Origin of the sequence: Ferrimonas kyonanensis DSM 18153 (genome assembly GCF_000425405.1) — a bacterium.
Lineage (GTDB): Bacteria > Pseudomonadota > Gammaproteobacteria > Enterobacterales > Shewanellaceae > Ferrimonas > Ferrimonas kyonanensis.
In genome coordinates, this window is record NZ_AUDJ01000036.1 from 1 (window position 1) to 52,851 (window position 52,851).

Annotated in this window: 53 protein-coding genes and 1 tRNA gene; 31 read left to right on the plus strand and 23 right to left on the minus strand. The window is 57.0% G+C overall.

Annotated elements, in window-relative coordinates:
• The 4 genes from H598_RS24145 to H598_RS0111900 form a co-directional block, all read right to left on the minus strand.
• On the minus strand, positions 1-410 hold a 410-nt coding region (locus H598_RS24145; RefSeq protein WP_035415848.1), incomplete at its 3' end, for a hypothetical protein.
• Between the two features lie 647 nt (positions 411-1,057).
• Positions 1,058-1,396 carry a hypothetical protein gene (locus H598_RS24150; RefSeq protein ID WP_051252688.1) on the minus strand — a complete coding sequence of 113 codons (339 nt, stop codon included), beginning with the start codon at positions 1,394-1,396 and terminating at the stop codon, positions 1,058-1,060.
• Positions 1,397-1,497: 101 nt separating this feature from the next.
• On the minus strand, positions 1,498-1,887 hold the full coding sequence (locus tag H598_RS0111895) for a DUF6678 family protein (protein WP_028113216.1): 390 nt from the start codon (positions 1,885-1,887) through the stop codon (positions 1,498-1,500).
• A gap of 106 nt (positions 1,888-1,993) precedes the next feature.
• On the minus strand, positions 1,994-2,785 hold the full coding sequence (locus H598_RS0111900) for a DUF3800 domain-containing protein (RefSeq protein ID WP_028113217.1): 792 nt from the start codon (positions 2,783-2,785) through the stop codon (positions 1,994-1,996).
• Positions 2,786-3,093: 308 nt separating this feature from the next.
• Between H598_RS0111900 and H598_RS24155 the strand changes: the two genes are divergently transcribed.
• Complete coding sequence (locus tag H598_RS24155) at positions 3,094-4,023, plus strand: integron integrase (protein ID WP_342663232.1); 930 nt, start codon at positions 3,094-3,096, stop codon at positions 4,021-4,023.
• 230 nt (positions 4,024-4,253) lie between these two features.
• Here H598_RS24155 and H598_RS0111910 read toward each other — a convergent pair whose 3' ends face one another.
• From H598_RS0111910 to bioA, 3 genes are all read right to left on the minus strand, one after another.
• Positions 4,254-4,619: an MmcQ/YjbR family DNA-binding protein gene (locus H598_RS0111910; RefSeq protein WP_028113218.1), complete on the minus strand. Its 366-nt coding sequence runs from the start codon at positions 4,617-4,619 to the stop codon at positions 4,254-4,256.
• 19 nt (positions 4,620-4,638) lie between these two features.
• Positions 4,639-5,079, minus strand: coding sequence for a hypothetical protein (locus tag H598_RS24160; RefSeq protein ID WP_051252690.1), 441 nt, complete (start codon positions 5,077-5,079; stop codon positions 4,639-4,641).
• A 99-nt stretch (positions 5,080-5,178) separates the two neighbouring features.
• A complete protein-coding gene (gene bioA, locus H598_RS0111920) occupies positions 5,179-6,447 on the minus strand; it encodes an adenosylmethionine--8-amino-7-oxononanoate transaminase (protein WP_156897016.1) in 1,269 nt (422 codons plus the stop codon).
• 169 nt (positions 6,448-6,616) lie between these two features.
• On the opposite strand from bioA, the gene bioB reads away from it, so the two are divergent.
• Genes bioB through bioD form a run of 4 tightly spaced genes read left to right on the plus strand, consistent with a single transcriptional unit; the run spans position 6,617 to position 10,222 of the window.
• Complete coding sequence (gene bioB, locus H598_RS0111925; RefSeq protein WP_211227293.1) at positions 6,617-7,609, plus strand: biotin synthase BioB; 993 nt, start codon at positions 6,617-6,619, stop codon at positions 7,607-7,609.
• Positions 7,596-8,765, plus strand: a complete 1,170-nt coding sequence (bioF, locus tag H598_RS0111930) for an 8-amino-7-oxononanoate synthase (protein WP_028113221.1) — start codon at positions 7,596-7,598, stop codon at positions 8,763-8,765. Before bioB ends, bioF begins: the two co-directional genes overlap by 14 nt.
• Positions 8,755-9,555 carry a malonyl-ACP O-methyltransferase BioC gene (gene bioC, locus H598_RS0111935; protein WP_028113222.1) on the plus strand — a complete coding sequence of 267 codons (801 nt, stop codon included), beginning with the start codon at positions 8,755-8,757 and terminating at the stop codon, positions 9,553-9,555. The genes bioF and bioC overlap by 11 nt, the downstream gene beginning before the upstream one ends.
• Entirely contained in the window at positions 9,545-10,222 is a 678-nt protein-coding gene (bioD, locus tag H598_RS0111940; protein ID WP_028113223.1) for a dethiobiotin synthase, read from the plus strand. Before bioC ends, bioD begins: the two co-directional genes overlap by 11 nt.
• Before the next feature lie 46 nt (positions 10,223-10,268).
• Here the strand turns inward: bioD and H598_RS0111945 are convergent, their stop codons facing one another.
• Together H598_RS0111945 and H598_RS0111950 are read right to left on the minus strand one after the other, a co-directional pair.
• Entirely contained in the window at positions 10,269-10,652 is a 384-nt protein-coding gene (locus tag H598_RS0111945; RefSeq protein WP_028113224.1) for a hypothetical protein, read from the minus strand.
• Positions 10,653-10,667: 15 nt separating this feature from the next.
• A complete protein-coding gene (locus H598_RS0111950) occupies positions 10,668-10,979 on the minus strand; it encodes a monooxygenase (protein ID WP_028113225.1) in 312 nt (103 codons plus the stop codon).
• Between the two features lie 161 nt (positions 10,980-11,140).
• Between H598_RS0111950 and H598_RS0111955 the strand changes: the two genes are divergently transcribed.
• Both H598_RS0111955 and H598_RS0111960 read left to right on the plus strand, forming a co-directional pair.
• Positions 11,141-12,052: a LysR family transcriptional regulator gene (locus tag H598_RS0111955; RefSeq protein ID WP_028113226.1), complete on the plus strand. Its 912-nt coding sequence runs from the start codon at positions 11,141-11,143 to the stop codon at positions 12,050-12,052.
• A 169-nt stretch (positions 12,053-12,221) separates the two neighbouring features.
• Complete coding sequence (locus tag H598_RS0111960) at positions 12,222-13,229, plus strand: HAD family hydrolase (RefSeq protein ID WP_035415849.1); 1,008 nt, start codon at positions 12,222-12,224, stop codon at positions 13,227-13,229.
• Positions 13,230-13,261: 32 nt separating this feature from the next.
• On the opposite strand, the gene H598_RS0111965 is transcribed toward H598_RS0111960, so the two are convergent.
• Entirely contained in the window at positions 13,262-14,143 is an 882-nt protein-coding gene (locus tag H598_RS0111965) for an alpha/beta hydrolase family protein (protein WP_028113228.1), read from the minus strand.
• Positions 14,144-14,392: 249 nt separating this feature from the next.
• Complete coding sequence (locus tag H598_RS0111970) at positions 14,393-15,106, minus strand: creatininase family protein (RefSeq protein ID WP_028113229.1); 714 nt, start codon at positions 15,104-15,106, stop codon at positions 14,393-14,395.
• A gap of 263 nt (positions 15,107-15,369) precedes the next feature.
• Between H598_RS0111970 and H598_RS0111975 the strand changes: the two genes are divergently transcribed.
• From H598_RS0111975 to H598_RS0112000, 6 genes are all read left to right on the plus strand, one after another.
• Complete coding sequence (locus H598_RS0111975; protein WP_028113230.1) at positions 15,370-15,615, plus strand: hypothetical protein; 246 nt, start codon at positions 15,370-15,372, stop codon at positions 15,613-15,615.
• Between the two features lie 780 nt (positions 15,616-16,395).
• Positions 16,396-17,832 carry a formate transporter FocA gene (gene focA, locus H598_RS24165; RefSeq protein ID WP_169629254.1) on the plus strand — a complete coding sequence of 479 codons (1,437 nt, stop codon included), beginning with the start codon at positions 16,396-16,398 and terminating at the stop codon, positions 17,830-17,832.
• 197 nt (positions 17,833-18,029) lie between these two features.
• On the plus strand, positions 18,030-19,199 hold the full coding sequence (locus tag H598_RS24170) for a glycosyltransferase family 4 protein (protein ID WP_051252691.1): 1,170 nt from the start codon (positions 18,030-18,032) through the stop codon (positions 19,197-19,199).
• Between the two features lie 115 nt (positions 19,200-19,314).
• On the plus strand, positions 19,315-20,244 hold the full coding sequence (locus H598_RS0111990; RefSeq protein ID WP_028113231.1) for an NAD-dependent epimerase/dehydratase family protein: 930 nt from the start codon (positions 19,315-19,317) through the stop codon (positions 20,242-20,244).
• 10 nt (positions 20,245-20,254) lie between these two features.
• A complete protein-coding gene (locus H598_RS0111995; protein WP_028113232.1) occupies positions 20,255-21,376 on the plus strand; it encodes a DegT/DnrJ/EryC1/StrS family aminotransferase in 1,122 nt (373 codons plus the stop codon).
• Between the two features lie 73 nt (positions 21,377-21,449).
• On the plus strand, positions 21,450-22,550 hold the full coding sequence (locus tag H598_RS0112000) for an NAD(P)/FAD-dependent oxidoreductase (RefSeq protein ID WP_028113233.1): 1,101 nt from the start codon (positions 21,450-21,452) through the stop codon (positions 22,548-22,550).
• On the opposite strand, the gene H598_RS0112005 is transcribed toward H598_RS0112000, so the two are convergent.
• The 4 genes from H598_RS0112005 to H598_RS0112020 form a co-directional block, all read right to left on the minus strand.
• Positions 22,547-23,134: a hypothetical protein gene (locus H598_RS0112005; RefSeq protein WP_156897017.1), complete on the minus strand. Its 588-nt coding sequence runs from the start codon at positions 23,132-23,134 to the stop codon at positions 22,547-22,549. The two genes, H598_RS0112000 and H598_RS0112005, sit on opposite strands and share 4 nt — an antisense overlap.
• 215 nt (positions 23,135-23,349) lie before the next feature.
• A complete protein-coding gene (locus tag H598_RS0112010) occupies positions 23,350-23,721 on the minus strand; it encodes a hypothetical protein (RefSeq protein WP_028113235.1) in 372 nt (123 codons plus the stop codon).
• A gap of 27 nt (positions 23,722-23,748) precedes the next feature.
• Positions 23,749-24,141, minus strand: a complete 393-nt coding sequence (locus tag H598_RS0112015) for a DUF805 domain-containing protein (protein ID WP_028113236.1) — start codon at positions 24,139-24,141, stop codon at positions 23,749-23,751.
• A gap of 62 nt (positions 24,142-24,203) precedes the next feature.
• On the minus strand, positions 24,204-24,515 hold the full coding sequence (locus tag H598_RS0112020) for a hypothetical protein (protein WP_028113237.1): 312 nt from the start codon (positions 24,513-24,515) through the stop codon (positions 24,204-24,206).
• 357 nt (positions 24,516-24,872) lie between these two features.
• On the opposite strand from H598_RS0112020, the gene H598_RS0112025 reads away from it, so the two are divergent.
• Positions 24,873-25,172: a hypothetical protein gene (locus tag H598_RS0112025; protein ID WP_028113238.1), complete on the plus strand. Its 300-nt coding sequence runs from the start codon at positions 24,873-24,875 to the stop codon at positions 25,170-25,172.
• Between the two features lie 48 nt (positions 25,173-25,220).
• On the opposite strand, the gene hrpA is transcribed toward H598_RS0112025, so the two are convergent.
• Positions 25,221-29,096 (minus strand): ATP-dependent RNA helicase HrpA, encoded by a 3,876-nt coding sequence (gene hrpA / locus H598_RS0112030; RefSeq protein WP_035415851.1) that lies wholly within the window; start codon positions 29,094-29,096, stop codon positions 25,221-25,223.
• 181 nt (positions 29,097-29,277) lie between these two features.
• Between hrpA and H598_RS24175 the strand changes: the two genes are divergently transcribed.
• The 3 genes from H598_RS24175 (at position 29,278) to H598_RS0112045 (ending at position 30,576) form a co-directional block, all read left to right on the plus strand.
• Positions 29,278-29,661, plus strand: a complete 384-nt coding sequence (locus tag H598_RS24175; RefSeq protein WP_035415852.1) for a DUF1294 domain-containing protein — start codon at positions 29,278-29,280, stop codon at positions 29,659-29,661.
• A gap of 72 nt (positions 29,662-29,733) precedes the next feature.
• A complete protein-coding gene (locus H598_RS0112040; RefSeq protein WP_028113240.1) occupies positions 29,734-30,042 on the plus strand; it encodes a hypothetical protein in 309 nt (102 codons plus the stop codon).
• A 99-nt stretch (positions 30,043-30,141) separates the two neighbouring features.
• Positions 30,142-30,576 (plus strand): copper resistance protein NlpE, encoded by a 435-nt coding sequence (locus tag H598_RS0112045; RefSeq protein ID WP_211227291.1) that lies wholly within the window; start codon positions 30,142-30,144, stop codon positions 30,574-30,576.
• Positions 30,577-30,652: 76 nt separating this feature from the next.
• Here the strand turns inward: H598_RS0112045 and H598_RS0112050 are convergent, their stop codons facing one another.
• From H598_RS0112050 to H598_RS0112065, 4 genes are all read right to left on the minus strand, one after another.
• The gene (locus H598_RS0112050; protein WP_156897018.1) at positions 30,653-31,321 is read right to left on the minus strand and encodes a YiaD family glycine zipper/OmpA-like lipoprotein; all 669 of its coding nucleotides are present in this window, start codon (positions 31,319-31,321) and stop codon (positions 30,653-30,655) included.
• Positions 31,322-31,506: 185 nt separating this feature from the next.
• Entirely contained in the window at positions 31,507-33,210 is a 1,704-nt protein-coding gene (gene ggt / locus H598_RS0112055; protein ID WP_028113243.1) for a gamma-glutamyltransferase, read from the minus strand.
• Between the two features lie 174 nt (positions 33,211-33,384).
• Positions 33,385-33,801 (minus strand): CBS domain-containing protein, encoded by a 417-nt coding sequence (locus H598_RS0112060; protein WP_028113244.1) that lies wholly within the window; start codon positions 33,799-33,801, stop codon positions 33,385-33,387.
• Between the two features lie 397 nt (positions 33,802-34,198).
• A complete protein-coding gene (locus tag H598_RS0112065; RefSeq protein WP_035415853.1) occupies positions 34,199-35,044 on the minus strand; it encodes a LysR family transcriptional regulator in 846 nt (281 codons plus the stop codon).
• A gap of 111 nt (positions 35,045-35,155) precedes the next feature.
• On the opposite strand from H598_RS0112065, the gene H598_RS0112070 reads away from it, so the two are divergent.
• The gene (locus H598_RS0112070; protein ID WP_028113246.1) at positions 35,156-35,521 is read left to right on the plus strand and encodes a YybH family protein; all 366 of its coding nucleotides are present in this window, start codon (positions 35,156-35,158) and stop codon (positions 35,519-35,521) included.
• A gap of 33 nt (positions 35,522-35,554) precedes the next feature.
• On the opposite strand, the gene H598_RS0112075 is transcribed toward H598_RS0112070, so the two are convergent.
• On the minus strand, positions 35,555-36,574 hold the full coding sequence (locus H598_RS0112075; RefSeq protein ID WP_028113247.1) for an isoaspartyl peptidase/L-asparaginase family protein: 1,020 nt from the start codon (positions 36,572-36,574) through the stop codon (positions 35,555-35,557).
• Between the two features lie 333 nt (positions 36,575-36,907).
• Here H598_RS0112075 and H598_RS0112080 point away from each other — a divergent pair, with 333 nt between their 5' ends.
• The 5 genes from H598_RS0112080 (at position 36,908) to H598_RS0112095 (ending at position 43,503) form a co-directional block, all read left to right on the plus strand.
• The gene (locus H598_RS0112080; RefSeq protein ID WP_051252692.1) at positions 36,908-38,932 is read left to right on the plus strand and encodes an autotransporter assembly complex protein TamA; all 2,025 of its coding nucleotides are present in this window, start codon (positions 36,908-36,910) and stop codon (positions 38,930-38,932) included.
• On the plus strand, positions 38,929-42,702 hold the full coding sequence (tamB, locus tag H598_RS0112085; RefSeq protein ID WP_028113249.1) for an autotransporter assembly complex protein TamB: 3,774 nt from the start codon (positions 38,929-38,931) through the stop codon (positions 42,700-42,702). Before H598_RS0112080 ends, tamB begins: the two co-directional genes overlap by 4 nt.
• Entirely contained in the window at positions 42,695-42,841 is a 147-nt protein-coding gene (locus tag H598_RS26515) for a hypothetical protein (protein ID WP_156897019.1), read from the plus strand. The genes tamB and H598_RS26515 overlap by 8 nt, the downstream gene beginning before the upstream one ends.
• A gap of 29 nt (positions 42,842-42,870) precedes the next feature.
• A complete protein-coding gene (locus tag H598_RS0112090) occupies positions 42,871-43,050 on the plus strand; it encodes a hypothetical protein (protein ID WP_028113250.1) in 180 nt (59 codons plus the stop codon).
• Between the two features lie 123 nt (positions 43,051-43,173).
• On the plus strand, positions 43,174-43,503 hold the full coding sequence (locus H598_RS0112095) for a hypothetical protein (protein ID WP_028113251.1): 330 nt from the start codon (positions 43,174-43,176) through the stop codon (positions 43,501-43,503).
• Between the two features lie 159 nt (positions 43,504-43,662).
• Here H598_RS0112095 and H598_RS0112100 read toward each other — a convergent pair whose 3' ends face one another.
• Positions 43,663-43,959, minus strand: a complete 297-nt coding sequence (locus tag H598_RS0112100; RefSeq protein ID WP_028113252.1) for a YebG family protein — start codon at positions 43,957-43,959, stop codon at positions 43,663-43,665.
• 296 nt (positions 43,960-44,255) lie between these two features.
• Between H598_RS0112100 and H598_RS0112105 the strand changes: the two genes are divergently transcribed.
• From H598_RS0112105 to H598_RS0112140, 8 genes are all read left to right on the plus strand, one after another.
• Positions 44,256-44,930, plus strand: coding sequence for a response regulator (locus H598_RS0112105; RefSeq protein WP_028113253.1), 675 nt, complete (start codon positions 44,256-44,258; stop codon positions 44,928-44,930).
• Entirely contained in the window at positions 44,930-46,300 is a 1,371-nt protein-coding gene (locus tag H598_RS0112110; protein ID WP_028113254.1) for an ATP-binding protein, read from the plus strand. Before H598_RS0112105 ends, H598_RS0112110 begins: the two co-directional genes overlap by 1 nt.
• Positions 46,301-46,424: 124 nt before the next feature.
• On the plus strand, positions 46,425-46,850 hold the full coding sequence (locus H598_RS0112115) for a DUF2057 family protein (protein WP_028113255.1): 426 nt from the start codon (positions 46,425-46,427) through the stop codon (positions 46,848-46,850).
• A 55-nt stretch (positions 46,851-46,905) separates the two neighbouring features.
• Positions 46,906-48,162, plus strand: a complete 1,257-nt coding sequence (locus tag H598_RS0112120; protein ID WP_028113256.1) for an HD-GYP domain-containing protein — start codon at positions 46,906-46,908, stop codon at positions 48,160-48,162.
• 216 nt (positions 48,163-48,378) lie between these two features.
• A complete protein-coding gene (locus H598_RS25585) occupies positions 48,379-48,714 on the plus strand; it encodes a DUF3135 domain-containing protein (RefSeq protein WP_051252693.1) in 336 nt (111 codons plus the stop codon).
• A gap of 56 nt (positions 48,715-48,770) precedes the next feature.
• Entirely contained in the window at positions 48,771-49,295 is a 525-nt protein-coding gene (locus tag H598_RS0112130) for a DUF4136 domain-containing protein (protein WP_028113257.1), read from the plus strand.
• Positions 49,296-49,530: 235 nt separating this feature from the next.
• On the plus strand, positions 49,531-50,757 hold the full coding sequence (locus H598_RS0112135) for a BamA/TamA family outer membrane protein (RefSeq protein ID WP_211227292.1): 1,227 nt from the start codon (positions 49,531-49,533) through the stop codon (positions 50,755-50,757).
• Between the two features lie 32 nt (positions 50,758-50,789).
• Positions 50,790-51,755 (plus strand): hypothetical protein, encoded by a 966-nt coding sequence (locus H598_RS0112140; protein WP_035415854.1) that lies wholly within the window; start codon positions 50,790-50,792, stop codon positions 51,753-51,755.
• 1,019 nt (positions 51,756-52,774) lie between these two features.
• On the opposite strand, the gene H598_RS0112145 is transcribed toward H598_RS0112140, so the two are convergent.
• Positions 52,775-52,850 (minus strand) — tRNA-Lys (locus tag H598_RS0112145).
• Between the last annotated feature and the right edge of the window lies 1 nt (position 52,851).

The window sequence follows — 52,851 nt, forward strand, 5'->3', positions numbered from 1 at the left end:
TAAAAAATTGATTTAACCGATTCATCATTATCTCGATAAAATCGATTTATTACGTACTCATAATGTGATTTGTCAGGAGCTAACAGAAGCATGCGTAAGTATACTTCCTCCTTTACTTTTGACTTGTCTGACTGAAGTATATCCGGCTTCATAGCGAACATTGGCTTGACGCTGTTAACGTAGCCAGGAAGAACCTCTTTCAGCGCTTTTTTCCCTTGATACTTCCGCACGGTAATCATTGTAGACCAAGACTCCAGTGATTGACCTTCCGTAAGTAGTTCAACTGTATGAATATCACCATACGTATTAGTCCAGACTTCACAATAGTCATTGCCGTTGAATTTTAAACAATTGCTCGCCAAAAGAGGCTGCGAAAAAAACACGACTGCAAAGGTTAATATCCATTTCATATTTAGTTCCTCTAACGCCAGTAACAGCGGGCCGGCTGAAAGCCGCTCCGGCGAGTGCAACGAGTATACTGATTACTCTTGTTACGATTCCCAATCACCAATCTATCAACTCTTCCGATAGTTGCTCAACTATATTGTTAATAAAATTCTTATCTGAGGACATTATGGAAAGGCATAGTTCATTGTTACAAACGGAGTATGAACTCACCTCATGACCAGCCAAATTCATCACGACAACATTATGATCAAATTTATCTATTACCATTTGTTCGTGTCTCAAGAACTCCATGCTGCCATCACTCTCAGATGGGTCAGAACTCATAATGCTACTAATGCCACCTTCATTAACTGACTTGGTGTGGAAACCTACGGTGTTTCTATTGTAATCATTCGTAGGACAACTATAGCTAAAGTCATCAGAGGCCCGAACTACCAACTTACAGTTATCTGGAATCTCGATTGAATTAGCAAACACAACTACTTCAGCCGAAAAAGATAAAGGTACATACAGAGTAAGTAACAGCAATAACCTTGATAGTTGCACTACTGCCTCCTATTGGGCCTTACTAATGGGCGCATAAATGCTTGACTAAAATAAGCTAAGAAGGAGCACAAGCCAAGCGTTTTGCGTCCTTTTGAGTAACTTGTTAGATGCTCTTAGGCCACCAATTAGGTGTTTCTGTAGCTTTTAGCCCAAACTTTGCAGCTAAAAATTCGATATCTTTTGCTTTACCAGATATCTCTCCTTCACACCAATTATCCCACTCAAACTTTAGTTCAAAGCCTTCTTTGGACAATTTAACTTTGCCGTAATCTATCCATGCATCAAAGCCATCATACTCGTATGTTTTAACCCAACCATTATTAATATGAAATTCTATGATACGATTGAAATCATCAGTTGGTATATCTTGAATGATTTTCAAACCAAGTGCTTTGAATTTCAAATCTACAATGTTTCGACCTAACTTGATGATTGGATTCATTGAGCACCTAACGCCCTGTTAAGGGGCTGATTAATGTTTGGCTAAAATGTAGAGCGAAGCGAAACTGAGCCAAGCTTTAGCAGCCCGGCTAAAACAGTTTGTTATAAGAACTTTGGCACTTGGCCTGCAACGTAATAGCCCCATACTCTAAAGTATTCACCTTCTTTTGAATAAGGGATATTACTTTCTGATAAAGCATTTAGAATATATCCAGTTATATCTATTTCAATGTCAGGAGCCAATCTGCCAACGTATTTTCTCTTAATTGGATCAATATCAACCCACTCTATAATTGCAGGATTATAGTCCGTGAACCCCCAATCCTTTAAAGCGAAACCGCTAATAATTTCATCAGTAATATCTTTTGAACGTACAAATGGCTCAAGCTCTTCTTGCGCTGTTATGGCCTTAGCAAACTTCTTCCATTTTGTATCATTCATCAGAGAAACTAAATTTCTCTCATTGACGATCTTTAAAATTACTGGAATCATCTTGGTTCTTATAACGCGCCTGTTTAGCGGCGCAATTGGGCTTGCTAAAATCTTGTGAGGCACGAACAACAGAAAGCCCTGTATTGCGTCCGGCTACAACGTCTTGTTAAGTGCGCGGGGGTAGTGGATATCGTAGTTTGACTGCTTTTGTTTCGATTTCTCTAGGGCCTTTAGTGGGATCATGGAAATACCATATATTAAACTTTCTTTCATCTGGCTTTGTATCGTGCTGCAAAGTGCTCCAGCCAAGGTAACTTGCAATGTTGGTTGCAACTTTCATTTTAGCTTCAGAACTCACTTTTCCTTGAAACGCACTCATTACTGCACCGAGCAGGAAGTCTGCAATTTGAATTTGCTCTGACTCTTTCGAATCCTTTGTAACAACACTTCTAATTGGAACCTTTCCACCAAACTTACTCTTAAGCATGTTATTCGCAATTTTGTGAAATGCTTCATCTGCTTTTTTATATCTTGACGGCAAAGGATCAACTTCAACTCTAAACTCGCACTCCCTATCTGGATGTGCAGAATTAATTGCCTGTATTTTAGTCCTAATTAATTGTGTAAAATGCTTCCTCATTGCCAAGTCATAATCACCGTCATGATACTTCTTATCAACTACCCCTTTTCTGATGACGATACAATGAAAAGCAAGCCATTGATGCTTGAAGAAGGTTTCAACTAGGTCCTCATAAAAGTTGGCATAATGCTTCTTATTGGCCCTTTGCCACTTAATTTCATTTGAGTATCGATGCCTTTCCCTTAACTCTCTTATTATCCGAACGAAATCTCCTCTTCTCTGGTATTTCATCCAAAGAGAACCAAACCCGTAGTAAGCCTGCCCATCAACGCCAGACTCATCACAGGCAACATGCCAAATTAGCTTTCCGTCTTGCATTTCACCTCCGATATTTGACGATACGAATGTGCACCTAACAGCATATTATGCGGCGATTCGCCGCCTTTCATCCAACAAAACCTTGCCGTCTATCCGCCGCGTCCAGATTTCCCAATTTGACGTAAAAATCTGATAACTCAAAATAATAGCATCACAAAAACGATTTCTTGCCTCGATTACTTGGCGCGCAAGGCGGATCCAGCTTGCAAAAAAGCGGCGCTGATCTATAACTGTATATTTATACAGTCATCAGGAAATGATCTATGACTTCGCCTTTCATCGCTCACCTTTGCGAATGAATGCGGGCTATGCGCTATCGAGAAAACACCATCCGCACCTACACGTTATGGATAAAGCGCTATGTGAATTTTTGTAGTCAACAACACCCCATCGACGCGAATGAGCAACAGCCGGAGCGATTTCTGTCGTTTCTGGCCTCTGAACGCAATTTGTCTCCGGCCACCCAGGCCATCGCTCTGAATGCGCTGGTGTTTCTCTATCGGGACATTCTCGATAAGCCGCTGTCACTCACCCTCGCGTTTCAACGAAGCCAACGGCAGCCGAAACTACCAACCGTGCTCACGTGCAGTGAAATGGCCGCGCTGCTTGCTCAGGCCTCGCCCCGGTATCTATTGCCCATGCAATTGATGTACGGCAGCGACCTTCGCAAGAGTGAGGCTTATCGACTCAGGGTCAAAGACATCGATTTTGACTATTCGGGCATCCAGGTGTGGGACAGCAAGGGCGGCAAGCATCGCCGGGTCACCCTGGCTCGAGAGCTCCACCACTCACTCAAGGTTCAGATTGCAGTGGTTCGACGGTATTTACAGCACGATCTCAAACGCCCGGAATTCAGAGGCGTCAACATGGCGTATGCGCTGGCAAGAAAATTCCCTAACGGCCAATTTGAGCTTGGGTGGCAATTTCTGTTTCCTTCCCCCTCCCTCAGCTTCGACCCTGATGGTGGTGCCCTTCGCCGGCATCACATTCATCCATCCAACTTAAGAAAAGCGGTGAAGCACGCCGCTCGTCAGGCCGGTATCGAAAAAGAGGTCACCTGCCATACGCTGCGCCATTCGTTTGCCACCCATTTGTTGCAACAAGGCATCGACATTCGCACCATCCAGGCGCAATTGGGCCACAGCAACCTAAAAACCACCCAAATTTATACCCATGTGCTGCAGATGGGTGCCGATGGTGTCACCAGCCCGTTAAGCCGGCTGACCAATCAAAAGTAAGCAGTCGCAAACTGCTATCCTATTGAATTGCAAAGGAGTTGAATTGTTTCGAGTCAAGGAATCGGCACAGCTCCGCCATGTCGCCCCTTCACAGAAGCCACAGAAAACGAACACGACGAAATGAGTAAAACGGAATTACTGTAGCGCAAAAAAGAGGCAACCGACAAACCATTATGATTATCAGTGAGATGACTCGTCTAGCGGCATCACGCTTCAACCACCCAATGGCGCTAGAGATGCACCTCTACCGAGACTCGATCCCGTTTGGGAAGGGACTGCACCACCAATAGGAAGGAGTTGTCGATCATCCGCTCAACCTCCCCCTGAGGAATAGAGCCATCCAGAATCACGGTGTTCCAGTGCTTTTTGTTCATGTGGTAGCCGGCGATGACCGATTCGAAAATGTCCCTCAGTGCCAACGCCTCATCCGGATCGCATTTCAAGTTCATCCAGAAATGACGCTTGTCCTGCCCTAACGACAGGGTGGCAAACATCTTCCCCTTAACCTTGAACACCTCCACCTCCGGGCCAAAAGGGGTATCCAGCAAGCAGTTGGGCTTGTTCAGCAAGTATTCGCGAACGGCTTGATGTTCCATTAGGTTCCCTCCTTATTCGTCATTCGTCGGTCAGCTTGTTGCGCTCTGTCATGATGGCGGTCACGACCTCATCAGGGCAATCGGTTCCCAGGCGAATGATCTTGCCACAACGCAGCATCAATTCGACAGAGTAGTGACCAGAAACCTGATAGGCCCAACCACTGCGACCCAGATGCACCGGCCAGCGCCCGTCTTGATCTCGGTTGACCACAGATACGGCGTCAATCTGGTTGATTTGGATCTGCCGCCGCCACACTCTGGGACCAAAGTACCAGCGAACAAATCCCTGGTGCACCTCGATGGTCAGTGACGAAAACAGCGCCCCCACCACCAACACCAACGACGACAGCAGCAGCACCGGCAGGCTGTCACATCCCTGCCACCAGAACGTGGCGATCAGCAGGCTGAGCCCGCCGATCATCAATGCGCTGAACTGCGTCCGGCGATACAGTCTGCCCATCACCCTCTCCCTCGCTACACGGCTTCCCCCTATGCTAAAGAAGCCGATTCGATGGAGTTTTGATCCTACGCAGAGTTGCATTCGATAGGTAACAATCAATCACCCGGCCAATGCGGTCGCCATGGCGTCCACCAAACGCTTTAACTGCGAGTCTTCAATGACATAAGGCGGCATTATGTAGACCAAGCGGCCAAAGGGTCGAATCCACACTCCCTGCTCTACGAAGTGCTGCTGAATCTCGGCCACATCAACGGGCTGGTGGGTTTCCACCACACCGATGGCCCCAAGCCAGCGCACCGACTTCACTTTTGGCAGTTGAGCCAGAGGCGGCAACCACTGCGCCAGCCTGGTTTCTATCTTTTCGACCTGAGCTTGCCAGTCGCCCTGTTGCACCAGTTCCAGGCTGGCATTGGCAACAGCGCAGGCCAGCGGATTGCCCATAAAGGTGGGCCCATGCATAAAACACCCGGCTTCGCCGCTGCATACGGTATCGGCTACAGACTGGGTAGTCAGGGTGGCCGACAGCGTCATGTAGCCGCCGGTCAGAGCCTTACCCAAACACAGAATATCCGGGCTGATGTCGGCATGCTCACACGCAAACAACTTGCCGGTTCGACCAAACCCGGTGGCAATCTCATCGCAGATCAACAGCACGCCGCTGTCGTCACACAGCTGTCGCACCCGGCGCAGAAATTCGGGGTGATAGAAGCGCATGCCGCCCGCACCCTGAACGATGGGCTCCAGAATTACCGCCGCCAATTGGTGCTGATGGCGGTCAAACTGGCGCTGAAAATCGTCAAAATCGGCCTCTCGCCACGATTCGAAGAAGCCGCCCTGAGGCGAATTCGCAAACACGTGCTCAGGCAAAAAGCCCTTGTAGAGGCTGTGCATGGAGTTGTCGGGGTCAGTCACCGACATGGCGGCGAAGGTGTCGCCATGATAGCCATGACGCAGAGTAAGAAAGCGTGGCCGACTCTCGCCTTTGGCCGCCCAGTATTGCAGCGCCATCTTCAACGCCACCTCCACCGCCACCGAACCGGAATCCGCCAGAAACACCTGCTGCAATGGCGCCGGCGTCATCGCCACCAACTTTTTGCACAAAGACACCGCCGGTTGATGGGTGATGCCACCAAACATCACGTGCGACATGTTGGCCAGTTGCCCGGTGACTGCCTGGTTCAGGTGTGGATGGTTGTAACCATGGATGGCGGCCCACCAGGAGGACATGCCGTCGATCAGGGTGCGGCCATCCTCCAGCTGCAACTCCACTCCGGTGGCCGACGCCACCGGGTAACACGGCAGTGGGTTCAGGGTCGACGTGTAAGGGTGCCAGATGTGTTGCTGATCAAACTCAATATCAATGGTCATTTTTTAACCGCTTGTAAATGTAGCAATTCCCAGTTGGTTGACAGTTTATCGACTTGCTTTAGACTAGCCAAGGACAAACCGATAACTACAACCTTTTTGGGGAACCGCCGTGGAACTGCGTCACAACTGGACCAGAGAAGAAGTCGATACGCTTTTTAATCAACCCTTTATGGATCTGCTGTTTCAGGCCCAACAGGTACACCGTCAGCACCATGACGCCAACAAGGTGCAGGTCAGCACCCTGTTGTCGATCAAAACCGGCGCCTGCCCCGAAGACTGTAAGTACTGCCCTCAGAGTGCTCATTACCGCACCGACATCGACAAAGAGCGCTTGATGGAGGTGCAGCAGGTGCTGGAGTCGGCTCAAAAGGCCAAGGCCGCTGGCTCACAGCGATTCTGTATGGGCGCGGCCTGGAAAAATCCCAAAGCCCGCGACATGCCCTATCTGGTGGAGATGATCCGTGGGGTCAAATCCATGGGCATGGAAACCTGTATGACCCTGGGCATGCTGGACGCCGACCAAGCCGACGAGCTGGCTGAGGCCGGTCTGGATTACTACAACCACAACCTGGATACCTCGCCGGAGTTTTACGGCAACATCATTACCACCCGCACCTACCAGGATCGGCTCGACACCCTCAGCCACGTGCGCGACGCCGGCATGAAGGTCTGTTCCGGTGGCATCATCGGCATGGGCGAGAGCGCCAGCGACCGCGCCGGCCTGCTGGTGGAACTGGCCAATCTGCCCACTCACCCGGAGAGCGTGCCCATCAACATGCTGGTGAAGGTGAAAGGCACGCCGATGGAGAACCTGGACGACGTCGAACCGTTCGACTTTATTCGGCTGGTGGCCATTGCCCGCATCATGATGCCCAAGTCGGCGGTGCGCCTGTCGGCGGGCCGGGAAAACATGAATGAGCAGATGCAGGCGCTGTGCTTTATGGCCGGAGCCAACTCGGTGTTCTACGGCTGCAAACTGTTGACCACCCCCAATCCGGCCGAAGACAAAGATCTGCAGCTGTTCAACAAGCTGGGGATCAACAGCGAAGATCGAGTACAAAAGCCCGATGCCGTTGAAGCGGAATCGCTGCTGGCTCAGGTTAACCACAACATCGCCGCTCGTCCCAACGCCGATGACCTGTTCTACGATGCCAGCCGCTAATCCGCTGGCAACCCGCATCCGCTCCGCGCTGGCGGAGCGGGATGCGCAAGGGCTATACCGACACCGCCAGGTCATTCAACGCCTCGATGGCGGCCAGATCCTGGTTGACGACCGCCCCTATCACCATTTTTGCGGTAACGATTACCTGGGTCTGGCGGAGTCGTCTCGTCTGTCCGAGGCCTGGAAGCGCGGCCTGCGTCGCTTTGGTGCCGGCAGTGGCGCTTCTCCTTTGGTTACCGGGCACCACCAAGCCCATCAGCAGTTAGAACAGACCCTGTGCCAATGGCTGGGGTTTGAGCGGGCACTGCTGTTCAGCAGTGGCTTTGCCGCCAATCAGGCCATCATTCATGCGCTGATGCAAAAATCCGATCTGCTGCTGCAAGACCGCCTCAACCACGCCTCTTTGCAGGAAGCTGGCCACCTTTGCCCCGCCACCCAAGCCCGCTTTAAGCACAACGACTGCGACGATTTGGCGCGCCGGCTGCAGAGCGCCGCGCCTGAACAAGCCAAACTGGTGATCACCGAAGGGGTGTTCAGCATGGACGGGGATCGCGCCCCACTGGCCGACATCGCCGCGCTGTGCCAGCAGCATCGGGCCTGGCTGATGGTCGACGATGCCCACGGCTGTGGCATATTGGGCCAACAGGGCCGAGGCAGCTGCGATGCCGCCGGCATTCAACCGGACCTGCTCGTGGTGACCTTTGGCAAGGCCTTTGGCTGCGCCGGGGCGGCGGTGTTGTGCGGTCACGACCTGGCCGAGTATCTGACTCAGTTTGCCCGCCATCTCATCTACTCCACCGCCCTGCCCCCGGCCCAGGCCTGTGCCATCGGCGAGGCCATCGAGGTGATCACGCAGGAACCGTGGCGCCAACAGCGGCTGGCGCAATGGCAACAACTGTTGCAGGCGAGGCTGGATCCCGCCATTCCCCTGTGTCACACCGACACTCCCATCCAGCCGCTGATGGTGGGCGACAGCCAACGGGCACTGGCACTGTCTGAGGCACTTCGTCACAAGGGCTTTTGGGTCAGTGCCATTCGGCCACCAACGGTGCCCGCCGGCAAAGCCAGGCTGAGGGTCACCCTCAGTGCCGCCCACAGCGAACACCAGGTGCAGCAACTGGCCGATGCCATCAACGAGGCCTGGCATGAACAGTAAGGCGCTGCTCGAATCAGCCAAACACGACAAGGGCGCCATCGGCGCCGCCTTCAGTCGCGCCGCCCACAGCTACGACAACCACGCCGCGTTTCAGCGCCAGGTCGGCGAACGCCTGCTGGCCCTGGCCGGGCCTCAGGCCATCGGTCGCTGCCTGGATTTAGGTTGTGGCAGCGGCCACTTCTCAGAGCAGTTACAGGCCCAGGGACACCAGGTGATTGCCCTGGATCTGGCCATGGCGATGGCATCGGCCACACAGCAGCGCTGCACCGCCGCCCGGGTGGTGGTCGCCGATGCCGATGCACTGCCACTGCAAAGCCACGCCGTCGATCTGGTGTTCAGCAATCTGGCGCTGCAGTGGAGCGACAACCTGCAGCTGGCGCTGTCTCAATTGAAACGGGCGCTAACCCCCGGCGGACGGGTGCTGTTCTCCACCCTGGCCACTGGCTCGCTGTCCGAGCTGGATAAGGCCTGGCAACAGGCCCATGGCCACCATCACATCAACCGGTTCCTCAGTCCCGAGGCCATTCGCATGCAGGTGGCCCAGGCGGGATTCTCACCGTCACAACTGACGTTTGAAGCCATCACCCTGCACTATCCCAACGCGTTGGCAGTAATGAAGGCACTGAAAGGCGTCGGTGCCAACCACCTCAACCACGGCCGGGCTCCGGGGCTGACCGGCAAAGGCACCCTGCAGCGCCTGCAGCAGGCTTACGCCGTTCAGGCCGATGAGCGCGGTTTATTACCCCTGACCTATCAAGTCTGTTTTGGAACTCTGAGCAATGACACTTAAGTTGTTTGTCACCGGCACCGACACCGATATCGGTAAAACCCTGGCCGCCCGCGCCCTGCTGCAAGCCGGCCACCAACGGGGCCTGGCGACCGCCGGTTATAAGCCACTGGCTGCCGGCTGTGAACCCGGTGAGCAGGGGCTGGAAAATGGCGACGCCCTGGCGCTGCAGGCCGCCAGTTCGCTGACTCTGACCTACGACCAGGTCAACCCTTACGCGCTGCCTGAGCCCCTGTCTCCTCATCTTGCCGCCCGCCATCAAGGCATCGCCATTGACACCGACCGGTTGACGCGCGGGCTCACAGAGTTGGGCCAAATGGCCGATATGGTGGTCGTGGAAGGCGCCGGCGGCTGGATGGTGCCAGTGGATGACACTGTGACGCTCAATCACTGGGTGGCCGAGCAACAGTTGCCGGTGGTACTGGTGGTGGGGATCAAGCTGGGTTGTCTGAACCATGCGCTGTTGTCGCAGCGAGTGATCGAAGCCGACGGCCTGAAACTGGTAGGCTGGATTGCCAACCACGTCGATGCCGACAGCGCCTGCCAGCAGGAAAACATCGACTACCTGTGCCGCCATATGAAGGCGCCGCTGTTGGGGCGGATTCCCCATCTGTCCGACACCGAACACCCCCTCAACCAGCACATCGACCTGTCGCCCCTGCTCGCCTGAATAGCAAAACGCTCCCGCCAAAGCGGGAGCGTTTCTTAAACCATGGTCAACCGCGCTCGGCGCGCTTGAGTGCCCAGCTTAACCACAGTACTACGCCGATAAAGAACAGCGGGTCGCTCCAACCGAAGCCGCTAAACAGCCCGGTCAAACAGGCATACAGGGTCACCGCAGCGCCAATAAGGTTGGTCCATATCAGGCTTCTCAACAGGGTCAGAACCGCGCTACTGCCGGGCTCAAACCGAGAAAACTGCCAACCAATGATGGCAATGCCAGCCAGAAAAATGCTGTTGTGCTGAGACAAAAATACACTGTATTTATCGTCGATCATCAACCCATATTGCGGCCACAGCCAAGCGGGGATCAGCGCCAGCAATACTGCAAAGACACCGTAGATCAGGCTGTGCAGTTGTAACACTCGATTTGCAGACATCGGTTCTCTCCTGATTTAGGCTGGGTTTACCGGGCCCTGATTAATGGCCGTCAATGCCTCATTGATGTGAAACACCTTACCGGTGATCCCCTCAACGCCCATCTGCCGCAGACGAGCACTGTGCATCGCCAGGTACGCCTCGGCGTTGGCCTGATTATCGAATAAATACACGCCTCCGGCTTCCTTGGTCTGCTCGTTGATGGTCCATACCTTCCACAGCATGCCCGGCTCATCGTTGATCGACGCCGCCAGGTCGCTCATTTGCTCGGTCATGCGCTGGTCAAACGGGCCCGCATAGGGAAAGTCCACTTGCACAATTACCGCCATGGTGTCACTCCTCAATCTTAGTTGTCGTCGCCGATACCTTGTTTCGAAACCGCAGCAGAGCGGAGTCTCGCCCTCGGTATCGAGGTTGAACACCATGTTGAACTCAAAATTATGTACAATAAAGTTCAAATATCCGCACTAACGTGTCAATAAAATCCACCATGAGTTTAAAAACAACCTTAGATCAATGGCACACCCTACAGGCGGTGGATCAGGCCGGCAGCATTCAACGCGCCGCCGCCGTGCTCAATAAAAGCCACACCACTCTGATCTACGGCATCAAAAAGCTGGAAAGTCAGTTAGCGGTGCCTCTGGTGCAGGTGGTGGGGCGACGGGCGGTGCTGACCGAGCAGGGGCAGGCGCTGTTACGCCGGGCGGCACCGATGCTGGAGCAGGCCCGAGATCTGGAATGGATGGCCCGACAACTGGCCGAAGGTGCCGAGGCGCAGATCACCCTGAGCATGGATCACCTCTGCGACCGAGGCTGGCTGTACCCGCCACTATCCCGATTTATGGCCCGTCATCCCGGCACCTCGGTCCAGATTCGGGAAACCTCGCTGACCAGCACCCGTAATGCGGTGGAACAACAGCTGTGCGACCTGGCCATCATCAATGTCCCCATGGGCAACCATCTGGCAGAGGCCTTTGGCACGGTCACCATGGTGCCGGTAGTGGGCAACCAGCATCAACTGGCCAACCGATCCGAGCTCAACAATGACGACCTGACCGGTCAAACCCAGATCGTCATTCGGGATCTGGGCGCCGACGAACAGGCCCAGGATGTGGGCTGGCTGAAAGCCCAGCAGCGACTGACCGTGGACAATTTCGATCATGCCTGGGAGGCGGTGATCACCGGCGCCGGTTTCTGCCGTCTACCCGAACACCTGCTGGCCCAGCGAGACCCCAACCAGTTTGTGCGGCTCAACCTTGATGGCGGCCGCCGTTATCAGGTGCCGATGCACCTGGTTCGGCCCAAGCTGGCCCGCACAGGTTTGGCAGCCAATGCGCTGTATCTGGAACTGATGCAGGAGGCACAGACACGACTCGAGGCCGACAACGACGAATCAGGCTAGCTGGCGGCCAGCCTGTTAATGCCCTGTCTACGCCCTGGTGTTTTTAGGACTACACTGAACCCTCGCTGACCCAAGCCGCATTATTCGGCTGAGTCCGAACCGTTTTCGGATAGTCTGGTGTCCCCAGCACTGATCCTGGGGCCAGATGAACAGGTAACAAGGAATTTTCATGACGCTTCGATTACGGACCCACTTGCTTCGCCCCATGGGTGCCACCCTCAGCCTGGGGCTGTGCCTGGCCACCGCGCAGGCCAGCACCGATCCACTGCCTTCCTGGCACGACGGTTCCAGCAAGGCCGCCATCATCGCGTACGTCGATACCGTCACCACTGAAACTAACCCGGCATTCATCCCTGAGGCCGATCGCATCGCGGTGTTCGACAACGACGGCACCCTGTGGAGCGAACAGCCTCTCTATAACCAGTTGGCGTTTGCCATTGACCGCATTCATCAGATGGCCCCCGAACACCCGCAATGGAAGCAGACTCAGCCCTTTAAAGCCGTGCTGGAAAATGACATGGCCACCGCCCTCAAAGGCGGCGAACGGGCGTTGCTCGACCTGGTGATGGCCACCCACGCCGGCATCAGCACCTCCGAGTTTGCCGCCCTGGTTCAGCAGTGGATCGACACCGCCACCCATCCCAAAACCGGTCGTAAGTACACCCAGATGGTGTATCAGCCGATGCTGGAGCTACTGGATTATCTGCAGGCACACGGCTTCACCAACTACATCGTTTCCGGTGGCGGCATCGACTTTATGCGCCCCTGGAGTGAAGCGGTGTACGGCCTACCGCCGCAACAGGTTATCGGCTCCAGCCTGGCGGTACGCTATGAGGTGATTGATGGTGTCCCCACCCTGATGCGTGATGCCGAGATTCACTTCATCGACGATAAGGCCACCAAGCCGGTGGCCATCCACTATCACATCGGCAAACGCCCGGTGTTCGCCTTTGGCAACTCCGATGGCGACAGGCAGATGCTGCAGTGGACCAAAGCCAGTCCTTACCTCAGCTTTGCCGGCCTGGTGCACCATACCGACGACAAACGGGAATGGGCCTACGACCGTCACTCCACCATCGGCAAACTTGACAAAGCCATGGACCAGGCGAAGTCCGACGGCTGGACACTGGTGGACATGAAACAGGAGTGGCGTCAGATCTTTCCTGACATTGACTGACGGTGAGTCAAACAAGCGCCATGGCCACCCATTTAACCGCACAGGCGGCGGCTGTGGGAATTTAGCTGCAGCTCAGGCAACAGGGTGGATGCCCACAGGCTAGTCAGAAAGCGGGGCCGAAAAAAGCCCATGTGGCCGACCGTACGGCCGTCACAATCCTCGCGGCTCAGGTGGTACATGGTGACCTGAGTGCCGGTAAAAAACCCATGCAGCGAGTCGATATTGGTGCGGGACAACAACTCGTCATCCTCAAAGCTAATGGCGGTTACCGGGCAGGCCAATGCCGCAAATCCGGCCTTGATCGGCTCGCCTTCGACCCCGACCGCATAGCGTGGGTGCAGACACCAGCGACGCCACTGGCGCATCACCGCTCCGGGCAGGTCTCCCACCATCTTCAGCCGGCCACCGGGGAAATACCCCAGAACCGCGGTGGTCAAGGGAGCCAATACGTACCACAACAACCAGACCCGACGTTTCAGCGACGGGGCATTGTCGAGCCAATAACCACTGCCACAGGCAATGGTGACCACCTTAGACAACAGCCGGGCATTGGGAATCATCCCCAGCAGCTGTCCGCCTAAGCTGTGGCCAATCCAATACAGAGGGTGGGTGCTGTCGTGGCGGTAGGCCGCATTGATGACCGCGGCACAATCGAAACGGGCCCAATCCATCAGATCGACGCCACAGCGGCTCAAAGGCCCCTGCCAGGAGCGGCCGCAACCGTAATAATCAAAGGTAATAACCCGGTAGCCCTGCTCCGCCAACCAGCGGGCCAGCGGCTGATAGAAGTCCTGTTCTACCCCCATGGCCGCGGCCAGAATCACCGTCGCCACCGGTTCGTGTGCCGGGCTGTACCAGGTGGTGACGATCTCGTAACCGCCCCCGGTCATTAATGGCTGCAACTCCTTTTGCATGCCGACTCCTTGCTGTGGTTAAAAACGCCTCAAACTACCCTAAAATCGGGCACACAGTGGCACAGGCGGGTCTCTATTGGACGAATACGGAGCCGGCACCGATCAATGCCGGTTTACCGAAATGGCGGGACAACATCGCTAACCATCGGCACTCCGTTGCCTGCGTTAACGCGGTCTAATATACGCACTCGTGCTGGCGGGGGCAAAGACTAAAACCCCTTAGTAACCAATACACTGGCATTCATCGACTTACGGCAGGCTCAGAAAGTGCTGCAGATCCCCGGCGACCACATTGGCGATCGCTTGCAGAAACGCCTCCCCCTTGGCGGCGCTGGCCTTGGAAGGAAAACCGATAATGCCCGACTCGGTATAGCCTTTCATGCCGGTAAGCGTCAGCAACGGCCGTTCATCGTGCTGATGATCCTGCATCCGTTCAGGGCGCAGATATTCGGGTGCCACCGCCATTAAAATCGAGGTTTCAAATTCGCCGCCGTGCATATCCTGATGCAAATCGGTTTCGATGCCGGCGAGCCTGGCCGCCTGTTGATGATGCTGACGGGCGGGCAGCAGCAACACCTCGGCCGCCTTCACGTTCTGCTGCTGGGCAAAACTGCTGACCACGTAGTTCCCGCCATGACCGTTCACTATCACCAACTTGCGGCAGTTGGAGTGCTTCAGCGCCGCCAGGGTATCGGACAATATCGATAGCAACGTGGTTGCCGACACCCAGGCGGTGCCATAGAAGCCCGCGTGTTCATGGGAGCAGGAGACCGTTACCGGTGACAGCATTGCCCCGCCATGGGCCTGAGCAATTCGGTGACCAACGGCGCAGGCGATCAGCGTATCGGTCACCATCGGCAGATGGGCCCCATGCTGTTCGAAAGCGCCCACGGGCAAGACCCAAAACTCCGGCTGCTGATGTTGCAGTTCCGGGGAACTGACGTTCGGCAATACCCAATCCATGTTGGTCACTCCTGCGGGCAAATCACGATCATAGCCTGTCCCAACTCTTGCCGCTGTGGCCAAAGTCGACTCATGAAGACAACAGCGCGTCGCAGTGCTAAAAAATAGTCGCTTTAATTACAGTGACTCCAATCACTCCCCTTCAGCGGCGCCTCTCAAGGCAGAATTTTGTTGCTAGGCTTTGCAGGCGGAAGGCTTCGCCGCGGAGCTGGAAGCAATCACTCACACCCTTTTCACCCTTTATCGTCCTCAAGGAGGCGAGTATGGCTTATGTCAGCATTAATGGGGTTCAGTATGAAAAAGAGTTGCTGGATATGGCACAGGCTCACACCACAGGTGTCGGCGAAGGTCGCCTGTCCAAAGGAGAGGTGATGGATCTGATCAACTCCGCCAGGGATGGCCACCGAATTACCGACACCGAACTGAGAACCCTGCACTACATTCGCGACAACTTCGATTTTACTGATGCTGCCGCCAACATTTTTGATGATGAAGTCGGAAAATTCTGATTGCCGTTCGAGGGGGAGGCCACGCCTCCCTCAGCCTTCTTTGATCCCGCTCACGATCGCAGTGGCGATCAAAAACGAAAGTTATCAACCAATCAAAATCAAATATGCAAATTAATTGAAGATCGCTTATCAATTTTTTTGATAATTAATTTTGGGCGCTCATCGCCTTAATCCGCAGCCACTTTTTGCCTTCGACGACATTCAACCCGGATTGACGACTGACTCACCTTTTAGACTCGGCCATCGCAGTCACTCAGGGAGCAAAACCTATCGGCGATGGGCTTTCATTGCGGCAACCATCCCAAAAGCGTGACCAAGATCACCCCTCAAAACAACCAAAAACCATCATTAAAATAGTCACAGCAAGCGACATCCATCAAAAAAGTCGATCACCTAGATGGGTGCTGAGCCGATTATGATCAACCTCTCAATCTGCCGGGATCCCGGCTGATTACCTACTCCCTACTCACTAATTGAGTGTAAAACCCAAATAACACAATAGTTAGCGAACAAATCCGGCCCTGACCCGTCGCAACACCCTGATGGTACTGACATCCACAATCCATCTGCACACCAAGATGACGGCGTGAATTGGTAACAATCCAACGCCCTTTCAATCATTTTTATTTATTAACACGCAATGATAAATCAATTTTTATTTGCCTCGGGGCGATCATAACGTGAATGGGAAATCACAACGACACACCCAAGAGTGACCCACAGGAGAAAACCAATGATAAATGCGACCCCAATCACACCAAAGCCGCATAAGGGATGCAGATGCTGACCGCGGTACCCAGTTCCCCACAACGGGATGCCTTGCTCAGCGGTGCCGAACAATTCGGCCACAGCAAGTTGGGGAAATCCGCCAGCCGAGTGTTTGCCCTGGCCGTTATGGCCGGGTTGTACATCGGTATCGCTTTCACCTTCTACATCACCGTTGTTACCGGCTCCAGCGGCATGCCCTGGGGACTAAGCCGACTGCTGGGCGGCTTGGTGTTCAGCCTGGGTCTGATTCTGGTGGTGGTCTGTGGCGCGGAGCTGTTTACCAGCACGGTGCTAACCATCATCCCCTGGGCCAACGGCCAGATCAGCGGCCGACGCTTGCTTAGCCATTGGGGACGGGTGTTTGCCGGCAACCTGACGGGAGCCCTGCTGTTGGTGGCACTGCTGGTTACGGCAGATCAGGCCAGTCAGTTTGGCGGCCAGTGGGGCCTGCAGGTCATGAGCGTTGCCCAGCACAAGCTGGAGCACAGCTTCTGGCAAGCAGTTGCGCTGGGCGTACTGTGTAACCTACTGGTATGTCTTGGGATCTGGATGAGCTTCAGCACCAAGGATCCGGTGGGAAAATCCCTGTTGCTGATTCTGCCAGTGGCGATGTTTGTCAGTACCGGGTTTGAACACAGCATTGCCAATCTGTTTCTGGTACCGCTGGGGATTGCCATCCACAGCCTTGCGGATGCCGCGTTCTGGGCCAACTTAGGGGTCAATGCCGATCAGTTCGCTGATCTGACCGTCAGCCACTTTCTCATTAACAATCTGATGCCGGTCACCCTCGGCAACATCATCGGCGGCGGCGTCTTCGTCGGCCTGGCCCATTGGTGGATCCATGGCCGCCACACCCCCGCTTCTGACACCGACACTCATTCGAATTCTGAATCCAAAGGAAACCACACCATGACTTACACCACCACCCCACTGACCGCCGCCGATCTGTGTGATCACCAGCCACTGACGCTGACCCCCACCACCAACGTCGCCGAAGCCAGCCAGGCTCTGCTGCGCCAAGGCCGCGCCGCGGCTCTGGTGCTGGACGGCGACCGTCCCGTGGCCATCGTCGATGACCAGGATCTGCTGCGAGCGTTTTACCTGTCTGAATTTGAAGATACCCAACTGATGGAGATCGCCAAGGTCATGCAGCCTTTGACCTTCTCCTGCAGCGCCGATGAACCACTGACCAAGCTGGCCTGCCGCTTGGCGGTGGATGAGGACAAACTCTACCCGGTCAGCTCCAGCGGGTATCTCACCAGTTTCAATGTGGAAAACATTGAGCAACGCGCCATGAACGCCGTCCCCAGAGCGAATGCCCTGGTGGTGGTGATGGATGGCAAAAGAGTGGTCGGAGTGATCGACCGTCGAAAAGTACTGGCTGCCCTTGCCGGCGAGCTTCAGGCAATGCAAGCCCCTGATATGCGAGGTGAAGCAAATGTAGCTTAAGCCAATAACGTTAGCCAGCGGTACGTCGCACCCCGCTGGCTAACGGAATTATCCGTCCCGGTTTGGCGCATCTGTTCTATCTTTTGAAGGTGCTCATATCAATGCGGTTATCGCCGATGCATTGATTTTGCCATTTTTTATAGGGACTCAGTATCGGCCAGGATGGGCTTTCACTGTGTGACTTCAGGGCCGCTCCTATGCACCAGCCAACGCTCAAGGTGGCGCACATCGTTCGTCAGTTTCATCCCGGCGTCGGTGGGCTTGAAAAGTTCGTCATGTCCCTAGTACAAGCGCAGCGCCAGGCGGGCGTCAATGCCCGGGTCATCTCCCTGAACCGTCTGTTTCATCAACACCATGCTCCCTCTCTGCCGCAAAATGAGATCATCGAAGGCATCGAGGTGAAACGCATCGGATACCAGGGCAGTTACAAATACCCCATCGCTCCCGGGGTCCTGTTTGCCATCAAAGACGCCGACATCGTTCACGTGCACGGCATCGACTTCTTCTTCGATTACCTGTCTGCCACCCGTTGGTTTCACCATAAACCCATGGTAGTCAGCACCCATGGCGGCTTTTTCCACACTCAATTTGCCGCCCGGCTAAAGCGGTTGTATTTTCGTACCATCAGTCGCTGGGCAATGCGAGGCTATGGGCGGGTACTGGCCATCAGCAACGGCGACTTCAGCACCTTCAGGAAAATCTGCGAGCCGGAGCGACTGCTGCTGGTGGAAAACGGCGTCGACATCGACAAGTTTGCCAATGCGGCGGCCCCCAGCCTGACTCGAAACCTGCTGTTTATCGGCCGCTTCTCAGACAACAAACGACTGGATCGGCTGTTGGATACCTTTGCCCGCCTGTGTCAGTACCACGACGACTATCACCTGGATATTGCCGGCCGCGACTGGGACCACAACCTAGGCCGAATGCGCCGGCAGATCTCGGCCCTGGGTCTGCAACAAAGTGTCAAGATTCATATCGGCCTGAGCGATCAGGGCATGACCGAACTGATGCAGCACAACAGCTTTATTACCAGCGCCTCTGAATACGAAGGCTTTGGCCAGACGCTGGTGGAAGGGATGGCCGCCGGGCTGATCCCCATCGCCTCTGACATCGACAGTTTTAAGCGGGTGGTCGACAAAGCCGGCCTGGGCCTGATTCTGGATTTCAGCCGCAGCGACAGCGCCCAGCGCATTCACCAGTTTATTGACCAGTGCCTGGCGCAACCGACCTCCCCCAGGCAGGAGGCGATTCAGGCGGCGCAGCAATTTTCATTCACCCAATGCAGCAACACCATCATTCGAGTGTATCTGGACCTGATCAATCGACATGACATGCCAATGAATAACAACATACTGAATAAAAATTAGGCCGTCGATCTTCACGGCCCTCCACAGGATGTGTACGCGAGTTCTCCGGCGGCGGATGGCTATCCGTCACCGCCGGTGAGCGCAGACTCAACAGCGAACACCTAAGGAGCACACCATGCCACAGCACGTGCTGGTGACCGGCGGCGCAGGCTACATCGGTTCCATTTTGGTTCCCAAGTTACTGGCCCGGGGCGACACCGTCACCGTTATCGACTCCCTGATGTGGGGCATCGGTCCCATGCTGTCATTCCTGGGGCACCCCAACCTCAGCGTCGACTACAACGATGCCCGCAAGGAATCCAACCTTCGCCAGCACCTGAAGCGGGCAGACACCGTCATCAACCTGGCCGCCATTGTGGGCTACCCCGCTTGCCAGCATCACCCGACCACCGCCAAAGAAACCAACATCGGTGTGGTGGCCAGCCTGGCCCGGCACATGAGCCCCTCTCAGCAGTTGATTCAGGCCTCCACCGGTTCCACCTATGGCGCGGTTGAGGAGCTGTGCACCGAAGACACCCCCATTAACCCCCTGACGTTGTACGGGGAAACCAAAGCGGAAGCGGAAAAATACGTGCTGGATGCCCAGGGCGTTCCACTGCGATTCGCCACCGTGTTTGGGGTGTCGCCACGAATGCGGCTGGATCTGCTGGTCAACGACATCGTGCACCAGGTGGTGCATAACCGCACCTTTGTTATGTATGAAGGCCACGCCCGGCGTACCTTCCTGCACAGCACCGATGCCGCCAACAGCATCCTGTTCAGCATCGACCATTACGATCAGATGAAAGGCCGGCCTTATAACGTCGGCGATGAGTCTCTCAACTTCACCAAGCTGGAGATCGCCCAGATGGTGAAGCAGCAGTTTGACTACTATCTGCATCAGGCGGAATTTGGCGAAGATCTGGATAAACGAGACTACGCCGTCAGTTACCAGCGCATTCGCTCTCTGGGTTACCGCGCCAGTGTCAGCATGGAGCACGGCATCGCCGAACTGCTGAAGGCCTGCCCGCTGATCAAACCCTTCTCCATCTATCGAAACTTTTAAGGAGCCGCCCATGATGCAGGATGACATTCCCTGGTCCCGACCCGAGGTCGGCGATGATGAACTCAATGCCATTGCCGCCGCCTTTAAGGATGACTGGCTCACCATGGGCCCGAGAGTCGCTCGCTTTGAACAGGCCATGGCGCAGCGAATGCAGGTAGAGCACGCCGTTGCCGTTTCCAGTGGTTCGGTCGCCCTGGATATCGCCCTGAAGGTGCTGGGCGTCGGTCCCGGGGACGAAGTCATCGTCCCCGCCATCACCTACTTTGCCACCGCCGCCGCGGTCTCCCGAGTCGGTGCCACGGCGGTGTTTGTCGACGTCGACAGCCGCAACCTGAGTCTCAACCCTCAGTTGATTCTGGAGGCGGTCTCACCACGCACCAAAGGACTGGTGTACATCGACTATGGCGGCTTACCCGCAGACAGCCAGCGGCTCATCGAGCTGGCAGACCAGCTGGGACTGTTTGCGCTGCAGGACGCAGCCCATTCCCTTGGCGGCCGCTACCAGTCTGCGCCTCTGGGCAGTCAGGCCAGCATCAGTACCATGAGTTTTCACATGGCCAAGACCATGACCACCATCGAAGGGGGCATGATTTTCGCCCACAATCAGGCCGATGCCGATGCCATGAGGGTGTATCGCAACCAGGGCGAGTCCGGTAAATACCTGCACGCCAGGCTGGGATACAACGCCAGAATGAACGACATCATGGCGGCAGTAGGCTTAAGCCAGCTCGGAAAACTGGATCGTTTTCTGGAAGGGCGCCGCCGAGTGGCCGACGCCTACCAACGCCACTTTGATGCCGCCGGCATCGACACCCTCGCCAATCCGATTGCCAATAGTGACGCCGCCCACTTTCTGTACACCATACTGATCGACGATCGGGATCAAGTGGCTCAGGAGTTGAAGCACCAAGGCATCGATACCCGAATCTGTTACCCCATGCCGCTGTACCGCCAGGAGGTGTATGCCAACGGGCACGCTCCCTGTCGGGCCCTGCCCTGCCCGGTGTCCGAGGCCGTGTCGCAGCGGGTACTGAATCTGCCGCTGTTTCCCTCCATGAGCCAGGCCCAGATCGATCGGGTGGTGCAGGCGGTGGAGCGGCAGCACCGGCAGCGGCTGGTCAGTGGCTTGTAGCCAGTCTGGACTGGGCTGACCGGGGTAAAGCCAGTATGCTGAAGTCAGGCAACGAACAACGGGTGGGGTCACTATGGAGCGACTCGATACTCTGGTGGTGGGCGCCGGAGTCGTGGGGCTGGCCATAGCCCGTCGACTGGCGAAGGCAGGCCACCGGGTCACGATTCTTGAACAAGAGGGAGCCATTGGCACCGGCATCAGTTCGCGCAACAGCGAGGTAATTCATGCCGGCTTATACAACCCCAGTCACTGGCTAAAAACCCGCCTCTGTATTCGAGGCCGTCAGCTGCTGTATCGCTATCTGGAGCAAAGAGGGCTGCCACACCGACGCTGCGGCAAACTGGTGGTGGCAACCACCCCGCAGCAAGTGCCGCAATTGCAAGCATTGCTCGAGCTGGGGCAGGCCAACGGCGTGAGCGATCTGCGCCTGCTCAGTGCCGGTGAGGCCGGTGCACTTGAGCCGGCACTGCGCTGTCATGGTGCCCTGCTCAGTCCCTCCACCGGCATCCTCGATGCCCACCAGTTCATGTTGGCGTTACTGGCCGATGCCGAAGCCAGCGGTTGTGATCTGGCGTTGCAACAGGGAATGGCGTCGGCCCGGGCCCTGCAACACGGCTTTGAGGTGACTCTCAATGACGGCTACCGGGTAGGTTGCCAGACTCTGGTTCTGGCCACCGGGCTCAATGGCATCCGTGCCCTGCGCAGCGTCTCCGGTATCCGCCAGCCCCAGGTGAGAACCGCCTTTGCCAAGGGCAACTACTACCGACTCAGCGCCGCGTCTCCGTTTCGGCGCTTAATCTACCCTCTGCCCGAACCCGGCGGACTGGGTATCCACCTGACTCTGGATCTGGACGGCCATGCCCGCTTCGGCCCCAATGTGGAGTGGTGCCAGTCACCGCAGTCCATGCAGGCCAGTTCCGGTCTGGCGAACGCATTTTGTGAGGCGATTCGAGCGTATTGGCCCGATGCCGATGCCACACTATTGCAGCCCGACTACGCCGGCATTAGGCCAAAGTTAAGTGGTCCGGGAGAGCCGGCGCAGGACTTTGCTTTCTGGGGGCCCACTCAGGTGGGCGGCGCCAACCTGGTGGCTTTGGGCGGGATCGAATCGCCGGGACTCACCAGCGCCCTGGCCATCGCCGAGCACGTTCAGGCGCTGCTGACGCCCGCCTAAACCAAAGAGCAGATCAGCCGAAACTGGTAATAGCCGTCGGCTTTGCCCAGGTACGCCAGTTTGGCGCGCTCGCCATCGGACTCAAAGATCGCCTCGTCGCCCACTTCAAAGTTGGCCCGGCGGCCTGCCAGGCTGGTGGTGATGCGGGAGCCAAACTCGCTGGTCACCGAAAAGGTAACGTCGTCCCCGCACAGGGAGGCGGCCTTTTTCTGCGGCAGGATAAAGTCGGGAAAACTGTTGATTTGGGCCAAACGCTCTTTTTCCGCCAGCCACAGAAAGTTGCTCTCAATGGCATTTGAGAAATAACTGACCTGGTTCAGGTTGGCACTCAACCGGTTGCCCAGAACGGTAATGTTATCGACCACAGACGACAGTTCCGGCGTGTTCTCCTGCAGCCGAGCCAGTTTGTCTAACTCTTTGAGCAGGGCCTGCTGATCGGACTCCACATTGCTGGAGACTTTACGCACCTCAGAGTTGATGAGGTCCACCGGTTGACTGTTGATGTAGCTCGATACCTCTGCGGCACTGATCCCCAGCATCACTCCGGCCAACACCATTATCGTCCCGTTAAACGCCCGATTCATTACTGCTCTCCCTGTCGTCATACTTCAGTTCATCCTTGAACTGCGGTGGCCGTCACCGTCAGATTGGGTCGGGTTCCGGTCGATGGTTGGCTGCAGGTCCTCTGCTGCCAACATCATTGTGTCATAGCTGCGACTGACAACAAGGTCAAACGACGCAGAGTATCCGATGTACTACAGGATAACGGGCAAGATTCCGCCGCTTCTCCCCTTTATTATCAGTCAAATACCCTGGGGCAGGCACCATAGTCATTAAAAGCCGGATCCCAGCGACGCACGTCGTTGGCGCGCCGCCAGCGGCTGTGGAAGAACTCCATCAGGCAAACGCCCGAATCCAGCTGCACCAGAAAGGTGTCGTGCTCCTGAACCTGGTCATAGGGCGGATAGTCGCGACTCGACGGCCAGCGGACACTGCCCAGGGCTGCGGCTTCGTGGTCCCAGAAGGCCTCGACGCTGTCCCAACGGCTGAGGGACTGATTCCAGACCTGCCACTGCGCCTGCTCCACCTTGATTTGACCATGATGATCGCCCGGCTGGGCCTGTGCCAGGGTGCACCAGCACCCAAGAAGAATGATCAGCAACCGTTTCATTGGCTTCTCCTCTCTGTCGCGACCAAACTAGAACGCCTGGGCCTGGTCGGCCGAATCGGACTGACGGGGATCGCCACCATACTCATTGGCGCCGTGCTGGCCACTGAGCGCCATAAACACCAGCAGAACGATCACACCAACAATGGGAATCAACAGCAGCAGTAACCACCAGCCACTGCGATCGGTATCGTGAAGGCGACGAACCGCCACCGCCAGAGTGGGGATCAGCACCGCCAGGGAATACAATGCCCCTAGCAGGCCAGTGCCCGTTTCCGGATCAAAGGTGCCCATGCTGGTGTCCACCAAGGCCAGTGCAATTGCAATGAGCACATTGAACAGCACAAAAAACCAGTACTCGCGACGACGAGCCCGGCCTCTAAATACCGCGTACTTTTTCAGAACAGTCAGATACCAATTCATCTCAATTCCCTTTAATACCCTCACCCGGGTGCGGCCCGGGGCCGTCAACCAACGCCTTGACGTCAACGCTGACGCCAGAACCGGTCGCCCGGTTGCCAAGGCGTCGGCTCCAACGCTTTCAGCAGTCCGCCACAGCCGCGAAACAACGGCAACCGGCGCCAGTCTGACACGCCATTGGGCGTCTGGCTGTCAAACCAGCGCCCGGCAAAATGCACAAAGGCGTGCGGAACCAAGCGTCGTATGTAAAAGATCTGGGCCGACGGACATTGCTGGTTCACCAGCTGGGCCCAATCAAAACATCGTCCCCGATTAATGGCATCCGGTGTGATACGCCAGCGGCGGCACACCCTTCCGGTAACCCCTTCAAAGGCCATCCTGGCCCTCCTTGGTGCTTCACTACACAGGTCGTATAAATTTGCACCACCTCGAGGCCAAGGTCAATCTCCTTAAGCCCTATCAATGACCTAGGCGGAAACCCTGCCGAAGGAGGCCATTTTGGCCTCCAACTTAAGGGCTCCTTAAGCTGTGATTACGTCAAAATTTTATTCATCACTGATACAAAAGCTTAGGCCGTTATTCGACCAAAGCCAGTTTCAACGGCCGAGCAAGGCCGGTCAAATTTTCTACACTAGGAGCTCATCTAAAGGAATAGACCCCGCTCGGTACGCAAAGGGGAGAGAATACGTCGTCGAGCAAGGAATGCGCTGTGTTACTCCGACAAGGACAGCTGCATGAACAGACTCAAGTACGCCGCCGACTGCATGAAACTGGCAGCCGACCATCAGGGATTGGGTAACCACTCTGAAGCCGGGTTCTGGCTGAAGGTGTCTATCATGATTCGAAAAGGGGAAGTGAATACGGTGGAGCAGCTGGATCAGCTTTCTGAGGCCATCAACAAGCTGCAACAGCCTGCGACCATCTGCGGTCCGGTCACCCGCGCCGCCGGCCAGGCCGCTAGTGTCACCCCCACCACTACGCTGGTGTACCTGGCCCGGTTTAAACGCCGCAATCAGCGCCGACTGCAGGCCTGATGCCCCCGAAAAGCAAAACGCGCACCGACCTCGGTGCGCGTTTTCTTATCAGCCCTGGCCGGCTTCCTTAATCGCCATGGTGATGCGTTTGTCGGATATGGGGTATTTGGTTCCCAGGGTCTGGGCAAAACAGGAGATGCGATACTCCTCAATCATCCAGCGGATCTCCGCCAACTGCGCCGAAGGTGCCACCCCTTTGGGCAATTTATTCAGCGCCGCCTGATAACTCTCCTGCGCCTTCTGGATCTTGATCAGGTGCAACCGATCCCGGTTGGGATCCACCGGCAGTTTCTCCAGCCGACGTTCAACCCCTTTCAGGTAGCGGGCCAGATCATCCAGCCGTTGCCAGCCGGTATCCCGAACAAAGCCCTTATACACCAAGGCATCCAATTGCGCCTGAATGTCGGACATGGCAAAGGCGGTTTGCAGATCCAGTTTCCCTTTCAGGCGTTTTTTGATCTGATGACTCAGGGTCATCACCTGCTCCACCTTGATGGCGATGGCCACCACGGCGTCACCCAACTCACCCCGAACCTGTTCCTTAAGTCGCTCGAACTCGGCAGCCTCACGAACGTCGGTGCCATGCTGGTCAATCAACTGGTCCAGACCACACTGAATGCAGTCGTCGATCAGCAGATCCACCTTGCCAAAGGGATTAAAGTACATCGCCAGCTTGGCTTTGTTGGGCAGTGATTTTTGCAGATACTTGACCGGGTTGGGCACGTTGATCAAGAGCAAACGCCGTAAGCCGGCCCGATTGGTATCGGCGGCCCGCTGCGGATCGTCGAATAACTTGATGGCCACCGACTCGCCGCTGTCCACCAGCGCCGGGTAGGCCTTGACCTTGTAGTTACCCTGGGTGCGTTGATAGCTTTGCGGCAACCGGCCGAAACTCCACTGGGTCAGACCATCGGATTCGATGCCTTTGTCGGCCACCTTGGCAATGGCGGTCTGCACCTTGCCTTGCAACTGATGCTTGAGATCGTGCAGGTCTCGCCCTTGGGCCAGCAGTTTGCCTTTGTGATCCTCGACTTTGAAGTTCATATGCAGATGAGGCGCCAGGGCGGTGAGATCGAAGTCCTCCGGACTGATGCGGGTACCGCTCATGCGCAGCAACTGCTTGCAGACGGCCTCCAGCAGTGGCTGCTCAAACGGCGTCATCGCCTGCAGCACCGCATCGGCGTAGTTGGGGGCCGGCACAAAATTCCGCCGCAGCGCCTTAGGCAGACTCTTGATCAACCCCACCAGTTTGTCGTGTCGCAGTCCCGGCACCAGGTAGTCAAACCCTTCCGCCTGAATCTGGTTGAGCAATGCCAGAGGCACATGCACCGAGACCCCGTCATCGACCTCGCCGGGCTCAAACGCATAGCTCAGCGGCAACTGCACCCCATTCTGGGTCCAGTGATCAGGGAAATCCAGCTTGCCGACGTGATCGGCGTCGCGCTGCATCAGCAGGGCTTTGGAGAAGTTGAGTCGATCGGCATCTTGGCGGCTGGCTTTACTCCACCAGCCTTTGAACAGCTGCCGAGTGTAAATGCCCTCGGGAATCCGCTCCTCGTAGAACGCCTGCAGGGTGGCGTCATCGGCCAGAATGTCGCGGCGTCGGGATTTGTGCTCCAGATCCTCCACTTCGGTGATCAACGCCAGGTTGTCGGTCAGGAAACGTTCGACACTGCCGAGCTCGCCACCAACCAACGCCTGCTGGATAAAGATGGTTCGCGACTCCACCGGATCGATGGGACCGTATTGCAGCTTGCGTTTGGGCACCACGATGACCCCAAACAACGACACCTGCTCATAAGCCATCACCGACCCGGGTTTCTGCTCCCAATGGGGCTCGGAGTAGCTGCGTTTCAGCAGGTTCTCGGCCAGCGGCTCCACCCATAACGGGTCGATCTTGGCCACCATGCGGGCAAACAGGCGGCTGGTTTCCACCAACTCGGCCGCCATCACCCACTTAGGCGGCTTCTTAGCCAGAGATGAACCTGGGAAGATGTGGAAGCTGCTGTTGCGGGCACCCTTGAAGTGTCCTTCCGGATCCTTGCTGCCGATGTGAGACAACAACCCCGCCAGCAAGGACTTGTGTACCGCCTCGTAGCCGGCTCGTTCACCAACACTGAGGCTCAACCCCAGATCCGACAGTGAATGTCGCAACTGGCTGTAGAGATCCTGCCACTCGCGAATCCGCAGGTAGTTCAAAAAGTCGCTGCGGCACTGGCGCCGGAACTGGTTGGTCGACAACTCCGCCCGCTGTTCCTTCAGGTAATCCCACAGGTTAAGCAGGGCGGTAAAATCGGATTCTTTATCGGCAAAGCGGCGGTGCTTTTCATCCGCCTGCTGCTGCTTGTCCATGGGCCGCTCACGCGGATCCTGAATGGACAGGGCGCTGGCGATCACCATCACCTCATGGACGCAGCCGTTGGGCTGAGCCGCCAGGATCATTCGTGCCAGACGCGGGTCGATGGGCAGTCGTGCCAGTTGTCGGCCCTGCTTGGTCATTCTGGGCTGCCGCGCTTTCAGCTCGATGGCTCCGAGTTCCTCCAGCAAGCGCACACCGTCGTTGATGTGACGGCTGTCCGGCGGCTGCACAAACGGGAAGGCGCTGATGTCTCCCAGCCCCAACGCCAGCATCTGCAGGATCACCGACCCCAGGTTGGTGCGCAGAATCTCCGGATCGGTAAACTCGCTGCGATTGGTGAAATCCTCCTCAGAATAGAGGCGGATGCAGATCCCTTCCGATACCCGGCCACAACGACCGGCACGCTGATTGGCGCTGGCCTGGGAGATGGCCTCGATAGGCAGGCGCTGCACCTTGGTGCGGTAACTGTAGCGGCTGATGCGGGCGGTACCGGGGTCAATGACGTATTTGATCCCCGGAACCGTCAACGAGGTCTCAGCCACGTTAGTGGACAGCACGATGCGTCGGCCGGTATGGGAAGCGAAGATTCTCGCCTGCTCCGCATGAGACAAGCGGGCAAACAGCGGCAGAATCTCGGTATCCCGCAGGTTGCGACGTCGCAACGCATCGGCGGTGTCACGAATCTCACGTTCACCGTTCATGAAAATCAGGATGTCACCCAGGCCTTCCCGACACAGCTCGTCCACCGCCAGGAAGATCCCCTCCAGTTGGTCGAGATCCCGCTCCTCATCACGGGCCAGCGGCCGGTAACGCATCTCCACCGGGTAGGTACGGCCGGAGACTTCGATCACCGGCGCCTTGTCGAAGTGGTTGGAGAAGCGATCGACGTCGATGGTGGCCGAGGTGATGATCACCTTAAGATCCGGGCGCTGCGGCAGCAGTTGCTTCAGGTAACCGAGAATAAAGTCGATGTTGAGGCTGCGTTCGTGGGCCTCATCGATGATCAGGGTGTCGTATTGATCCAGACGGCGGTCATGCTGAATCTCCGCCAGCAGGATACCGTCGGTCATCAGCTTGACGTAGCTGTCGTCGGAGGTTTGATCGGCAAACCGAACCTTAAAACCGACGTGCTTACCCAGCGGGCTGTTCAGTTCATCGGCAATGCGACTGGATACCGCCCGCGCCGCCAGGCGCCGAGGCTGAGTATGGCCAATCAGGCCACGGGTGCCCCGCCCCAGTTCCATGCAGATTTTGGGTAACTGGGTGGTCTTACCGGAGCCGGTCTCGCCGGCCACAATCACCACCTGGTGGCTGGCAATGGCCGCCGCAATTTCATCCCGTTTGTCGCTGACCGGCAAATTGGGGTAATCGATGTTCGGCAGGTTGCTGCGCCGCTTCGCCACCTTTTCCTGACTGGTTTGACACAGGGTCTGCAACTGGGTCTGAATCGACTCCCGCTTGCCCGGGTCTTTGATTTTTTTCATGCCACTGAGTCGACGCCGAATGGTGGCGGCATCGCGTTGCAGGCACTGCGCTAACTGATCAGGGGAGAACGGGTTACTCAAGTTGGGCGTCCGATGGCTTAATGGAATCGAAGGATTTTAGCAGCTTGGCGGCCGCTTCTGAATCTTTGATGCCTGGCAAATGCCATGGTCGAATAAGTTTTGTGCGGCCAGGGCCGGCGGACTTGGCAGCGCCAGGGCCGTCGGTTAGGGTGAGACATTCGCTGACTGACGATCGATAACCATGCCCCTGGGACTGCTTTTCACCCTGGCTCTGCTGCCCTTGTTGTTGCTCGGCCCGCTGCTGAGCCGCTGGCCACAACTGCTGCTATTCTGGCTCGGTGCCAGCCTGGTTGCCTTTTTGGCCTACGCCATCGATAAACGTCGAGCCCGGCTCGGCCAATGGCGGATTCCAGAAAAGTGGCTGCAGTTACTGGCCTCCATCGGCGGCTGGTCTGGCGCCCTGCTGGGACAACAATATTGTCGCCATAAAACCCGCAAACTCAGGTTTCAGATTCCGTTCTGGATCATCGGCCTGGTCCAGTGGCTACTGATGGCGGACTGGGGCTGGCTCGGCGGGATCTACAGCCAACGACTGTGGCAAACTGTGATCTCATGGGGTCTTTGATTCATTGCGCAGTTGAAATGCGTCCCACCTTTGCATAGGGTACGGCATAACCAAAGTGAATAGAGAAAAGGCATGACCAATATCGAAGAGCTGATGCGCGATCCCGACAACCGCGCCGCCGCTTCAAAAACCACCCGCCGCTCCATGTTTGTGTTTATTGCCACCTTGCTGGTGATGCTGTACTTCTCCGGCACCACCTCAGGTATTATCGGTGGCGTGCTGTTTCTGGCCATTGGTCTGTTTCTGATCCCCCTGAGCATCGCCGTGCCCTCGTTCATGCTGCAGCGCCAACGTCCAAAGCTTAAGTGGCTGTTCATGGCTCTGGATGTGATTGCTACCGTGGTGGTCACCCGGGCCCTGTATCTGGGCATCTTTGGCTGACCGCGAGCGGTGCCGCGGCACCGCCCACTTCCGGCTTGATCATTTCACTGATTTAACGCACCTTAAACACAGACTTTCGTGACCATTAAGGATGCGCTGGTGAAACTTCAACTGATTGGCCTGACCCTGCTGGCCCTGCTGATGGGCTGTCAGGCGACCCCAGGTGACAGCCACGACGAGGCGACCGTGCTCGCCGACACCGCCCACAACGCTCGCAATGCTCTGGACTGGCCAGGCACCTACGTCGGCACCCTGCCCTGCGCCGATTGCGATGGCGTTGACACCGAACTGACCCTGAACCCCGACGGCAGCTACCACCTGCAACAGCACTTCCTCGGCCGGCGCAGCAAAGGCAGCCGCTACTCCGGAAAGTTCCAGTGGAACCCCGCCGGCAATCGCGTGACCCTGTTTCGGGATGGCGCGGCACCGGCGCACTATTTCGTGGCTGAGAATCGGATCCTCAGGCTGGACAACCAGGCCAAGCGCATCGAAGGACCCAACGCAGACCAATACGTGCTGCAAAAGCGCCCCTGACGGCCCGAGCGCAAGACCGGCACCTAAAAAAAACAGCCCGGCAAGCCGGGCTGTTTTGAGTTTTACTGGCCCGCAATTAGCGAACGATGGGATCCAGGGTCAACTCCACTCGGCGGTTTTTAGCGCGGCCGGCTTTGTTGATGTTGTCAGCGATGGGGCGTGACTCGCCGTAACCGATGGCCGCCACCCGCTGGTAAGGGATCTGCTGGTTAACCAGGTAATGTGCCACGCTGCGAGCCCGGCGGTCGGACAGCGCCTGGTTGTAGGCCGCCTCACCAATGCTGTCGGTATGGCCAGCCACGGTCACCAGGGTATTTTCAAACTCCTTCAGCACCAAGGCCACCGAGTTCAAGGTTGGGTAAAACTGACTCTTTACCTGATCCTGGTTGGTATCGAAAGTGACGTTGCCAGGCATGTTGAGGATGATCTGGTCACCGACGCGAGTGACGCTAACACCGGTTCCTTCCAATTGCTGACGCAATTTCATCTCCTGCTGGTCCATGTAGTAACCCACAGAGCCTCCGGCCAGCCCGCCGATGCCGGCGCCAATCAACGCCCCTTTACCACGATCGCTCTTGCTGGATACCGCCGCACCGATAATGGCCCCGGTGATGACACCAATGCCGGTTCCTACGGTGGCATTGGAGGTTTTTTGTTCACGGGTGTAGGGATCCGTGGTGGCGCAGCCACTCAGCCCCAGAATGACGGCAAGACTCAAGCTCGCCATGCGTAATGATCGGTTCATCGTTGTTTCCCCAATAACAATTCAACTGCTTTCACCAGGCACAGTGGCCATCTGGCGAAATGAATCTGCCTTAGTTCTGTGTGTTTTCCATCCACAGTTAAGGCCGGACCAAAGTCACTGTGGGCCAGTATACCAACTCAGGTCCACCGCTGTCTGACTGGAATTCGCCCCCCCGGGCCAAAGGGTTAATAACCCGCCGCTTGACCGTCTTTGCGGCTCTCGGAGGCCCCCACGTAACTGCCGTTATCCGCATCCCACATGATGGCCTGATAACCGCCATAACTGCCTGAGTTTTCTTGCAATCGGTGGCCGCGCTGCACCAATTCACGCCGAGTGTCGGCCGAGAAGCCGTTCTCCAGTGACACGCTGCCACCGTCGCTCATGATCTCGCCCGTCGGCTGACTGGAGCCGGTATGCAGAATCCGTGGCGCGTCTCCGGCTTCCTGCAGGTTCATGCCAAAGTCGATGAGATTAATCAGAATCTGGGCGTGAGCCTGAGGCTGGGTGGCACCACCCATAACGCCGAAACTGAGCCAGGGCTTGCCCGCCTTGGTCACAAAGGCGGGAATAATGGTATGAAACGGCCGCTTGCCTGGCGCATAACTGTTGGCCTGCCCCGGAGTCAGGTTAAACAGCTCGCCCCGATCCTGAAGCACAAACCCCAGCCCCTCGGGGGTCATACCCGACCCCATGCCGCGGTAATTGCTCTGAATCAGAGACACCATGTTGCCGTGGCGATCGGCGGTGGTCAGATAGATGGTATCGCCATGGTTCAGGGCCGGATTACCCGGGTCCACCGACTTGGCGGCCCGCTGGGGATCAATCTGTTGCCGCCGCTCTCGAGCGTAAGACTCCGACAACAGCTCGGACACCGGCACCTCGGCAAACGCCATGTCGGCGTAGAACTTGGCCCGATCGGCAAAGGCCAGTTTCTTGGCCTCGACAAAGGTGTGCACATAGTCGGCGCTGTCTCGGCCCATGGCCGCCAAGTCATAGCCTTCGAGCATTTTCAGAATCTGCTGCGCCGCAATCCCCTGCCCATTGGGCGGCAACTCCCACAGCTCATAGCCGCGGTAGCTCACCTTGACCGGGGTCACCCATTCACTGCGATGACTGGCCAGGTCTTCATAACTGAGAAAACCGCCATTGTCCTTCATGTAGGCGTCGATGCGTCGGGCAATCTCCCCCTTGTAGAAACCATCCCGGCCGTCACGAGCCAGAATTTTGTAGCTGTAGGCCAGGTCCGGATTGCGGAAAATCTCCCCTTTGGCCGGCATGCTGCCATCGGCCATGAAGGTCTGTTTAAACCCCGGGTACTGACCAAGCTTCGACGCACTGCGCTCGAGGTAATAGGCAATCAGCTCGGTCACCGGAAATCCCTGCTCGGCATAATGAATCGCCGGTGCCAACAGGGTGGCCATGGGCAGCTTGCCAAATTTACCGTGCAGCTCAAACCAGCCATCCACGGCGCCGGGTACCGACACCGGCAACGGCCCGTAAGCGGGAATCCGGCTTAGCCCTCGCCGTTCAAACTCCTTCAGCGTCAGGCTGCGGGGACTGCGACCGGAACCATTAAGCCCATGCAGTTGCTGACTGTCCGCATCCCAGACGATGGCAAACAGATCGCCGCCGATGCCACTGCCGGTAGGCTCAACCAGCCCCAGCATGGCATTGGCGGCAATGGCGGCATCCACGGCGGTACCGCCTTGTTTCAAGATGTCCAGAGCCACCTGGGTGGCCAGAGGCTGGCTGGTGGCGGCCATGCCGTTTTGCGCCAGTACCTCTGAGCGGGAGGCAAAATGATGCCCGGTCACCCGATCGAAGCCATAGCCGGAAGGCACCAGCAGGGAACCGAGCACTAAACTGACGGTTGCGAGGGTCTTTTTCATTGTCCTTATTGCTCCTCAAAATGGATCCGTGGAGCACACAGGCTAACACTGCGATAAGGTGAGAAAACATCGGCAGGAGCAACATAAGTATGCATAACTGTTACAAAGCGTTACGCACTTAGTGCCAAGGTGACTAACCTGATACGCCGGCTGCCTGGACAGCCGGCATTTGAATTATACGGCGTTCCTGAAGCAGGATTTCAGGTGGCCGCTGATGGCGGTCAGCACTCGGGAACGATCAATGATGCCCACCACCTTACCCTCGTCGACGACAGGATAGATTTTCGGCTTTTGACCCAACATGATTTCCGCCAGCCCCAGTACCGAATCTTCCGGGCTCACCGACAGCACCTCATCACGCATGCAATCGGCTACCGTGGCAGTAATGTCGCAGTGGTAACTGCTTTTCAACAGCACCGACAGGCAGTCCTGTTCAGACACAAACCCCACCAATTTGTGGTTGCCGTCCACCACAGGGGCGCCGGGCTGACGCGCCTCCAGCAACGTGTCCACCGCTACCGACAGTGACATCTCCGGTGTCAGCCAGACCGGATGCCGTTCCATGTAATCTTTCACTTTGACCGATTCCATCATATCCCCTTGAGTGTGGTGACTTTCTGTAACCATAGCGCTTACATGCGGGTTTTGCCTCAGGGAGAAAAAAGATTCGCCCAATCTGAATGTACGATTAGATTGCCGACGGCTCAGGAGGCTCTTCCCAACTGATATCGAGCCTTGCTCGGGCAGGGTCCAAACCCGCCACTTCGATCACATTCCTCAAAAACCCAACGGCGCCACTGTGCGTTGACACACCCATTCGCATTGAGGCCGTTAACGCGATTGTTACCTTTGGCCATCCAATAACAACGCACGGCACAAGCCGCAACGACTGGGAGAGAATGATGGCCCCCTTCATACCAAGAAACACCCTAGCCGGCGTTTTCAGCGCCGAGCGACCTTGCTGGTTGATTCGCAGCAGACACTTAAGCTAACTACTGCCCGCATTGAGCTTCGCCGCAACCGCCTCGGTCACCGCCCGCACCAGAGCAGGCGGCTGTTGATAGCCGTGCACCGCGAACACGCCCACAGGCTCGGTGGTGTAGCCCGGCAGCAGGGGAATCAAACTGGCTTGTCGCTGCATCAGAAAGGTGGGCACCCGGGCAACCCCAAGTCCGGCGCTCGCCAGGGCCAGGACACTGGGCAGATCCTTGGCGCGCACGCTGGGGGTAAAGCACAGTTGCTTGTGCTCTCCTTTAGGGCCTACCAGGTGACATACCACCTGACTGGCCTCCCAACCGTTGGCCACATAGTGATCCTGACGCACGCAGCCCTGGGCCATTGCCAGAGTTTCGCGAAACTGGCCGATGCGCCTCTGCTTCAGACTGCTGCTGGGCATCTTGCCGACCCGGATGGCCAGATCCACCCCTTCAGACACCAGGTCGACTTGCGTGTCCTCGGTCACCAGCTCGGGTTCAATGGCGGGATGGGCGATCACCAAAGCGGCCAATGCCGCAGCAACGGGCTCCATCAGGGCGTGGGGCAGACTGATGCGAATGGGGCCCGCCAGGGTACCGCTGCTCTCCCTGGCCCGATCCCAGGCCAGAGACACCCTGTCACCGATGTCACAACATTGGCGGTAGAACTCCCGGCCGGTGGGGGTGAGCACCTGGGAGCGGGTGGTGCGTTGCAGCAACTGGGTGCCCAGGGCCCCCTCCAGAGATTTCAGGTGCTGGCTGAGCACCGATTTGGACAGCCCCAATGCCTCAGAGGCCGAAGTGAAGGAGCCTTTGTCCACCAGGGTGCGAAACAGCATCATCTGTCGCAAGTGATCCATTGCCACCGCCTTTGTTTAATTTAATTAAACAATATGTTCTCTTTTGCCCTGTTTTTCAAACTTAATTGTCATCCTATTCTGGCCTCAGTTGAAACCGATGAGGAACACCCGATGAGCCATGATGTGATTGATGCCGTGAAACAGGCCAGTGAGCGATGGAAGGCCGCTTTTAACCGCGGCGACGCCGCAGGCTGTGCCGCCCAGTATGAACCGGATGCGATAATGCACGCCCGCCCCTTCGGCACCTTCGAAGGGCGCGACGCCATCGAAGGGTTCTGGCGCCAACTGATCGCCGACGGCTTTGCCGAGGTGGAGTACATCGAGCCTCAGTTGACCCAGGTGGATGAAAACAGCGCCCTACTCACCTCTGGCTGGAACATGAATAACGCCAAAGGGGTGATTCACCGTGAACTGTGGGTGCTGGGTAGCGACGGAAAGGCACGGCTGCGCGAAGACGACTTCGAAGCCCTGGCCTAAAAAGTGAGGCCGGTGTATCACCGGCCTCCACGGTTATTCGTCCCAGATCTTCACCGACACCTGGCCGTCGGTGCCGACGCTGGCGCGATACATGCCACCGGTGTTGTAGGGCATGGCGATGTTGCCCTTGGTGTCCATCACGATCACGCCACCGGTTCCTCCGGCTGGCAACAGCACCTCATCGATCACCGTTCGCGACGCCGTATCGATGCTGACCCCCTGATACTTGACCCGGGCACAGATGTCGGCGGCGACGTTGTAGCGAATAAAATACTCGCCATGGCCAGTGGCAGACACCGCACAACTGCGGTTGTCGGCGTAGGTACCGGCGCCAATCACTGGCGAGTCGCCGATGCGGCCCCAGCGCTTGGCGGTCATGCCGCCGGTGGAGGTGGCCGCCGCCAGGTTGCCTTGCTGATCCAGCGCGACCGCGCCGACGGTGCCGTACTTATAGCGGTCATCGAGCCGATCGACTGCCGCTTTGTAGTCTTTGGTGTGGCGCTGGTTATCCATGATCTTCTCTTTGGCCCGCAGCAACCCCTGGTAACGGCCCTGAGTATCAAAATAGTGATTGGGCACCAACTCCAGCCCCTGCTCCAGGGCAAACTCCACCGCACCGGCGCCGGAAAGCATGACGTGGGGCGAATCGGTCATCACCCGGCGCGCCAATTCAATCGGGCTCTTGACCTGGCGTACGCCGGCCACGGCGCCCGCTTCCAGGGTTCGGCCATCCATGATAGAAGCATCCAGTTCGTGCGCTCCCTCATAGGTATACACCGCGCCCACACCGGCGTTGAACAATGGGCTGGCTTCGAGAACCTGCACCGCGCGCTGCACCGCATCCAGGCTGCTGCTGCCCTGCTCGAGCAATGCATGACCGGCCGACACCGCCTCCGCCAGCTTTTCCCGCACCTGGCGCTCGGTCTCAGCCGACATCCTGTCCGGATTGATGGTCCCTGCCCCGCCATGAATGGCGATGGCAATGGGCTGGCCCGCCAAGGCGCCCCAACTGACAGCGGCTGTCAATGTTATGATTCTGGTTAGTGTTTTCATCCCTTACTCAACCCCGGCATTGCCCTAAAAACCCCTACCTTAACATGCCAGTGCATCGACAACCGATCCCCACGCAACGAGTGCAATAGCCATGCCCTAACCACAAACTGACGGCAACGCAAGCATCGACGGCGTTTGCCACTGGCGCCCATTGGCCCAATACGGGTATCATGGCTTTTGTCGGCTCAGTGTTGAGTTAATTTTCTGATTTTTAGCCATTAGTGAGCCGCAAACGCTATCTTTTATGTATTCCGTAGAACCGGTTGATCCGCACCCAATCATGACTTGTCGCCCCATACAATGCGTCCGTTTTTCATCCCATGAGGTAACCGGGTGATTCTGGCGCCTTTGCTGTTGTCCATCGCCATCAGCCTGCCCCCCGAAGCGAAGGCTGACACCGGGGCGCTGGCGTCATTGTCCTGGGCCGTGGACAGCGAGCCAGCTCCTGCCCAGCCAACCTCCGAAGCGCCCCCTACTGAAGCCAGTCCGCCGGCTCCTGAATCAGAGGCGCGGGCCCCAGCCAACGAAGCTGAAACTGAGATTGAAACCGACACTGGCACTCAACAGGAAACGGAACCCGAAGTCGAGGAAGAATCCGCCAGCAATCAGGCTGCAGAGCCGAAAAAACGTAAGCGCAAATACCGGTTGCTTAAAGAGCGTGAGCAAGAACAAGGCCCCAGCGTCAGCCTCGTCATCTCCGGCGTTCAAGGCGCTCTGTACAAGAACATCGAACTCTATCTGTCGCCGCTGCCCACCACCCGGGCCGAGCGTAACGCCTTCGCCTTTACGCTTCAGGAGCGAGTGGAAGAGGCGCTGTCGGCACTGGGCTATTACAATGCCGACATCGACATCGACGTGGATCGCAGTGCCGACCGCTGGCCCATCAACATTACGGTCAAGGCGGGTGACCCGGTGACCTACCGTCACGTGATGATCTGGCTGGAAGGGGATGCCAGCAACGACCCGATGATGAACCAGCTGGTCAACAACGCCAGCATAAAACCGGGCCAGGTCCTGCACCATGGTCGCTACCAGTCACTGAAGAACAGCCTGCTGTCCGAGGGGTTGATACGGGGTTATTTCGACGCCAAATTTGCCGTAGCCAAGCTGGAGGTCGATCGGGACAACAACCTGGCCGACCTGCTGCTGGTGTACGACAGCGGAACCCGCTATCAACTGGGGGAAGTCAGCTTTTCCGAGTTTGATTTGGAGCCCCAGCTGCTCGACGCCATGGTGCCATTTGAGCCCGGCGATCCCTACTCCAGCGCCGCCGTCGCCCGCCTTAACAGTAACCTGCTGTCCGCAGGCTATTTTCGAGATGTTCGAGTACTGCCGCAAACGGACCAGTCTCAGGATTATCGTGTCCCGGTGGACATTCAACTGACACCGGCGTCTCGCCATACCGTGGACCTGGGGGTGGGTTACACCACGGATACCGGTCCCCGGGCCACCACCACCTGGCGCACCCCCAAGATCAACCGAGCCGGACACAGCCAGGAGCTCTCCATCGAGTTGTCAAAAAACCCGCAGATGAACTTCAACTACCGCATCCCCTTGGATCACCCCATGGACGATCAGTTGATCTTCAGCGCCCTCATCGAGAGAGACAAGTTCGGCAACCTGGAGAGTGACCAATATGGCCTGAGGGTAGCTCGACAAACCCGAATGGATGACGGCTGGCTACGCAACTACTACCTCAGAGGACTGCAGGAACAGTGGCAATTTGACGGTGATAACCTGGAATCGCAGCTGTTGCTGCCCGGCATCAGCTGGTCCAAGACCAAGCGATGGGGCAGCCCATTGGATCCACGCCGCGGATTCCGTCAGATCTACACCGTGGAACACGCCGATACCAGCCTCGGCTCAGACGTGCGCCTGACCCAGATTAAGGGGCAGTTCAAATGGGTCGACACCCCCTGGGATCAACACCGGTTTGTGCTGCGCTTTGATGGTGGCCTGACCAAAGTGGACAACGCCGACCTGGAGCAAGTGCCGCCGTCGATGCGATTTTTCGCCGGTGGTGATACCAGCATTCGAGGCTTCTCCTATCAATCTCAGGGTCCCACCAAAACCATCATCGACAACAATGGCACCCCACAACAAGCGGTGGTCGGCGGCCGCTACCTGCTGGTGGGCAGCCTGGAATATCAGTACTACGTCAACGACAGCTGGCGTCTGGCCACCTTTGTCGACGGCGGTAACGCCTTCAATACCAACGACTTTGAACCGGTGTATTCCGTCGGCGTCGGCCTGCACTGGCTGTCACCGGTCGGCCCCATTAAGGCAGACTTCGGCTATGGCATCAGTGAAGACAAGCCGCCGTTTCGCCTGCACCTGACCATTGGAGCCGACTTGTGAACTGGCGCCGATTGCTCAGCGGCCTGCTGGCCACGCCGATCATTATCCTGATCCTACTGGCGCTGTTGGTGGCCACCACCCCGGGGGCTCAGCTGGTGGCGGCGATCGCCGACGCTGTGGTGCCAGGGTTGTCCATTGGCCGCATCAATGGCCAGATAAACCGCAACCTGCACCTCAGCGACGTGCGCTTCGACGCCATCGACGGCCTGGCGGTGCAGGTGGACAGCCTGTCACTGGACTGGCGCCCCCGTTGCCTGTTCAATCGCACCCTGTGCAGCGACCGCCTCAACGCCAACGGCGTCCAGGTCGACATCGACATCGATGCCCTTGGCGGCGGTGATGAAGCACCCGAGGCCGCGCCACCCCAAGACACCACCGAGTCGGGGTTCTCTCTGCCCTTTACCATTGCCGCCCAGCTGATCGAGTTGAACCGAGTGCGGGTGCGGGTGGACGACATGCACTTTGCCGTCGGCCAGCTATCGGGTTCGGCCCGTTTCACCCCAGACGTTCTGCGGGTAAACCGCCTCAATGCCACCCAGATTGCGGTGTATATTCCCAGCGGCGACGCTGCCGAGACGGTCGACGAGGCGGCACCGGCCCAGACGCCGACGCCGGACGACGCAACGCCGGAACAACAGTGGGCCATGGCCCACCTGCCCAGAGTCAGCCTGCCGTTTCCCATTACCGCCCACTCGGTCAACCTGAGCCGGGCACTGGTGACCGTCGCCGACATGCAACACCGGATTGAAACGGTGGAATTCGACGCCCAATGGGCCGATACCCTGTTGCAGGTGCATCAGCTTCAAGGGCAGCATAACTGGGCCGACATCGAACTCAGCGGCAGCCTGGATTTTGTTGGCAACTGGCCCATCGACGCCGAGGCCGAAGGCACCCTGAAGCAACTGCCGTGGACCCCGGGGCTCGACGGCCAACAGTTGGACGCCAAGGTCAGCGGCAGCCTGGGCGAGCTGAATCTCGATGCTCAGTTGCACGGCCAGCAACAGGGGCAACTGAGCGGCTCGCTGATGCTGAAATCACCACAATTGGACTACCAGGTTAAGCTCAATGCCGAGCGACTCAGCTGGCCCTTTGGCACGGAGCCCCAGTACCAGTTACATAAGCTGACCCTGTCCAGCCAGGGCAGCCTGCAGCAACAGCGCCTCAGCGCCGCCGGGCAGGGGCAGGCCCTGAGCTACCCCGAGTTCCAATTTCGTACCGAGCTTGAGCACCAGCCAGGCATGCTGACCCTGAATCAGGCAGCGCTCACCAGCGAACAAGGCAATGCCAGCGCCAGCGGCACTCTCAACTACCAGGATCGACTCAGCTGGCAAGCACAGCTGAGCAGTGAGCAACTGAACCTGGCGCAACTGTTGCCACAGGTGCCGTTGGTCATTGATGGCCGCCTCAGTACCCAAGGGCACTGGCAACAGCACGATTGGAAAGTGGCCGTTGCCAACGCCGATATCAGCGGCTCCTATCAGCAGCAACCGCTGACGGTGCGCGGCGATGCCAGTCTGGATCACCTGTGGCGAGTCAATGCCACGGATCTCAACCTGACCCTGAATGACACCGAGTTGACGCTCAACAGCAACAGCCAGCAACACTGGGACCTGAATGGGCAACTGACACTGGCTGACGCGTCCCGCTGGCTACCACAGGCCCAGGGCAGCGCCAAGGCCCTGATACAGGTACGGGGAGACCACGACGACCCGCAGGTGCAACTGCAACTGCACACCACCGACCTGGCCTATGACCATTACCAGGTGGGCACTGCCAGGCTCGACGGCGACTACTATCCACTGCGCAATCACCAATACCGCCTGCAACTGAATGCCAGCGAACTGACTCTGGCCCAGTTCGGCTTTGACAGCCTCAACGCCCGCTCAGAAGGCAACAAGACCCAGCAGCAGCTGAGCGCCGATCTCGACGGCGACGCCGATACGCCCTGGGGGGGCGCCCTGACCTTGTCCGGGGTACTGGATCCGAACTTTACCTGGTGGCAGGGCACCCTAACCGACGCCAGACTGACCACCCCGGTCGGCCCATGGCAACAACAACAGGCGGCACCGCTGACCTTCTCGTTCGCCAGCCAGGCCTTCGTGGTCAGCGAACACTGCTGGCAGGGGCCGGCCGCCAGCTTGTGTCTGCCGATTCCCGCCAACGTGGGCACCAGTGGCGCCGCCGAACTGACCCTCAAGGCCAGCCTGCCCACCGCCATTGCGCCGCTGCTGCCGGCCGAGATGAAGCTCAACGCCGACATCGACGCCGACATTCACACCACCTGGCTGCCGGGACAACTGCCGAAAGTCCGCGCCTACCTGCGCAGTGAACAGGGCGAAATGGTGGTCCAGAGTGACAGCCGCCGCACACCGGTTCACCTGCCGTGGCAACGGCTGAATCTGGATGGAGACCTGTCTCAACAGGGGCTGAACCTGAAACTGGCGCTGGACAGTGACCGGCCGTTGGTCCGCTCTGACATCACACTGGCGCCTGAAGCACCCTATTCGATGCAGGGGTTTGCACGGCTGAACAACTTCGACCTGACCCCGCTGGCCAAGGCACTGCCGAAGGTGGCCGAACTGCACGGCATCCTCAGCGCCGACATCCGTCTGGAGGGGGATCTGGACACGCCGCTGCTCAACGGACAGCTTCAGTTGAAACAGGGGCTGCTGACCAGCGCCGTCAACCCGACCGAACTGCACGATATCGACATTGCCCTGACACTGGATGGCCAGCGCGCCAACCTTAGCAGCGAACTCTATATCGGTGATGGGCCGGCCCAAGCCCATGGCTGGCTGGACTGGTCCAAGGAACAGCTGGAACTGGACATCAACCTCGACGGCGATCGTCTCGACGTACTCAAGCCACCGATGCTGATCGCCGAAGCCTCGCCGTCGCTGCGCCTGACCAAGACCCAACAAGCGATGTCGGTTACCGGCCGCATCGACATTCCCAAGGCCACCCTGACTCTGGCACAGCTGCCGGAGGGCGGTGTGGCGGTCTCGGATGATGTGGAGTTTGTGGATCTTCGCGCCGATACCGAATCGGAGCCACCGGCTCCCTTCGCCATGGATCTGCAACTGAACATCGGCGATGAAGTGACCGTCTCCGGCATGGGAGTCAATGGTCGGCTCGGGGGCCAGTTGACCCTGCGCCAGAAAGCCAGCCAGACACCGCAACTCTTTGGTGACATCAACCTGCTGGATGGACGCTTTGCCGCCTTTGGCCAGCGACTGACCATTCGACGGGGCAAGGTCATCTTTAACGGCCCGCCGACCCTGCCAACGCTGGACGTAGAAGCCATCCGAGAGATCAAATCCGAAAACGTCGTGGCCGGCATTCGCCTCGGCGGCGCCGTTAATGCCCCGCAGATGACCCTGTTCTCCAACCCAACCATGGAGCAACAGGAGATTCTGTCCTACATCACCCAAGGCCGCGGCTTGAGCAGCACCGACGGTGGCAACGCCCTGTGGGCCTCGGCAGCGGTGAACCTGGGGCTGGCCCAGACCGGCGGCATGCTAACCACCATTGGCGAAGAGTTAGGATTTTCCAACGTCAATGTCGGCACCGAAGGCGATGGCGACGAAGCTCAGGTGGCGATCAGTGGCTACATTGGCGAAAAGATATTCTTAAAATATGGGGTCAATATATTTGAGCCCATCACCGAAGTAACCATTCGCTACTATTTGCAGAATCGGTTGTGGATTGAGGGGATCAATAACACACTAAAAGACTCTCTCGATATCTATTACAGTTTCGACATTGAATAACCGAACCAGTATTCGGTGGTTCTGGCGCTCGGTCTACGGCAGCGCCAAGGGACTGGATACGCCGCGGATGAGGATCAAGATTGTGGTCAACTTCATTCTGGTACCCCGCTATCACCACAACAGTGCATTGGCGACTTAAGGCACCGGTTCAAGCCTCCTCAGGAAACAATGGAAGATGACACCTCCCTGGCCGGCGGTGTCGGCATCGTCCTGACCATCCCGCTGACCGCCTGGCTATCGCACCTGATATTTCGCCCCAGCCCGAAGTGCGCCCCGCAAAGGCACACGGACAAAGAAACGCAAGCGATTGAAGGCAATAAGATTATCTCCAAAGTGGTAGGAAACTGAGACCGGAGTATGACTCCGCTCGCAGAAATGCAGGTCTAAAACGTAAGACAATACTGACCATCATTGACCCATGCCCTAGCCGGCTGAATCACAGCGGCTTTCGAGGGACTTTAAGGAGACTCTATGTGGTGGAGAATCACTCTGCTTGCCCTGGCCTACCTCGTCATGGGTGCCCACTTTCTTCGCTATGGCAATGCCATCGCCGCGGTGCTAATCACCGCCGCGCCACTGTTGCTGTTCAGTAAGCGTGCCATCACTGTGACTCTGCTGCAGCTGGGGCTGGTGGCGGGCACTTTGTTTGTGTGGTTACCCACCGCCTACAGGCTGATTTCGATGCGGCTGTCTTTCGATCAACCTTGGATTCGAATGGCGATCATCCTTGGCAGTGTCATGCTGTGTAATCTGCTGATCGCCTGGGCTGCTGGCGCCTTGAAGCGGCGTTTTCAGGGCTAATTTACCTCCAATGAGGTAGCAGGGCCTCATCGGTGCTCATGGTAAAATGACGACACTGGGTTATCGCACAGACAGTGCTAACCAAGTAATCATCATTATTTTCCTGCAACCTATTCTTGCAAGCCGGCTCGATTGAGCCGGTTTTTTTATGCCTGGGGATCAGGCGGCTTTTTCGGCTGGCGCCTTGCCCGCTTTCTTGGCGGGAGCTTTGGCCGCTGGCGGGGCTTTCTTCTTGCCCTTTAGCGCCTGCATCACCGCCTCTTTCTGCTCCGCCAGGTACAACGCCAGGCCTTCACTGACGCCGTCATCCTCTATCAGGCCACTGGCCCGCAGCACCCCTTCCAGCTCATCGGCAATGTCCAACATTTTGTCATAAGCATCCGCCTCAGCTTTGCTGGCAAAGGTCATTTTCTCTTCTCCATCCCGCTCAACTACGTATTTTACGATGACTGCCATTTCGGCTCCCCCGATCGATTAACTTTGCGCCAGTCTACCTAAATGCTGTATATAAATACAGGCTTTATAGGGTTCGATTTGATGGTCATCAAAAAAAGGCGGTTATCGCCAGTCAAAACTGCAACCCGACAGCGTACAACGAGCCTCTGAGTTCAACTCACGTGACCTAAGCCTCAGTATTTATGCTAGTTTTCAATGCATGTGGTATTGTTCAGGAAAGATTCAGAGCTTCAGCACTATGCTTTCACCCTAACATTGTGAGCACGCCGAGCCCTTATCGCCGATTTGAGGACAACATGAAAATACTGGTTATTGAAGACGATGCCCTGTTACGCCATCACCTTAAGGTTCGCCTGACCGAAATGGGCAATCAGGTCATGGCTTCCGAAACCGCCGGCGAGGGACGCTACCTGGCAGAAAACTACCCGGTCGACATCGCGGTGGTGGATCTGGGGCTGCCCGATCAGGACGGCATCGACCTGATTCAGCACCTGAGAGACAACGACTTCCGTCAGCCGATTCTGATCCTGACTGCTCGTGATCACTGGAAAGACAAGGTGGCCGGGCTTAACGCCGGTGCCGATGACTACCTGGTCAAACCGTTTCAGGTTGAGGAGTTGATCGCCCGACTCAACGCCTTGGTGCGCCGCAGCGCCGGTTTTGTCAAACCGGTGATCGAGTGTGAGCACCTGTCTCTGGACATGGGGGCCAAGCAAGCCACCATGGGCGGCGACGAACTGGAACTGACCGCATTCGAGTACCAGATTCTCGAATACCTGATGCGCCACCATCAACAGGTAATCTCCAAGCAGAGACTGCTGGACATCCTGTATCAGGATAAAGAGGGGGATCCCAATACCATCGAGGTCATGATCTCTAGGCTGAGGAAGAAGCTGAGCCTAGGCGGCCTGGACAACCCCATCGTCACCATTCGAGGGCAAGGCTACCGCTTTAATCTGGTATGCGGCTAATGAAGGCGCTGTTCTCCAAGCGTCCGCGGCTACAGCGTCGACTGATGATGACCTCACTGGCCATCATCGCCCTCGCCTCCTGGGCGCTGGCCGAGGTGATCAATCAGCAGAAAGTGCAGGACTTTTACGTCGACCAAACCAACGACATCATCGCTCGGCTGCCAATGATTGCCGCCGAATTACGGCTGGAGGGGATGTTGCCGCAGAGCATCAACCCCATCGAGGACTACCAGTCCATTCCTCACAAAAGCGATTACCTGCTGATCACCTGCGTTAACGGCCTGCGTGATCACTACACCTCATCGGAAGAAGCCAGAAAGCGCAGCCTGCAAGACACCTGCAACCGCGTCCGACAGGAAGCAAAGAGCAACACTCCGCCCTACCTGATGACCCTGGCCGATGACCGCATGTACTCCATCGTCAAGGTGCCGGTGAGCATTAACCAAAAATCCTATGACCTGCTGGTACTCAGGGATGCCGAGCGCATTCAGAGGAAACTGGCCGAGAGCACGCGCAAGACCTATTTCCGCGTTGGCCTGTTTATTCCCCTGTCCGGGCTGTTGCTGGTGGGGGCCGGTTTCTGGGGGCTACGACCGTTGCGGCGGTTGTCTCAGGAGGTAAAGGGGATTCTAAAAGGCGATAATGAGCAGCTGTCGTCCGACTATCCGGTGGAGCTAACCGAAGTCACCCAGGCACTCAATGAACTGATAGATCAGGAGAAGCACCAACGCCAGACCTATCAGCACGCCATGAAGGATCTGGCTCACAGCCTAAAAACCCGCTTGGCCGCCACCAATGCCATTATGGAAGATCGCAACCTGAGCGAGAGCGGCCGTCAGCAGGAGATACTGTCGCAACTGGGGCAGATGGACCAGATCATTCAATACCAACTTCGACGGGCGGTGGTCGGTCGCCAGGGCCTGACCCGGGAACAGGCCGAGATCCTGCCGACAGTGGAACAGCTGACCAATATGCTAGGCAAGGTCTACCAGGAGAAACGGATTCGGGTTGAGCTACAGATTGACCGCCTGGCCCGCTTCCCCGGCAATCAGGACGATTTGATGGAGATGCTGGGTAACCTGCTGGAAAACGCCTACCGCTTTGCCATCAGCACCGTTCGAATTCGCGCCTGGATCGGCGTGGATGGCGGACTGTGCATGGCCATAGAAGACGATGGTCCCGGTATCGAACCGGAAATGCGGCAATCAGTACTGGAACGCGGTGTCCGCGCCGACCGCCGCAACCCCGGCCAGGGCATCGGCCTGGCGGTGGTGCACGACATCGTATTGAGCTACAAGGGCACCATGACCATCGATGACTCCGAACTGCGGGGCGCCCAGATTCGCCTCGATTTCGAGCCCTCCCGCTAGCCCCATCATTGCCCGGCACCACGCCGGGCGATGTTTTTTTACGCTAAACTCATTTTATTGTGAACTCGATCACGAACTTTGCCGGTCTGTTTCTAAGAATCCGGTAAAGAATGAGGAAAATGAGATGAAAGCACTCCTGTTAATTGCAGCCACCACTCTTTCTCTGTCGTTGTCTGCAGAGACGCTGCACCTGGGCGATAACGTTCGAGTGATCGCCATCAACGGCAAGCCGGTACCGGCCTACGTCGATACCATCACCCTGACCAAGGGCCCACAACAGATCACCGTTCGTTACGATGTGCTGTTTGAACCCGATGCCGACAGCCATGCCTTTATTCGCTCAGAACTGCACCAGCTGCAATTTGTCGCCAAAGGCAGCGGCGATTACTACCTGAATGCCCCGAGCCCATCGACCGCCAAAGAAGGCAAGATGCTGGCCAACCAGCCACAGTTTACGCTTCAGGATCAGTCCCGCCAGACGGTAAACCATTCACTGAAATCCCATACCGAATTGTTTAACCAACTGCAGCCTGCGGGCAATCAGTTCTAGACAGTCCAAATCGATTGCGAGAAAATGCCGGTAACAGAATCAGTTACCGGCATTTATGAGCAGTTCTATCAGAAAAGTATCCGTCGACCAGTTGCAGGTTGGCAACTACATTCGACTCCCGATCTCCTGGCGCGAACACCCTTTTATGTTCAACAGCTTCAAGCTCAAGAGTCCGCAGCAGATCCTACTTCTGAAGAAACTCAACCTGTCCCATGTTCTGGTCGATGTGAAACGCAGCGACACTCAGGTATTAAGCTCGCCAGCCCTGCCGGACCTGGCCGAGTCCAAAGCCGATCTGGATAAGATCAATCAGCAGATGCAACAGCAGAAGCAGCAAGGCATCGAAGAGCTGAAGCAGTTTCGCAAAGAGTTCAAGAAACACGAGCGCGAATACGCCGACTCACTGACCCAGTTGCGGGCCATCAACAACAAGCTGACCCTCAAGCCAATGGATGCCCTTGGACAGTGCTCCAAGCTGGTAAAACAGATGGCCGCCAGCCTCAGCGGCGGCAGCCAGGTGACGCTGCACCTGATGAACGACGACATCCGCCCCGATGATCCCAACTACCACTACCTCAACGTCACCGTGTTGGCGATGATGCTGGCCAAGCAGGTGGGAATGACCGAGGAGGAGGTCATCTTGGTGGGTCAGGGTGCCATGCTGCACGACTGCGGCAAACTGCTGCAACCCAAATCCCTGACCATGAAGAAGCAACCCACCCGCACCGAGCTGCTTGAGCTTCAGCGTCATACGACATTAGGTCAGGAGTTACTGCGCAACCAGAAGCACCTGCCCCGGGCCATCACCGCCATGATTGGCCAGCACCATGAATTTCTCGATGGCTCAGGTTACCCAAAAGGGCTGAAAGAGAAAGACATTGAGCCACTGGCCCAGCTGATTGCCGTGGTCAACACCTACGACGACCTGTGCCACCCCCGGGACAAGAGCAAAACCCGTCCCCCAGGCACCGTATTGGGGCTGCTGTACAAGGCCTTTAAGACCAAGCTCAACAACCACTACGTTCAGCAGTTCATCAAGATGATGGGGGTCTACCCTCCGGGCAGCGTGGTTCAGCTCTCCAGCGGCCAGTTTGGCCTGGTGACGTCGGTGAACTCCCACAAGCTACTGTACCCCTCGGTGCTGGTGTACGACCCGGCGGTACCTCGCCAAGAAGCCGCCGCCATCGCCATCGACACCCAGGGTCTGACCATTGAGCGTTCCATCCTGGCATCGGCGCTGACACCGGAAGCGTTTCAGTACCTGAGTCCTAAAGAACGGATGTCCTACTTCTACGACACCCGCCAGGCCTAATCGCCCAGGCTTTTCGCCGCGACCGGCCCGCCAGCCGGTCGCGGCCACCTTCCCATTTTCCTACGGCAAGATGCTCAATTTCATTCCCTTTCTCATTTGACCAAACTGTGATCAGGGTCAATATTTACTGCTGAGAGTCGCAAACGCGATGCCCCCTCACTGAGCGACAGTCGGGCGCCGCGGCAAACGGCGTGACACGGTGGCAGGAGGTAAGGCATGACCACACTACCCAGTTTTGACGAAATGATGCGCATGGCAAAAGAGGAGCCCCAGGCCCTGGAAGCGTTGCGGACCCGCGCCATCGAACACACCATTGCCACCGCCAACGCCAGCAACCAACCCCAGCTCAGAGCCCTGCAACATCGCATCGACGTCACCATCGCCCGTGCCAGCAGTCCATGCCAGAGCATGGTGCAGCTGTCCAGCATGATGCACGACAAGCTGGCGCTGCTGAATACCGCCTTTCAGAACCCTGATGCCCTCAGACATCGGCAAGCCAGCGTGACCCCGTTTCGACCCGGCCCGCCTCGAAACTCGGCGGCAAACCATTGACACTAAGGGTTAAGTCGCGCTATCAACAAGGAAAGAATGGCATCAAGGAGCGTCCAGTGAAACTCATCCCCCTCTGCTTAGCCTTGGTACTGGTCGGCTGTGCCGGCAGTCGCAGTGACGTCGATTATGATCCTGAATTCAACTTCGCCGCCGTACAGCAGGTCAGCCTGTTGCCCAGTCAGCACAACAACGACCCACTGAACGCCCGCCGGGCCGACGATGCCCTGAAACGGATACTGACTCAGCAAGGCTGGACGGTGGAACCGAACAGCACCATCAAGCTGCAGCTGACGCTGTGGCAACAAACCGAAGCCAATGACAGTAACTTCTCCATTGGCATTGGCGGTGGCCGCAGCAGTGGCAGCAGCAGCATCGGCGGTTCGGTATCGGTGCCAGTCTCGGATCCGGTGGCCGACTACCAGCAATTTCGCATCGACATGTACCACGACCAGAAGCAGGTATGGCGCAGCATTGATCGCTACAAGATCAACAGCAGGGACAGTGCCGAAAAGCGCCAGCAAAAAACCGACGAAACCCTGCAGCGAATGTTCGCCTCATTGCCTCAGCTCACCCCACAATAATGCTATCCGGGCAGTGGTCACTGCCCGGTGGTTCAGATCCGATTCAGCACCCTGCCCCTATCCTTGCCGGCTGATAACAGCATTCACCCTCTGAGCACGCTTCCGGCTTTACCGCCCGGCCAAGCATCATCAGACCAGCCGGCGCCGATCGCCTTCGGGTACCAAATTGAAAATAAAAGGGTTTGTACTTATTGGCGGGCTATATGGCTATTGCGCGACCGCCGGTGATCTCACCATGCCGTCACTGTCCGAATTGCAGCCCAGCACCGAAGCCGCCGAACAGGGGTTGGCACAACTGGACGCTAATATCGAGGCACTGGAGCGGCGCCTGGACAACGCTTCTGACCTCAACGACGAGCGACGTCAACTGGAACAACAACTGACCCATTTGCAGCAGCAGCGTAAGCGCTACATCGAACACCAAGGACTGTCGATGCTGTCGCTGGTCGGTGGGCCCGCCTACACCCCCGAACTGGGTACCTTGCTGGCCATCGGCGGCCTTTACTCCTTCAGCACCGACCGTTTGACGCCTGAGTTACAACGCTCCAGCGTCGGTGCCTTTTTCCTGGTGAATCAGGGCGAAGGCGACACCGGCTTTGCGGTGCGCTCCAAGCAGAACCTGTTCTTTGATCACAACCGCATTCGATTCACTGGGGAACTGCGAGCCGGAGTGCAAAGCAGCCACTTCTGGGGCGTCGGCTATCAGGCAGGCGAACGTCAGGACGCCAGCGACCAGACTCTGATGAAGGCCACTAACCTGGATTATCGCGCCAATCTCAGCTATAAAATCGCCGACGATCTGTACCTGGGACCGGCGTTCGCCCTCCACTACTACCGGCCGGATGAACAGAGCATTCCAGCGTCCGCCTGGGAGGACGACAATTTCCAGAGCTACTATCAGCAGCCATTGTCGGTGGGCATCGGTGCCACGTTGCAATACGACAGCCGCGATGTGGCCGTGAATGCCTGGCGGGGCCAGTATTTGAACCTGGAGCTGCTTGCTTATCGAGACGGCCTTGGCAGCGACCTTGAATTTGAAAAAGGACTGCTGGATTACCGCTACTATTGGCCTTTGGCCAAGGGCAGAGTACTGGCCTTCTACAATGCGCTGCAGTGGTCCGGGGGCGATGTCCCCTACTACGCCCTGCCCCAATTGGGGGGAATGCGATCCATGAGAGGCATTTATCTGGGGCGGTACCGGGATAACAATACCGTCGAGCACACCACCGAGTACCGGCATACCTTTCGTTATCGCGATGGGTCACTGACCAACCATGGCATGGTGCTGTGGGCTGGCCTGGGCTCAATTGCCCACCATACTAGCGACCTGTATCAAGACACCCTGTACAGCTATGGCATCGGCTATCGGTACGAACTGCAGCCGAGAATGAATGTACGGGTGGATCTCGGTGTCAGTGACAACGACACCGGCTTCTATTTCAACTTCACCGAAGCCTTTTAAGGCGTATTCGCCGTCTTCCATAAAGAGCCATCATGACAGCCACATTCCGCTACTTAACCGCCCTGACTCTATTGATTCAGTTGCCGACGGCCTACGCCGAACAACCACTGGCGACCACCGTCGACCAACAACTGACGCCGGCGCACTGGAGTCGGTTGCCACTGCTGGGTGAGCAAGCCAAAGCCAGGGGACACGAGTTGCCCTCCCCCATTGGGGTCAGCTTGTTCTTCAATCAGATCAACGCCGACTACATTGCCAAAGACGATTTCTCAGTCCAGGTGGATGGCGGACTGCTCGGCGGCTGTACCCTCAAAGGCTGTCAACCGGACGGCAATTTCAACAGCTACCGCATTCCCGCCGAGGACGTCAGCATCAGCGGTGAAGATCGCAGCGTACAGTTGAAGATTGATGCCTGGATTCTGCCTTTCTGGAATGTGTACGCCCTGTTTGGCCACACCGAAGGCAGCAAGGACATTCGAGCCAAACTGGACAATGTCGAGGGCCTGCCCAACGTCCCCGACGGCATTGTGCTGCCTATCCCCATTGATTACACCGCCACCAACTATGGCCTGGGTACCGTCCTGGCCGGCCAGGTAGACTTAGTCGAGGGGTGGCATCCATTCGTGGTCATGGGCGTGGGTGCGCTGGTCAAGGCCAACACCAACACCACCGACAGCGTCATCAAAACCCGCATCGCCTCCCTGAGGCTGGGACAACGTTACGACGTCGGCGGCAATAAACTGGCCTGGTTCCTGGCCTATAACCATCAGAACGTCAATCAGCGGGTCAGCGGCTCCTACAACTTTGCCGGAGTGCCGCAGTTGGCACCGATCATGGAAGAGGTGCGCTTTGACCTGGATCTGGCCAAGGAGGAAACTGAAAACCTGGCCATCAGCCTCAACTACGACTTCGGCCACGGCAACAACTGGAACCTGTATGCGGAGTACGGCTTTCTCAATTGGCAACACCTGATCGTCGGTGTCGGCCGCCGCTTCTGATTGGCACTTAGGCACCTAAACATAACAGCCCCCCTTGCTGCCGTGCAAAAATCAACCGTCGCGGTATACTGAAGGCAGTATTTTTGACGACGCAGAGATTGGCAAATGTATACTATTTCAATAGATAACCTGCTCCCCATCCTGGCCTCGGCGACAGTAGCGGCAGTGATTATTTGGAGTTGGTCGAGGTACGACAAACGGCACCCCGACAAGGACAAGCCTCATCGCTAACCACTAAACTCGGCCAAATCGTTGCCCTTTGGATTCTCTCGTCGAGACACTGGGCTGATTTGAGCTGTCCTGGCAACGAAACAGCCTATCCGTCTCGATCCAGCCTTTTCGAATCAAACCAGATACAACCAACTGAGCGAGTCACCCAGTGACATCGCCATAGTGATAAATGGCCTGAATGTATGGGGGTGGACCATCTACTCAAAAAACAGAAAGTGAAGCACTGAAGTGAGTTTTACGGCCAGTAATCAAAAGGGCTTGCTACGCCTCTGATGTCGAACGGCAGTCCAAGAAGCCACCCTCATTTAGCTGTGCCTACTCTCCTCTCTTCGTCTAGCGAGAGGCGAAAGAAACACTGCGCCACCTGTTCGAGAATGCCACCCGATTTGACTTAGAGATTCGATGGGGAACGGTGAAACAGCATCGTTCGGATTTCACCTACCTAAAGTAACCAGCAGGTGATTACTTCCGGTGTCAGCGGACACTGCCTGCACGTGCACTTCTAATCGGCATCTGGGCGCCTGTGCGCCCTTTATTGTGCCGTCATGCCACTGAGCGGCCCAGACACCGCCCTCAATCAACCAAGCCAAACAAGCGACGCACAGACCGCTTAATTGCGGTGTTCAACAGCCAGACGCACAACGACTAGGGTGCCAACAGATTTAAAACAGGGAGAGTCATCAACAACATGGCCAAGCATGCTCGGCCAGTACCGAATTCAACGTCACAAAGGAGTACGCTACCACGGCAGCAGCCAAATGGCCTAAGAGGGAGTATTTCAAAGAAAATGGTGGGTCGTGAAGGATTCGAACCTTCGACCAATTGGTTAAAAGCCAACTGCTCTACCAGCTGAGCTAACGACCCA

Excerpts from the sequence above, each read along its gene's own strand:
- H598_RS24150 (WP_051252688.1), bottom strand. The coding sequence starts at position 1,396 with ATGAATCCAATCATCAAGTTAGGTCGAAACATTGTAGATTTGAAATTC.
- H598_RS0111895 (WP_028113216.1), bottom strand. The coding sequence starts at position 1,887 with ATGATTCCAGTAATTTTAAAGATCGTCAATGAGAGAAATTTAGTTTCT.
- H598_RS0111900 (WP_028113217.1), bottom strand. The coding sequence starts at position 2,785 with ATGCAAGACGGAAAGCTAATTTGGCATGTTGCCTGTGATGAGTCTGGC.
- H598_RS24155 (WP_342663232.1), top strand. The coding sequence starts at position 3,094 with ATGCGCTATCGAGAAAACACCATCCGCACCTACACGTTATGGATAAAG.
- H598_RS0111910 (WP_028113218.1), bottom strand. The coding sequence starts at position 4,619 with ATGGAACATCAAGCCGTTCGCGAATACTTGCTGAACAAGCCCAACTGC.
- H598_RS24160 (WP_051252690.1), bottom strand. The coding sequence starts at position 5,079 with ATGGGCAGACTGTATCGCCGGACGCAGTTCAGCGCATTGATGATCGGC.
- bioA (WP_156897016.1), bottom strand. The coding sequence starts at position 6,447 with ATGACCATTGATATTGAGTTTGATCAGCAACACATCTGGCACCCTTAC.
- bioB (WP_211227293.1), top strand. The coding sequence starts at position 6,617 with ATGGATCTGCTGTTTCAGGCCCAACAGGTACACCGTCAGCACCATGAC.
- bioF (WP_028113221.1), top strand. The coding sequence starts at position 7,596 with ATGCCAGCCGCTAATCCGCTGGCAACCCGCATCCGCTCCGCGCTGGCG.
- bioC (WP_028113222.1), top strand. The coding sequence starts at position 8,755 with ATGAACAGTAAGGCGCTGCTCGAATCAGCCAAACACGACAAGGGCGCC.
- bioD (WP_028113223.1), top strand. The coding sequence starts at position 9,545 with ATGACACTTAAGTTGTTTGTCACCGGCACCGACACCGATATCGGTAAA.
- H598_RS0111945 (WP_028113224.1), bottom strand. The coding sequence starts at position 10,652 with ATGTCTGCAAATCGAGTGTTACAACTGCACAGCCTGATCTACGGTGTC.
- H598_RS0111950 (WP_028113225.1), bottom strand. The coding sequence starts at position 10,979 with ATGGCGGTAATTGTGCAAGTGGACTTTCCCTATGCGGGCCCGTTTGAC.
- H598_RS0111955 (WP_028113226.1), top strand. The coding sequence starts at position 11,141 with ATGAGTTTAAAAACAACCTTAGATCAATGGCACACCCTACAGGCGGTG.
- H598_RS0111960 (WP_035415849.1), top strand. The coding sequence starts at position 12,222 with ATGACGCTTCGATTACGGACCCACTTGCTTCGCCCCATGGGTGCCACC.
- H598_RS0111965 (WP_028113228.1), bottom strand. The coding sequence starts at position 14,143 with ATGCAAAAGGAGTTGCAGCCATTAATGACCGGGGGCGGTTACGAGATC.
- H598_RS0111970 (WP_028113229.1), bottom strand. The coding sequence starts at position 15,106 with ATGGATTGGGTATTGCCGAACGTCAGTTCCCCGGAACTGCAACATCAG.
- H598_RS0111975 (WP_028113230.1), top strand. The coding sequence starts at position 15,370 with ATGGCTTATGTCAGCATTAATGGGGTTCAGTATGAAAAAGAGTTGCTG.
- focA (WP_169629254.1), top strand. The coding sequence starts at position 16,396 with ATGCTGACCGCGGTACCCAGTTCCCCACAACGGGATGCCTTGCTCAGC.
- H598_RS24170 (WP_051252691.1), top strand. The coding sequence starts at position 18,030 with ATGCACCAGCCAACGCTCAAGGTGGCGCACATCGTTCGTCAGTTTCAT.
- H598_RS0111990 (WP_028113231.1), top strand. The coding sequence starts at position 19,315 with ATGCCACAGCACGTGCTGGTGACCGGCGGCGCAGGCTACATCGGTTCC.
- H598_RS0111995 (WP_028113232.1), top strand. The coding sequence starts at position 20,255 with ATGATGCAGGATGACATTCCCTGGTCCCGACCCGAGGTCGGCGATGAT.
- H598_RS0112000 (WP_028113233.1), top strand. The coding sequence starts at position 21,450 with ATGGAGCGACTCGATACTCTGGTGGTGGGCGCCGGAGTCGTGGGGCTG.
- H598_RS0112005 (WP_156897017.1), bottom strand. The coding sequence starts at position 23,134 with ATGAATCGGGCGTTTAACGGGACGATAATGGTGTTGGCCGGAGTGATG.
- H598_RS0112010 (WP_028113235.1), bottom strand. The coding sequence starts at position 23,721 with ATGAAACGGTTGCTGATCATTCTTCTTGGGTGCTGGTGCACCCTGGCA.
- H598_RS0112015 (WP_028113236.1), bottom strand. The coding sequence starts at position 24,141 with ATGAATTGGTATCTGACTGTTCTGAAAAAGTACGCGGTATTTAGAGGC.
- H598_RS0112020 (WP_028113237.1), bottom strand. The coding sequence starts at position 24,515 with ATGGCCTTTGAAGGGGTTACCGGAAGGGTGTGCCGCCGCTGGCGTATC.
- H598_RS0112025 (WP_028113238.1), top strand. The coding sequence starts at position 24,873 with ATGAACAGACTCAAGTACGCCGCCGACTGCATGAAACTGGCAGCCGAC.
- H598_RS24175 (WP_035415852.1), top strand. The coding sequence starts at position 29,278 with ATGCCCCTGGGACTGCTTTTCACCCTGGCTCTGCTGCCCTTGTTGTTG.
- H598_RS0112040 (WP_028113240.1), top strand. The coding sequence starts at position 29,734 with ATGACCAATATCGAAGAGCTGATGCGCGATCCCGACAACCGCGCCGCC.
- H598_RS0112050 (WP_156897018.1), bottom strand. The coding sequence starts at position 31,321 with ATGAACCGATCATTACGCATGGCGAGCTTGAGTCTTGCCGTCATTCTG.
- ggt (WP_028113243.1), bottom strand. The coding sequence starts at position 33,210 with ATGAAAAAGACCCTCGCAACCGTCAGTTTAGTGCTCGGTTCCCTGCTG.
- H598_RS0112060 (WP_028113244.1), bottom strand. The coding sequence starts at position 33,801 with ATGGAATCGGTCAAAGTGAAAGATTACATGGAACGGCATCCGGTCTGG.
- H598_RS0112065 (WP_035415853.1), bottom strand. The coding sequence starts at position 35,044 with ATGGATCACTTGCGACAGATGATGCTGTTTCGCACCCTGGTGGACAAA.
- H598_RS0112070 (WP_028113246.1), top strand. The coding sequence starts at position 35,156 with ATGAGCCATGATGTGATTGATGCCGTGAAACAGGCCAGTGAGCGATGG.
- H598_RS0112075 (WP_028113247.1), bottom strand. The coding sequence starts at position 36,574 with ATGAAAACACTAACCAGAATCATAACATTGACAGCCGCTGTCAGTTGG.
- H598_RS0112090 (WP_028113250.1), top strand. The coding sequence starts at position 42,871 with ATGGAAGATGACACCTCCCTGGCCGGCGGTGTCGGCATCGTCCTGACC.
- H598_RS0112095 (WP_028113251.1), top strand. The coding sequence starts at position 43,174 with ATGTGGTGGAGAATCACTCTGCTTGCCCTGGCCTACCTCGTCATGGGT.
- H598_RS0112100 (WP_028113252.1), bottom strand. The coding sequence starts at position 43,959 with ATGGCAGTCATCGTAAAATACGTAGTTGAGCGGGATGGAGAAGAGAAA.
- H598_RS0112105 (WP_028113253.1), top strand. The coding sequence starts at position 44,256 with ATGAAAATACTGGTTATTGAAGACGATGCCCTGTTACGCCATCACCTT.
- H598_RS0112110 (WP_028113254.1), top strand. The coding sequence starts at position 44,930 with ATGAAGGCGCTGTTCTCCAAGCGTCCGCGGCTACAGCGTCGACTGATG.
- H598_RS0112115 (WP_028113255.1), top strand. The coding sequence starts at position 46,425 with ATGAAAGCACTCCTGTTAATTGCAGCCACCACTCTTTCTCTGTCGTTG.
- H598_RS0112120 (WP_028113256.1), top strand. The coding sequence starts at position 46,906 with ATGAGCAGTTCTATCAGAAAAGTATCCGTCGACCAGTTGCAGGTTGGC.
- H598_RS25585 (WP_051252693.1), top strand. The coding sequence starts at position 48,379 with ATGACCACACTACCCAGTTTTGACGAAATGATGCGCATGGCAAAAGAG.
- H598_RS0112135 (WP_211227292.1), top strand. The coding sequence starts at position 49,531 with ATGCCGTCACTGTCCGAATTGCAGCCCAGCACCGAAGCCGCCGAACAG.
- H598_RS0112140 (WP_035415854.1), top strand. The coding sequence starts at position 50,790 with ATGACAGCCACATTCCGCTACTTAACCGCCCTGACTCTATTGATTCAG.